At 38.5% G+C, this 57,671-nt stretch carries 56 protein-coding genes and 1 riboswitch (2 of these 57 running past the window's edge); of the genes, 18 read left to right on the forward strand and 38 right to left on the reverse strand.

Going from position 1 to position 57,671, the window contains the following annotated elements:
* The 17 genes from BLR62_RS00485 to BLR62_RS00565 form a co-directional block, all read right to left on the reverse strand.
* A protein-coding gene (locus BLR62_RS00485; protein ID WP_090791709.1) for an L-threonylcarbamoyladenylate synthase crosses the window boundary here: on the reverse strand, positions 1-452 show its beginning. The gene continues 583 nt to the left of window position 1, outside the view; the window shows 452 of its 1,035 coding nt (coding positions 1-452); it begins with the start codon at positions 450-452; the stop codon falls past the left edge of the window.
* Between the two features lie 192 nt (positions 453-644).
* A complete protein-coding gene (locus tag BLR62_RS00490; RefSeq protein ID WP_090791712.1) occupies positions 645-965 on the reverse strand; it encodes a hypothetical protein in 321 nt (106 codons plus the stop codon).
* Between the two features lie 68 nt (positions 966-1,033).
* Positions 1,034-1,600 carry a stage II sporulation protein R gene (gene spoIIR / locus BLR62_RS00495; RefSeq protein ID WP_090791714.1) on the reverse strand — a complete coding sequence of 189 codons (567 nt, stop codon included), beginning with the start codon at positions 1,598-1,600 and terminating at the stop codon, positions 1,034-1,036.
* Positions 1,601-1,663: 63 nt separating this feature from the next.
* Positions 1,664-2,512 (reverse strand): peptide chain release factor N(5)-glutamine methyltransferase, encoded by an 849-nt coding sequence (gene prmC / locus BLR62_RS00500; RefSeq protein ID WP_090791717.1) that lies wholly within the window; start codon positions 2,510-2,512, stop codon positions 1,664-1,666.
* Position 2,513: 1 nt separating this feature from the next.
* Positions 2,514-3,584 carry a peptide chain release factor 1 gene (gene prfA / locus BLR62_RS00505; RefSeq protein ID WP_090791720.1) on the reverse strand — a complete coding sequence of 357 codons (1,071 nt, stop codon included), beginning with the start codon at positions 3,582-3,584 and terminating at the stop codon, positions 2,514-2,516.
* A 330-nt stretch (positions 3,585-3,914) separates the two neighbouring features.
* On the reverse strand, positions 3,915-4,535 hold the full coding sequence (locus BLR62_RS00510; protein ID WP_090791723.1) for a thymidine kinase: 621 nt from the start codon (positions 4,533-4,535) through the stop codon (positions 3,915-3,917).
* A 156-nt stretch (positions 4,536-4,691) separates the two neighbouring features.
* Entirely contained in the window at positions 4,692-4,937 is a 246-nt protein-coding gene (locus tag BLR62_RS00515) for a type B 50S ribosomal protein L31 (protein ID WP_090791725.1), read from the reverse strand.
* Positions 4,938-5,118: 181 nt separating this feature from the next.
* Positions 5,119-6,411: a transcription termination factor Rho gene (gene rho / locus BLR62_RS00520; protein ID WP_090791729.1), complete on the reverse strand. Its 1,293-nt coding sequence runs from the start codon at positions 6,409-6,411 to the stop codon at positions 5,119-5,121.
* Positions 6,412-6,645: 234 nt separating this feature from the next.
* Positions 6,646-7,932: a UDP-N-acetylglucosamine 1-carboxyvinyltransferase gene (locus tag BLR62_RS00525; protein WP_090791731.1), complete on the reverse strand. Its 1,287-nt coding sequence runs from the start codon at positions 7,930-7,932 to the stop codon at positions 6,646-6,648.
* Between the two features lie 388 nt (positions 7,933-8,320).
* A complete protein-coding gene (locus tag BLR62_RS00530; protein WP_090791733.1) occupies positions 8,321-9,175 on the reverse strand; it encodes a class II fructose-bisphosphate aldolase in 855 nt (284 codons plus the stop codon).
* Positions 9,176-9,391: 216 nt separating this feature from the next.
* Positions 9,392-9,766, reverse strand: coding sequence for a response regulator (locus BLR62_RS00535; RefSeq protein WP_090791735.1), 375 nt, complete (start codon positions 9,764-9,766; stop codon positions 9,392-9,394).
* A gap of 121 nt (positions 9,767-9,887) precedes the next feature.
* The gene (locus tag BLR62_RS00540) at positions 9,888-11,483 is read right to left on the reverse strand and encodes a CTP synthase (RefSeq protein WP_090791738.1); all 1,596 of its coding nucleotides are present in this window, start codon (positions 11,481-11,483) and stop codon (positions 9,888-9,890) included.
* 175 nt (positions 11,484-11,658) lie between these two features.
* Entirely contained in the window at positions 11,659-12,201 is a 543-nt protein-coding gene (rpoE, locus tag BLR62_RS00545; protein WP_090791740.1) for a DNA-directed RNA polymerase subunit delta, read from the reverse strand.
* Between the two features lie 129 nt (positions 12,202-12,330).
* Positions 12,331-12,918: a P-loop nucleotide/nucleoside kinase family protein gene (locus BLR62_RS00550; protein ID WP_090791743.1), complete on the reverse strand. Its 588-nt coding sequence runs from the start codon at positions 12,916-12,918 to the stop codon at positions 12,331-12,333.
* A gap of 135 nt (positions 12,919-13,053) precedes the next feature.
* Entirely contained in the window at positions 13,054-13,530 is a 477-nt protein-coding gene (locus BLR62_RS00555; protein WP_090791745.1) for a GNAT family N-acetyltransferase, read from the reverse strand.
* Between the two features lie 189 nt (positions 13,531-13,719).
* Entirely contained in the window at positions 13,720-15,390 is a 1,671-nt protein-coding gene (argS, locus tag BLR62_RS00560; protein WP_090791748.1) for an arginine--tRNA ligase, read from the reverse strand.
* A complete protein-coding gene (locus BLR62_RS00565; protein WP_090791751.1) occupies positions 15,387-15,821 on the reverse strand; it encodes a YwiB family protein in 435 nt (144 codons plus the stop codon). Before BLR62_RS00565 ends, argS begins: the two co-directional genes overlap by 4 nt.
* Before the next feature lie 156 nt (positions 15,822-15,977).
* Here BLR62_RS00565 and BLR62_RS00570 point away from each other — a divergent pair, with 156 nt between their 5' ends.
* Positions 15,978-17,834, forward strand: a complete 1,857-nt coding sequence (locus tag BLR62_RS00570; RefSeq protein ID WP_090791755.1) for a transglycosylase domain-containing protein — start codon at positions 15,978-15,980, stop codon at positions 17,832-17,834.
* On the opposite strand, the gene BLR62_RS00575 is transcribed toward BLR62_RS00570, so the two are convergent.
* Positions 17,827-18,333, reverse strand: a complete 507-nt coding sequence (locus BLR62_RS00575; protein ID WP_245719362.1) for a YwhD family protein — start codon at positions 18,331-18,333, stop codon at positions 17,827-17,829. The two genes, BLR62_RS00570 and BLR62_RS00575, sit on opposite strands and share 8 nt — an antisense overlap.
* A 92-nt stretch (positions 18,334-18,425) precedes the next feature.
* Between BLR62_RS00575 and BLR62_RS00580 the strand changes: the two genes are divergently transcribed.
* Complete coding sequence (locus BLR62_RS00580; protein WP_090791758.1) at positions 18,426-18,611, forward strand: 2-hydroxymuconate tautomerase; 186 nt, start codon at positions 18,426-18,428, stop codon at positions 18,609-18,611.
* A 66-nt stretch (positions 18,612-18,677) separates the two neighbouring features.
* On the opposite strand, the gene BLR62_RS00585 is transcribed toward BLR62_RS00580, so the two are convergent.
* Positions 18,678-19,982 (reverse strand): HD domain-containing protein, encoded by a 1,305-nt coding sequence (locus BLR62_RS00585; protein WP_090791760.1) that lies wholly within the window; start codon positions 19,980-19,982, stop codon positions 18,678-18,680.
* Positions 19,983-20,081: 99 nt separating this feature from the next.
* On the opposite strand from BLR62_RS00585, the gene BLR62_RS00590 reads away from it, so the two are divergent.
* Positions 20,082-20,921 carry a lipoate--protein ligase family protein gene (locus BLR62_RS00590; RefSeq protein ID WP_090791763.1) on the forward strand — a complete coding sequence of 280 codons (840 nt, stop codon included), beginning with the start codon at positions 20,082-20,084 and terminating at the stop codon, positions 20,919-20,921.
* Positions 20,922-21,072: 151 nt separating this feature from the next.
* Here the strand turns inward: BLR62_RS00590 and pta are convergent, their stop codons facing one another.
* Positions 21,073-22,047 (reverse strand): phosphate acetyltransferase, encoded by a 975-nt coding sequence (pta, locus tag BLR62_RS00595; protein ID WP_090791766.1) that lies wholly within the window; start codon positions 22,045-22,047, stop codon positions 21,073-21,075.
* A 212-nt stretch (positions 22,048-22,259) separates the two neighbouring features.
* On the opposite strand from pta, the gene BLR62_RS00600 reads away from it, so the two are divergent.
* Together BLR62_RS00600 and gerQ are read left to right on the forward strand one after the other, a co-directional pair.
* On the forward strand, positions 22,260-22,679 hold the full coding sequence (locus tag BLR62_RS00600; RefSeq protein WP_090791769.1) for a cell wall hydrolase: 420 nt from the start codon (positions 22,260-22,262) through the stop codon (positions 22,677-22,679).
* A 23-nt stretch (positions 22,680-22,702) separates the two neighbouring features.
* On the forward strand, positions 22,703-23,167 hold the full coding sequence (gene gerQ / locus BLR62_RS00605; protein ID WP_176759172.1) for a spore coat protein GerQ: 465 nt from the start codon (positions 22,703-22,705) through the stop codon (positions 23,165-23,167).
* Positions 23,168-23,200: 33 nt separating this feature from the next.
* On the opposite strand, the gene BLR62_RS00610 is transcribed toward gerQ, so the two are convergent.
* Complete coding sequence (locus BLR62_RS00610; RefSeq protein ID WP_090791772.1) at positions 23,201-23,491, reverse strand: DUF5327 family protein; 291 nt, start codon at positions 23,489-23,491, stop codon at positions 23,201-23,203.
* An 87-nt stretch (positions 23,492-23,578) separates the two neighbouring features.
* On the opposite strand from BLR62_RS00610, the gene BLR62_RS00615 reads away from it, so the two are divergent.
* Entirely contained in the window at positions 23,579-24,436 is an 858-nt protein-coding gene (locus BLR62_RS00615) for a fructosamine kinase family protein (protein WP_090791774.1), read from the forward strand.
* Between the two features lie 18 nt (positions 24,437-24,454).
* Here the strand turns inward: BLR62_RS00615 and BLR62_RS00620 are convergent, their stop codons facing one another.
* Positions 24,455-25,459: an acyltransferase family protein gene (locus tag BLR62_RS00620; protein WP_090791778.1), complete on the reverse strand. Its 1,005-nt coding sequence runs from the start codon at positions 25,457-25,459 to the stop codon at positions 24,455-24,457.
* 219 nt (positions 25,460-25,678) lie between these two features.
* Here BLR62_RS00620 and BLR62_RS00625 point away from each other — a divergent pair, with 219 nt between their 5' ends.
* From BLR62_RS00625 to recQ, 3 genes are all read left to right on the forward strand, one after another.
* Positions 25,679-28,738: an efflux RND transporter permease subunit gene (locus tag BLR62_RS00625; protein WP_090791781.1), complete on the forward strand. Its 3,060-nt coding sequence runs from the start codon at positions 25,679-25,681 to the stop codon at positions 28,736-28,738.
* A 121-nt stretch (positions 28,739-28,859) separates the two neighbouring features.
* Positions 28,860-29,942 (forward strand): AI-2E family transporter, encoded by a 1,083-nt coding sequence (locus tag BLR62_RS00630; protein WP_090791784.1) that lies wholly within the window; start codon positions 28,860-28,862, stop codon positions 29,940-29,942.
* An 87-nt stretch (positions 29,943-30,029) separates the two neighbouring features.
* A complete protein-coding gene (gene recQ, locus BLR62_RS00635; RefSeq protein ID WP_090791787.1) occupies positions 30,030-32,108 on the forward strand; it encodes a DNA helicase RecQ in 2,079 nt (692 codons plus the stop codon).
* Between the two features lie 447 nt (positions 32,109-32,555).
* On the opposite strand, the gene BLR62_RS00640 is transcribed toward recQ, so the two are convergent.
* From BLR62_RS00640 to cls, 3 genes are all read right to left on the reverse strand, one after another.
* Positions 32,556-33,791, reverse strand: a complete 1,236-nt coding sequence (locus tag BLR62_RS00640; protein ID WP_090791790.1) for an aminopeptidase — start codon at positions 33,789-33,791, stop codon at positions 32,556-32,558.
* 66 nt (positions 33,792-33,857) lie between these two features.
* The gene (locus BLR62_RS00645; RefSeq protein ID WP_090791793.1) at positions 33,858-35,741 is read right to left on the reverse strand and encodes an ABC-F family ATP-binding cassette domain-containing protein; all 1,884 of its coding nucleotides are present in this window, start codon (positions 35,739-35,741) and stop codon (positions 33,858-33,860) included.
* 110 nt (positions 35,742-35,851) lie between these two features.
* Entirely contained in the window at positions 35,852-37,294 is a 1,443-nt protein-coding gene (gene cls, locus BLR62_RS00650; RefSeq protein ID WP_090791796.1) for a cardiolipin synthase, read from the reverse strand.
* A gap of 153 nt (positions 37,295-37,447) precedes the next feature.
* Between cls and BLR62_RS00655 the strand changes: the two genes are divergently transcribed.
* From BLR62_RS00655 to BLR62_RS00675, 5 genes are all read left to right on the forward strand, one after another.
* Positions 37,448-37,855: a NusG domain II-containing protein gene (locus BLR62_RS00655; protein WP_090791799.1), complete on the forward strand. Its 408-nt coding sequence runs from the start codon at positions 37,448-37,450 to the stop codon at positions 37,853-37,855.
* Between the two features lie 91 nt (positions 37,856-37,946).
* Positions 37,947-38,056: riboswitch (SAM riboswitch) on the forward strand.
* Positions 38,057-38,165: 109 nt separating this feature from the next.
* Positions 38,166-39,848, forward strand: coding sequence for an O-acetylhomoserine aminocarboxypropyltransferase/cysteine synthase family protein (locus BLR62_RS00660; protein ID WP_090791801.1), 1,683 nt, complete (start codon positions 38,166-38,168; stop codon positions 39,846-39,848).
* Between the two features lie 171 nt (positions 39,849-40,019).
* Entirely contained in the window at positions 40,020-40,985 is a 966-nt protein-coding gene (locus tag BLR62_RS00665) for an SGNH/GDSL hydrolase family protein (RefSeq protein WP_090791803.1), read from the forward strand.
* Between the two features lie 28 nt (positions 40,986-41,013).
* The gene (locus BLR62_RS00670) at positions 41,014-41,676 is read left to right on the forward strand and encodes a YpmS family protein (protein WP_090791805.1); all 663 of its coding nucleotides are present in this window, start codon (positions 41,014-41,016) and stop codon (positions 41,674-41,676) included.
* Between the two features lie 5 nt (positions 41,677-41,681).
* The gene (locus tag BLR62_RS00675; RefSeq protein WP_090791807.1) at positions 41,682-41,927 is read left to right on the forward strand and encodes a hypothetical protein; all 246 of its coding nucleotides are present in this window, start codon (positions 41,682-41,684) and stop codon (positions 41,925-41,927) included.
* A gap of 130 nt (positions 41,928-42,057) precedes the next feature.
* Here the strand turns inward: BLR62_RS00675 and BLR62_RS00680 are convergent, their stop codons facing one another.
* The 8 genes from BLR62_RS00680 to BLR62_RS00715 all read right to left on the reverse strand — a co-directional run bounded on the left by BLR62_RS00680 (position 42,058) and on the right by BLR62_RS00715 (position 49,961).
* Complete coding sequence (locus tag BLR62_RS00680) at positions 42,058-42,876, reverse strand: DUF4097 family beta strand repeat-containing protein (protein ID WP_090791810.1); 819 nt, start codon at positions 42,874-42,876, stop codon at positions 42,058-42,060.
* 4 nt (positions 42,877-42,880) lie between these two features.
* Complete coding sequence (locus BLR62_RS00685) at positions 42,881-43,411, reverse strand: DUF1700 domain-containing protein (protein WP_090791812.1); 531 nt, start codon at positions 43,409-43,411, stop codon at positions 42,881-42,883.
* Between the two features lie 14 nt (positions 43,412-43,425).
* A complete protein-coding gene (locus BLR62_RS00690; protein WP_090791814.1) occupies positions 43,426-44,058 on the reverse strand; it encodes a response regulator in 633 nt (210 codons plus the stop codon).
* Between the two features lie 5 nt (positions 44,059-44,063).
* Positions 44,064-45,092, reverse strand: coding sequence for a sensor histidine kinase (locus tag BLR62_RS00695; RefSeq protein ID WP_090791816.1), 1,029 nt, complete (start codon positions 45,090-45,092; stop codon positions 44,064-44,066).
* Positions 45,089-45,808 (reverse strand): cell wall-active antibiotics response protein LiaF, encoded by a 720-nt coding sequence (gene liaF / locus BLR62_RS00700; RefSeq protein WP_090791819.1) that lies wholly within the window; start codon positions 45,806-45,808, stop codon positions 45,089-45,091. Before liaF ends, BLR62_RS00695 begins: the two co-directional genes overlap by 4 nt.
* A 139-nt stretch (positions 45,809-45,947) precedes the next feature.
* Positions 45,948-47,075, reverse strand: coding sequence for an NADH-dependent flavin oxidoreductase (locus BLR62_RS00705; protein WP_090791822.1), 1,128 nt, complete (start codon positions 47,073-47,075; stop codon positions 45,948-45,950).
* Positions 47,076-47,259: 184 nt separating this feature from the next.
* Positions 47,260-47,796 (reverse strand): flavodoxin domain-containing protein, encoded by a 537-nt coding sequence (locus BLR62_RS00710; protein ID WP_090791825.1) that lies wholly within the window; start codon positions 47,794-47,796, stop codon positions 47,260-47,262.
* 149 nt (positions 47,797-47,945) lie between these two features.
* A complete protein-coding gene (locus tag BLR62_RS00715; protein WP_090791827.1) occupies positions 47,946-49,961 on the reverse strand; it encodes a methyl-accepting chemotaxis protein in 2,016 nt (671 codons plus the stop codon).
* 378 nt (positions 49,962-50,339) lie between these two features.
* On the opposite strand from BLR62_RS00715, the gene BLR62_RS00720 reads away from it, so the two are divergent.
* The 3 genes from BLR62_RS00720 to BLR62_RS00730 are packed head-to-tail and all read left to right on the forward strand — an operon-like array spanning position 50,340 to position 52,270.
* Complete coding sequence (locus BLR62_RS00720; protein ID WP_090791829.1) at positions 50,340-50,681, forward strand: PadR family transcriptional regulator; 342 nt, start codon at positions 50,340-50,342, stop codon at positions 50,679-50,681.
* Entirely contained in the window at positions 50,674-51,873 is a 1,200-nt protein-coding gene (locus BLR62_RS00725; RefSeq protein ID WP_176759173.1) for a DUF2812 domain-containing protein, read from the forward strand. The genes BLR62_RS00720 and BLR62_RS00725 overlap by 8 nt, the downstream gene beginning before the upstream one ends.
* A 13-nt stretch (positions 51,874-51,886) precedes the next feature.
* Positions 51,887-52,270, forward strand: coding sequence for a hypothetical protein (locus BLR62_RS00730; protein ID WP_090791834.1), 384 nt, complete (start codon positions 51,887-51,889; stop codon positions 52,268-52,270).
* A 71-nt stretch (positions 52,271-52,341) separates the two neighbouring features.
* Here BLR62_RS00730 and BLR62_RS00735 read toward each other — a convergent pair whose 3' ends face one another.
* From BLR62_RS00735 to BLR62_RS00745, 3 genes are all read right to left on the reverse strand, one after another.
* Positions 52,342-52,686, reverse strand: coding sequence for a hypothetical protein (locus BLR62_RS00735; RefSeq protein ID WP_090791836.1), 345 nt, complete (start codon positions 52,684-52,686; stop codon positions 52,342-52,344).
* A 139-nt stretch (positions 52,687-52,825) separates the two neighbouring features.
* Positions 52,826-53,623, reverse strand: coding sequence for an AAC(3) family N-acetyltransferase (locus tag BLR62_RS00740; protein ID WP_090791838.1), 798 nt, complete (start codon positions 53,621-53,623; stop codon positions 52,826-52,828).
* A 24-nt stretch (positions 53,624-53,647) separates the two neighbouring features.
* Positions 53,648-55,801, reverse strand: a complete 2,154-nt coding sequence (locus tag BLR62_RS00745) for a DNA topoisomerase III (RefSeq protein WP_090791841.1) — start codon at positions 55,799-55,801, stop codon at positions 53,648-53,650.
* Positions 55,802-55,937: 136 nt separating this feature from the next.
* On the opposite strand from BLR62_RS00745, the gene chbG reads away from it, so the two are divergent.
* A complete protein-coding gene (gene chbG, locus BLR62_RS00750; RefSeq protein ID WP_090791843.1) occupies positions 55,938-56,633 on the forward strand; it encodes a chitin disaccharide deacetylase in 696 nt (231 codons plus the stop codon).
* 45 nt (positions 56,634-56,678) lie between these two features.
* On the opposite strand, the gene BLR62_RS00755 is transcribed toward chbG, so the two are convergent.
* Both BLR62_RS00755 and BLR62_RS00760 read right to left on the reverse strand, forming a co-directional pair.
* Positions 56,679-57,278, reverse strand: coding sequence for a nitroreductase family protein (locus tag BLR62_RS00755; protein ID WP_090791846.1), 600 nt, complete (start codon positions 57,276-57,278; stop codon positions 56,679-56,681).
* 131 nt (positions 57,279-57,409) lie between these two features.
* On the reverse strand, positions 57,410-57,671 hold the end of the coding sequence (locus BLR62_RS00760; RefSeq protein ID WP_090791849.1) for a helix-turn-helix domain-containing protein. 1,019 nt of this gene lie beyond the right edge of the window; 262 of the gene's 1,281 nt are visible here — the last part of the coding sequence; its start codon lies off the right edge, out of view; it ends in the stop codon at positions 57,410-57,412.

Below are 57,671 nucleotides of genomic sequence, written 5' to 3' on the forward strand. Positions count from 1 at the left end.
GGGCTTGTCTTACCTGAAAGGTTTGCACTCGGAGCTGCAATCGGTAAGTTGGCCTTTTCAATCAACTCTAACGCTGCAGGATGTTCTGGAATTCGGAGACCAATTGTTTCAAGACCTGCTGTGACAAAAGGTGAAATAAGACCATTACTCGGTAAGATCACCGTTAAAGGGCCTGGTGTGAATGCATCCAGTAATTGTTTAGCAACCTTTGGGATATGGTCAACGTATTGAGCCATTTGTTCTTGACTTGCCACGTGAACAATTAAAGGATTATCAGCTGGTCGCCCTTTTGCTTCAAAGATCTTTTTCACGGCTTCGTCATTTGTTGCATCGGCGCCCAATCCGTATACCGTTTCTGTTGGAAAGGCAACGACTTCACCCTTTTTTAGTAATTCACTACATATATTAATTGCTTCATCATCCCAAATTAAATAATTTGTCGATTTTGTCATGATTGTCAACTCCTTTAATGCCCACAAGTTATCCACTAATTATCCACAAACCGTTAAGTTATACACAAGTTATGCAAACCTTCCACATCAATCTTTCAAGAATAAGCACATTTTAATGAATCAATCAAGATTAAATTGATTATTAACAGGGTTGTCCCCAAAAATGAGTCCAATTGTGTATAAGTCCTTTCTTTATCCACATAAATATCCCCATGTGTGCGATCTGTTCTTATCGGCTTGAAAACCTACCCACTGTAAAATAGGAATTAAATGTTGGTGATCAGTTTCAACGATCACCAGTCTGATTTTTAATGTTTTTGCAAATAATAAAATATGGTCGAGTATATCGAGTAAGTCCGTTGGGTTTCTTTGTTGAACCATACTTAAATGACACAATTTTGCCGTGTCGCTTGATTCAAATTGAAATGAAAAATAGCCGACAACATCTTTTTGTTCAAGTAGTTGATAATCGATTTTACCTGTTGAATCCGTATGGACTTCTTCTATTCTCATAATTCGTACGCCCCTTTTACTCAAGTCTTGTGATTAATCTATGAGTTGTGCGCACTAAATATGATAGATTACCTAAACCATTCTAGTAGAAAAAAAGAAACCTCGACGTCTTCATCCTCTGACTCTACTTCTGCATCCTGTTCTGGTTGTTCTTTTGCCTCAGAGCTAAAGTCAACAAAGCAAAGTGGCGGGAATAATACACACCACCAATTACTCCCTTTCCCTTCACCTAATGTAATTAAAATCGCTTCATATTCACCAGCTGGATAAACAGCACCATCATAAACTTTTGCCGGAAAACCAACCTCATCATCATAATCGATTGAAACTTCTAAATCATGCCCGTTTTCTTCAAGTATCTCGTTAACGACGTCTTCAATCTCATCAAGCTGTGTATGAATTAGGTTTCGTGCCTGTTCAATTTGATCAATTTCCATTACCCAATCATCAATTAATTGAACAACTTCATCTTTCACTTCTAATTTTAGTGCTTGTGATGTGTCACGGTCATCTTCTGCTAAAATCCGTAAACGAATCGCTTCATCTGGTATGACATGATAATCTGCCTCGATTGTTGGATAAAATGAATACAATAACACGACTAATACGTGAATGGATTGAATAATGCTAATCATTTGATTTCCCCTCTTCTTCATCAGTGATTGTCATTAGTATCACCAAAAGGGGAATCTTTTAAACTAACATTTTGCTCTTATGATCCGGTCTCGACCTAATAGATCTTGAATGATTTCAATTTGTGCACCCGGATAAATAGCTTGAATCAATTGCTTAATCGCTTTTGCTTGCGAAGCACCAATTTCAAATATAAGATAACCACCGCAGGCTAGAGCCTTTTGGGATTGATTAATAATTTGGCGGTAACAAGCAAGACCATCATCATTTGCAAAAAGCGCAAGTTCAGGATCAAAATCGCGTACCGTGTCTTGAAGTGATGGTCGGTCACTTTTGGCTATATAAGGCGGATTTGAGACAATCATATCGACCTGTTCACCAGCATCGATCCATTTTTGTAAAAAATCACTTTCAAAGAAGCGCACATCAGCACCTAAACGCTCAGCATTTCGCTTTGCAACTTGTAAGGCATCAGAGGAAATATCACCCGCTTCTATCCAATGATCTGGTGCCTCTTTTTTGAGCGTAATCGCAATTACACCACTTCCCGTACCGGCATCAACGATTCGTTTCGGATCTTCTTCTATTAGAACCTCAAGTGCCTTAACAATAAGTTCTTCTGTTTCAGGTCGTGGAATTAAAACGTGATGGTTGACTTCAAATCGCCGATCAAAAAAGAATTCCTCACCGGTTAAATGTTGAACAGGGATACCTGTTTTCGCATGTTCTTTTATGTCACGGATAAAGTTGTCTTTCACATGAACCTCAATCGGCTGGTTAAGCGCCATTAATAAGTCAATTTTTGTGAAATGTAAATGGTGCAAGATTAAGATTTCTGCAATCTTCGGTTCTCGGTTTTGTTTTTTCAAAAAAGAAGAAGCCCAGTTGAGGACTTCTTGGATTGTGTCTGCCATGTTACTCACCAATTTGTTCCATTTTGCTCGTTTGCTCTTCCATCAAAAGCGCATCCACAATTTCAGATAGCTTACCTTCTAAAATTTGATCAAGCTTTTGAATCGTCAAACCAATTCGGTGATCGGTGACGCGGTTTTGCGGGAAGTTATACGTTCGGATTCGCTCTGAACGATCCCCCGTACCAACAGCAGACTTACGATTTTGATCATATTCATCTTGTGCTTCTTGTTGGTACATATCGTAAATACGCGCACGTAGGATCTTCATCGCTTTTTCTTTGTTCTTAATCTGTGATTTCTCATCTTGCATTGAGACGACAACACCCGTCGGTTCGTGTGTTAAACGCACAGCTGACATGGTCGTGTTGACACTTTGCCCACCAGGACCACTTGATGTGAACGTATCAACGCGAATATCATTATCCTGGATATCGACTTCAACATCCTCTGTTTCAGGTAGAGCAACAACCGTTGCCGTTGATGTATGAATACGACCGCCTGATTCTGTTTCTGGCACGCGCTGTACACGGTGTGCACCATTTTCATATTTCAATTTCGAATAAGCACCCTTACCGTTTACCATAAAGATGACTTCTTTATAGCCGCCAACATCAGAGGCGTTTGCTTCTAGCACATCAACCTTCCATCCTTCTGCTTCTGCGTAACGGTTGTACATTCGGAATAAGTCGCCGGCAAATAGGGCCGCTTCATCGCCACCTGCAGCACCACGCACTTCGATAATAACGTTTTTATCATCGTTTGGATCTTTCGGTAATAGTAAAACCTTAAGTTTCTCTTCATACTCTGGAATTTGCGGTGCGAGTTCGTCAATTTCCATTTGCACCATTTCTTTCATATCAGGGTCTGATTCATCACTTAACATTTGTTTAGCCCCATCAAGTTGTTCTTTTACATCTTTATACTCACGATAAACGGTAACAATCTCACCTAGGTCCGCTTGTTCTTTTGAGTATTCACGCAATTTTTTTGTATCACTAATAACGTCTGGGTCACTTAATAATTCATTTAATTTTTCATAACGTTGATCTAACGTTTCTAATTTTTCTAACACCCTTAGCCACCTCATCTTATTAAAGTCCTACACTACATTATATAACAGTGCCACAACCCCGTCAAAATCTAACCTATGACTTTACGAACACGATAAAAACCACAATTCTCTTCGGAAATAAGGTGTTTCTCACCACCGGAAATAATCTCGCTTTCCGCGGGCACGGCCTCAGCTAACTTTAGAAGCAAATGACGCTTCTAAAGTGGATCTTCGAACTCGTGCTTTTCCCGCAGGAGTCTCGCTTATTTCCGGTGGCTACATGACGTATTCAATACATATAGTCGAACAGCAATAGTTCATCACCTATTGTTGTTCGACTATCACATTGACTTATTTACTTTTGTCCCCAACCTTTAACTTATCCTTTGCATTCTGTTTATCTTTTACTTCGTGACAATGGCGGCATCTAGGCTCATACGATTCAGATGCACCGACTAAAATCGTCGGATCATTCGCTGAGGCAGGCTCACCATCGATTAATCGCTGCGTACGACTTGCAGGTGAACCACATTTTACACAAATCGCATTGAGCTTTGTGACCGCTTCACTTAAGGCAAAAATCGATGGTACAACCCCAAATGGTTCACCTCTAAAATTCGTATCCAATCCTGCCACGATCACACGATGACCGCGATCCGCTAAATATGTAATCACATCGACTATATCATCATCAAAAAATTGGACTTCATCAATGCCGATGACATCAATCGCATCGGTTATATCCCCCAATATATCGCGGGCTTTTTTCACCGGACGTGCAATAATCGTATTTCCATTGTGAGACACAACAGACTCCTTTTGGAAACGATCATCAATAGCAGGCTTATAGACACGTACATCTAAATCGCCATAGGTTGCACGACGTACGCGACGAATTAATTCTTCTGATTTTCCTGAAAACATGCTGCCGCATATTAATTCGACCCAGCCACTCTGTTTCATGACAAACACGATTAACATCCTCCTTACACCTTTAAAACCATCTATAATTTCATTAGAAAAACAGGCTCGCAACTAATCAGGCGTGCCTGTTTCATATTTACCTTTGAGTTAAGATAAGCCATTCCAACAAGGAATGGCTTATCTGATTCACTAGCTATTTTCAGCTTAGTTAAGTTTGTATTTTTTCTTAAAGCGATCCACACGGCCGCCAACTTTGTCAGCTTTTTGTTTACCAGTGTAGAATGGGTGAGATTGTGAACTAATCTCAACGCGGATTAATGGGTACGTGTTACCGTCTTCCCACTCAATTGTTTCATCAGAAGATTTCGTTGATCCTGTTAGAAACTTGTAATCTGAACTTGTATCAAGAAATACAACTTTACGGTATTCTGGATGAATGTTTTCCTTCATGTCTTCCCAACTCCTTTTGCCCTGAATCGTTTGAAACAGAGTATATTTTCGCTAGCTTACAACAGCCTCATCTCGACTGCTCCAAACTGCCTTTTTTCATACGTAAAGATTATAACAGTCTCCATCAGACATTGCAATAGAAGATCCGAAAAAGTCTTCAAGGCACAAACACATAGCTGAATTAACGATCAGATGGACGTTGTGTTTTCTTACGCTTCATTTCTTCAGTTAATTGGTGATAAAATTCATCGTTTGTTTCAGTTGAGCGGATCTTTTTCAAGAAGCGTTCCAGAAAATCAGATGAATCTTGCATACCTTTTCGAATTTGCCAAATCATATCAAGACGCTCTTTCGATACGAGGAGTTCCTCACGGCGCGTGCTCGAGCGGAGCAAGTCTAGTGCTGGGAAGATGCGTCGCTGCGCAAGTTGACGATCTAAGTGCAGCTCCATGTTTCCAGTTCCTTTGAATTCTTCATAGATGACATCGTCCATTCTAGAGCCAGTTTCAACAAGTGCTGTCGCCAAAATAGTGAAACTACCACCCTCTTCAATATTACGAGCAGCACCGAAAAAGCGCTTCGGACGGTGGAAAGCAGCTGGGTCAATCCCGCCTGATAGCGTCCTGCCACTTGGTGGGATGACCAGGTTATAAGCACGCGCTAAACGTGTAATACTATCCATCAATACGACAACATCTTTTTTATGTTCAACAAGACGCATCGCTCGTTCTAGTACAAGTTCAGATACTTTAATATGATTTTCTGGCACTTCATCAAATGTTGAAGAGACAACGTCAACGTCTGGTGCTACTGAACGTTCAATATCCGTTACTTCCTCTGGACGCTCATCCACAAGTAAAATAATTAATTTAACATCTGGATGATTCGTTTTAATACTATTAGCAATTTCAGTTAGTAACATCGTTTTCCCGGCTTTAGGTGGTGCTACAATAAGACCACGTTGCCCGAAGCCAACAGGTGTGATTAAATCCATAATACGCGTCGAGAGGCCTTTTGGATTTGTCTCCAATTGCATCATACGATCTGGATAAAGTGGTGTTAGCGCAGGGAAATGGACACGTTCTTTTGCAAGTTCTGGATTGTCCCCATTTACTGCATCGACGTGGAGCAACCCGTAATAGCGTTCATTTTCTTTAGGGGGTCTTACTTTCCCCGATACTTTATCTCCGTTTCTTAAGTCAAATCGACGAATTTGAGAAGCAGAAATGTAGATATCTTCTGCACTTGGTGAGTAATTAATGGGGCGTAGGAAGCCGAAGCCTTCAGATGGAATAATTTCTAAGATACCATCCATGAATAAATAGCCACTTTTTTCAGCTTGTGCCTTTAAAATAGCAAATATAAGTTCTCTTTTTGTCAATTTAGCATAGTAAGATACTTTAAATTCTTTCGCCTGAGCGTAAAGGTCTTTTAAAGTCATCGCTTCTAATTGTGAAATTGTTACTTCACTCACGTTGTCATCACACCTATCTTTGATTGTCTAAAATTTATTAATAAATTGGGTAGTTTATATGGTATGTAGTGTTTCTTGTGGAGTTATGGGTCGATCTTAGTAGTCAGTCCTATGGTACTCTTTTTCAATCGAATATTCAAGGTTTTTTGTGAAAATAGTGGAAATTGCAATAAAAAACGAATGGTCTATTTACAGCTAAATAAACCATTCGTCATACGATCTATACGTCTGTGTTTACTGATTTTGAAATTGTTCAATTTCTGCTTCTGTCATATCTTCACGCCAGATTCTTGCACCTAATGTCGTTAACTTTTCATTTAACTTCTCATAGCCACGATCAATATGCTCGAGACCCGTAATTTCTGTAATACCGTCTGCAATTAGACCTGCGACGATTAATGCAGCACCTGCACGTAAGTCAGAGGCTTTCACCTTCGCACCTTGAAGGTCAGCAGGGCCTGTCACGATTGCACTAGCCCCCTCAACTTTAATTTGGGCGTTCATCCGACGCAGTTCATCAATATGTTTAAACCGAGCGCTGTATATCGTATCTGTCACAATCGCCGTTCCTTCAGCTCTTGTTAGCAATGAAGTAAAGGGTTGTTGCAGATCCGTTGGAAAGCCTGGGTGAACAAGTGTTTTTATATCAACGGCCGTTAATTCTGCACTTGATGCTACTCGCAACTGTTCTTCGCCTTCTTCTATGTTTACACCCATCTCACGTAACTTGGCTAGAAGTGGCTCTAAGTGTTGTGGAATGACATTATCAATCAACACATCACCACCCATGGCAGCTGCCATGATCGTATAGGTGCCTGCCTCTATACGATCTGGAATAATGGTATGCATGCAACCAGAAAGTTCATCAACACCTTCGATTCGAATCACATCGGTACCAGCACCCTTAATCTTTGCTCCCATACTTGTTAAAAGTGTTGCCACATCAATAATTTCAGGCTCTCTTGCTGCATTTTCAATCACTGTTTTCCCTTTTGCTTTAACAGCAGCTAACATTATGTTAATCGTTGCACCGACACTAACAACATCTAAGTATATACGAGCCCCTTTTAATTCATCTGCACGTAAGTAAATCGCACCTTGTTCATTTGTTACTTCGGCACCTAATGCTTCAAAACCTTTTATATGTTGATCAATCGGACGTGGTCCTAAATGGCAACCACCAGGTAAGCCTATCACAGCTTTTTTAAATCGACCGAGCATCGCCCCCATAAAATAATAAGAAGCACGTAACATTTGCACTTTACCATTAGGTAATGGCATGGCTGTCATATTAGACGTATCAATGTGCATCACGTCTTCTTCTTTTTTAACCGTTCCACCAATCTCTTCTAATAAGTCACTTAGTGTTTCAACATCTGATATGTGAGGTAATCCCTCGATTGACACAACATCATCTGCCAAAATAGTGGCTGGAAGCAATGCGACCGCACTATTTTTGGCGCCACCTATTCGAACACTACCGTTTAACGTCTTACCACCTTCAACAAATAATTTTTGCATCTATAATTCCTCACTTTTATTTCGTTATAGTCATTAGTTTATACGTTGTATTTTAATTCATGCGTGTTATGTTATGATCCATACTTATTCCATTATACATAGGAATCATCAATGTATCCACCATTTACAGTTAAATATTGTGACAAAAAAGGTTTTATTTCAAATATGGTGAAAAAATTTGCACTAGAGGCATACTATCCTTCTAATGACTGTATTTAACAACGCTCGATCAAAATGTTTCGCACTCCACAGTGACGAGTAGTCGATCGCACGCACGCTTTTTGTAAAAGCAACGCGTGCGATTGCATCTTCACCCCAACATATATTTTAGAGCCAAAAAAAAGACCCAATCCGAAGATTGAGTCTTTCCTTAATCGTGATTCATCTATTATGCTTTGTTTGAAGAACCGAATTCACGCATTTTACCAATAACAGTTTCTTTAATTGCGTCGCGAGAAGGTCCCAAATATTTACGTGGGTCAATCATATCAGGATTTGCATCTAATACTTCACGCACAACTTTTGCTTGCTGAATTTGGTTTTCAGTGTTCACGTTAATCTTAGATGTTCCGTAAGAAATAGCTTTTTGAATATCAGCAGTTGGGATACCTGTACCACCGTGAAGAACAAGTGGAACACCTGCAACTGTATTGATCTCTTCCATTTCTTTGAAACCTAGGTTAGGCTCACCTTGGTAAGGACCGTGTACTGAACCTAATGCTGGTGCTAATGTATCGATACCTGTACGCTCAACAAGTTCTTTACACTCAGCAGTGTCAGCATACATAATGCTGCCTGATACGTCATCTTCTTGTCCACCAACTGTTCCAAGTTCAGCTTCTACTGATACACCGTGTAGGTGAGCAAGCTCTACAACTTTAGATGTAGTCGCAACATTCTCTTCAAATGGATCGTGTGAAGCGTCAATCATAACGGATGTGAAACCAGCATGGATTGCTTTTGCACATTGTTCGAAGCTTGAACCGTGGTCTAAGTGGATCGCAATAGGAACTGTTGTCCCTTGTGCTTCCATTACAGCTTCAACCATCGCTACAACTACGTTGTAACCACCCATGTAACGAGCTGCACCTTCAGATACACCAAGAATGGCTGGAGATTTTTCTTCTTCAGCTGCTTGAAGAATCGCTTGTACGTACTCCAAGTTGTTGAGGTTAAACTGACCTACAGCATAAGCATTTTTGTTAGCTGTGTTGAGCATTTCTGTCATTGATACTAATGGCATGAATTGTTCCTCCTTAAGATATAAGAAATAAAATAGTAAGAGAGCTCAAAAAAATTTGAACACGCTTAGATAGCCAGTCAAAAACTTTGTTGATTGGATACCTTATTAGCATACCAATTTACGCCCGAAGGTGCAACATAACTTGACAATTGAAAGCGTTTACTTCATAAAAATTCGAATAAAATTCAAAAATAATGTTCTTTTTCTTGAATAAGTTTATAACAATGGCGATGTTTGAAGTGCTTTTTTAATTTTTGCTTTTGCGTCATTAATATCGAATGGTTTATTAAAATAATCTTTAACCGTTATGTACGGAGCCGACTTTTCTTTCACCTCATCAACGAGTCCTGACATTAAAATGATTGGAATTCTATAGCCTAACTGTTCTAATTCTTTCGTTACCTTAATGCCATTCATTTCTGGCAATCGATAATCCATAATTATAAGATCTGGTTGTTCGGTTTGGACAGATTGAATCACCTCAGATCCTTTTTGACATGATGCCACATTAAAGCCCTCTTGTTTAAGAATAATTTCTAATAGTGACCGAATACCACGTTGGTCGTCCACCACTAACACTTTTTGACGCATACTTACAACCTCCCTTATCCATGTAAAATATAGTAAAGTATTCGAGAAAAAGGGTCATAATTCCTGCATATACAAAATATGATGAATGCCCTATTTAGACATTCATCATATTTTGTTTCTGTTATTCAACGACTGAGCTAATGAATCCCGAGAATAATTGTTGTGGGCGTGTCGGACGCGATTTGAATTCTGGATGGAATTGTGACGCGACAAACCACGGATGATCGGTTAACTCAATCGTTTCAATTAACTTGCCATCAGGAGATGTGCCTGAGAACATAAATCCTTCTGCTTCCATTGGTTCTCTGTATTCATTATTAAATTCATAACGGTGGCGGTGACGTTCATAAACTAAATCTTCGTCATTGTAGGCTGCTTTTGTCTTCGTACCATCTTTTAATCGACAAGGATATAATCCTAGACGCAATGTTCCACCCATATCTTCTATATCTTTTTGTTCTGGGAGTAAATCAATCACAGGGTGTTCTGTACTTGGATCAATCTCAGCTGAATGGGCATCTTTTAACCCTAATACGTTACGTGCAAACTCAACGGTTGCAAGCTGCATCCCTAAACAAATACCGAGGAATGGCACTTTTTCTTCACGTGCATAACGAATGGCTTCTATTTTACCTTCAATGCCTCGATCACCAAAGCCACCGGGTACTAAAATCCCATCTACATCAGCAACGTGCTGTGCGATATTCTCACGCGTTACCTCTTCTGCATTAATCCATTTCACTTCAACATCAACATCGTGAGGATAGCCTGCATGCTTGAGTGATTCGACAACAGAAATATAAGCATCCGGTAATTCGACGTACTTACCAACCAATCCAATGGTCTTTTTCTTAGATAGATTTTGAACGGTTTCAGCTAGTTCACGCCAATTCGCCATATCAGGTTCACTTGTTTTTAAGTTAAAGTGATCGCACACAATTTGATCAAGGTGCTGTTTTTGTAATGAAAGTGGAATGTGATAAAGCGTCGCTGCATCTGTTGATTCAATGACATTTTCGGTATTAACATCACAAAATGTCGCGATTTTTTCCTTCATTTCTTTACTTACCGTCATTTCTGAACGCAAAATAATCACATCGGGTTGAATACCTAATGAACGTAATTCTTTTACACTATGTTGTGTTGGTTTTGTTTTCAATTCACCAGCCGCTTTAATATATGGCACGAGAGTCGTGTGTAGATACATCACATTTTCTCTGCCAATATCACTTTTAATTTGGCGAATCGCTTCTAAAAACGGAAGGGATTCAATATCACCGACTGTTCCGCCAATTTCTGTGATGACCACGTCTGCCCCTGTTTGTTCAGCTGCTTGGAATACCTTGTTTTTAATTTCATTTGTAATGTGTGGAATAACTTGTACAGTCCCACCTAAGTAATCACCACGACGCTCTTTTTGAATAACGGTTGAATAAATTTTCCCTGTTGTAATATTCGAGTATTTTGATAAGTTAATATCAATAAAGCGTTCATAGTGCCCTAAATCTAGATCCGTTTCGGCACCATCATCTGTGACAAATACCTCACCATGTTGATACGGACTCATCGTACCTGGGTCTACATTAATATACGGGTCAAATTTTTGAATCGTTACACTCAATCCTCTGTTTTTCAACAATCGACCTAAAGAGGCAGCTGCGATCCCTTTACCAATCGATGATACAACCCCGCCTGTTACGAAAATATACTTTGCCACATTCACTCGCTCCTTTTTTGTTTTGTTAAGATGTACGGTTGACGCATTTTCTTTTGTGAGTTGATCTAAAAAATATAAAAACGTCCCCCTATATAAAATAGGGGGACGTATGAATGTTGTTTTATAGAGCCCAAATAAAATATTACCCATTGGGACTTAAAAAGTCAAGCGCCTTTTATTTCTTTTCTTCTTCGTCGTCTTCCTCTTCATCTTCTTCATCAAATGAATCATCAAAGACATCATCAAGTTCATCTTCTTCAATGTCTTCTTCGTCACCTAAATCAATTGCGGCATCTTCTTCATCGTTCTTAAAGTCAGCCTCAAGTGCTTCAAGTGGCACTTCTGTTAAATCTTCCTCTTCTTCAGCAGCAACTGGTTCTTCTTTTTTCTTTTTCTTTTTCTTAGGAGCTGCTTTTTTCTTCTTTTTCTTCTTAGGTTCAGCTGTAATTTCTTCATCAATCTGTTCAACTGGGTACCACGTTTTAAGTCCCCACTGTCCTTTTCCTAATGTAAGGAAACGACCATCTAAGTTTAAATCCGTATAGAATTGCGCGAAGAAATCCGCTTTCTGTTCTTCCGTATATTCTTTCAATTCAGCAATACGATCATAAATATCTTTATAATTCATCGCTTTTTTCTCTTCTTCTAAAACATATACAGCTAGTTCAATCATCGATTTTTCGATTCGTTCGTCACGGTCTAATTTAGCTAAGCTCACCGTTAAAGCACTCCCTTTATTTGATTATTGCCCCCTAAAATTAGGTGGTCTCATTTAACGTGTCTATTCCGATTACTAGTACATTATAGGAGTATGCTCTTCAAAATGCAATATTTTCAACAAATACACTTATTGTCGGATAAAATCTTTTAATTTTGTCACTTTTTGATCCGTCAATTCACCACTGTTATCAAATTGATAAATGTTCGATTCCGGGATGTCCCAATTAATTTCAGGGACGAAATTTACGCGTGTTTCGTAACTGTCCCAGTTCTCTAGTTTCCATGTATCCCGAACCGTGCCACGCTCTTCAATACGCTTTCGTTGTTTTTCAATATCTTCTAAGGTGACAACGACGACTTTTACGTCTACTTCGTCTTTAGTTTTCTTAGCTTCTGTTAGCACGTCTTCTATATACGCTTTATTTTTTAATTCAGCCGTAAATGGTGAAATCATAAAAACGTTTTGACCGACACGTAAATTTTCGATGCAAATGTCTTTTGTCGTATCGTACTCAAGATCTCTTAAATTCTTCTTATAAAACTCCGAGTCACGATCGTCTTTATCATGACCGTTATCGATTAAAAATTGTTCAACGAAACGTCCGCCAACCGTATCACGGTCTAAAAATGCACAAGGTATATCTTCTGCTACCTTTTCAGCGACGGTTGTTTTACCTGTTCCTGCTACCCCTACGAAATAAACTAATTTTTGCATGCTACCACACCTTTTTCCATAGTTTCTTTTTATGATAACGCATGCATTTTAAATTGCAATTGTTTTTTAAAATCATTAGACTTAATAACATCTTTATTCAATTATTGTTTTTCGATAATTATAGAATAAGTTAAATTATAACAATAAACTCATAACAAATTGTTCACCAATAGGTCCATTTATCCGCCTCCCTGTATCCTCATAACCCATTTTTGAATACAACTTATGAGCAGAAGTATTTTTGTGGTTAACAGCCAATACAATCTCATTACAGTTTACAAATTCTGATTTAATAAAATCACCCAATAAAGAAATCGCCTGTTTAGCATACCCTTGTCCTTGCTGTGCTTGATTAACTGATAATGAAGTTAACAGCATGGCATTGGGATTGTCTGAATACTCCTTCACTCGTTTCGTTGAATGTAATAAAAAGAATCCTACAGGCTCATTTTCTTTTAATATGACTATTCTAAATTGCCCTTCTGTCACCTCGACATATTTGCTTGGTAAGGTAGTGAATTTTGCTTGTTCTTCAGGAAGCTGAAATGATGCCAAATCATCAAAATATTCATTCGAAAAGTGCTCTAACGTTACTTGATTAACTCTTTTCATTTGATCATCTTCTCCTTTGAATTTTTTACGTCGATAAATTAAAACATTTTACATACATTCATCATTTTTTATGGGGTAATCTTATAGATATTCATTGAATCGTTTAATTTCACATTATTAGTAACCCTCGTGTTGTTACCATCTCGACAAATTAATATACTCAAACAAAAAACCGAGCTAAGCTCGGTTTTACATTTTCTCTGGTGCGTGAACACCAATTAAGTTAAGGGCATTGTTGAGTGTGATTTTCACAGCTTCCATTAATGCTAAACGTGATTTTGTCTTTTCTACGTTATCAGAATCAAGCACTTTCTCTTGATTGTAGTAGCTGTGTAGTTTCGCTGCTAAGTCAAACACGTATTGTGTCATGCGGTGAGGTGTTCTGTTTTCTGCCGCTTCTTGAATGACTTGTGGGAAATCACCTAAGTGCTTGAGTAGCTCGATCGCCTTTTCTGTCATCAGATGATCTGATAGATGATTCAAATCCACTTCATATCCTTTTTCTTCTGCTTGTTTTAACAGCGTACAAATCCGTGCGTGTGCATATTGGACATAGAAGACGGGATTATCGTTCGATTCTGAGCGCGCTAAATCCATATCAAAATCTAAGTGCGCATCACTTGAGCGCATCACAAAGAAATAACGCATCGCATCAATGCCGACTTCTTCCATCAGTTCTCTTAACGTGACGGCCTTACCTGTTCGCTTACTCATTTTGACCTTCTCACCATTCTCAAACAAGTTGACCATTTGAATAATTTGCACATCTAATGTGTCTTTTGAATGGCCAAGCGCTTGAATCGCTGCTTTCATTCGAGGGATATAGCCATGATGGTCAGCACCCCAAATGTTGATCAATTGGTTAAAGCCACGATCAAGTTTATTTTTATGATACGCAATATCTGGTGTTAAATAGGTGTATGATCCGTCATTTTTGATTAAAACACGGTCTTTATCATCACCAAAGTCTGTTGTCTTAAACCACGTTGCGCCTTCCGATTCATACGTATACCCTTTTTCGTTTAAAAGCTCAAGTGCTGGTTTGATTTTTCCGTCTTCATAAAGCGACGTTTCAGAAAACCAATGATCAAAATTAACTCTAAATGCCGCTAAATCTTTAGCTAGTTTATCAAGTTCTAATCGTAATCCTTCTTCTCTAAAGAAAGCAAGTTGCTCCTCTTCAGGTTGGTCAACTAAAGATTCTTGATGGTCTTTTGCTATTTGGTTACCGATGTTTATAATATCTTTTCCGTGATAACCGTCTTCAGGCATCGGGTAGTCTTTTCCTAATGCTTGCATGTAACGCGCGCGCACAGACAAGGCCAAATTGTTAATTTGATTACCGGCATCGTTAATGTAGTATTCACGTTCAACATCAAAACCACTTGCATCTAGTAAGTTACAAACAGAGTCACCAACAGCCGCACCACGTGCATGGCCAAGGTGCAAATCGCCCGTTGGATTCGCAGAAACAAACTCCACTTGAACCCGCTCACCAAGGCCGACATTCGTCCGTCCGTATTGATCACCTTCAGTTAAAATCATTGGGATCAAGCGCGTTAAATATTGATTATCGATGAAAAAGTTAATAAAACCAGGTCCTGCAATGTCAACCTTCTTGATCGATGCTTCGACATGGTTGAGTTCAGCGACAAGTGCTTCTGCAATCTGTCTTGGTGGTTTTTTCGCTACTTTTGTCAGTTGCATCGCAATATTGGTCGCATAGTCACCGTGCGATTTTTCTTTCGGTTTTTCTAAAATGACTTCAGGCATCTCCGTTTCTGTTGCAAGTCCTGCTTGGATTACGGCTGATTTAATTTCTTCTTTTAACCGATCTTGCATGTCTTGTACAATCGTCATTTTGATTCCTCCTCTATTTGTAAACGTAATTGGTGGGTTCTTGTTTGCTCTTGATTAATCGTTGCATCATAATCCAATTGCAAATAGCCCCTCCCCTTTTCATCTAATGGTTCAAAGTGGATCTTGTCCGTCTTCGTTTCAACGTGCATCGTTCCATACGCATGGCGATAAACATTTTCTGTGTTTTTTTTCATATCAAAGTGTTGCGTCATCTTAACAGAACCGCTTCGTTTGATCGTGACTTGGTCATCTTTAACGGTAATCATCGTTTTAACAACACCATCGTCACTTTCTTCATTAAAAAACAGAACGGTTCGCTCACTTGATGCGATCCAGTCTCCACTTGCTTCAACCTTTATAACTTCTTGATCCTCGCCGTCATCAATGCGTGTTTCGAGCATGATTGATACTGGCCATTTATTTTGTTGCATACGATCATCCTTACTTCATCTCAGTATGTTCAAGTATAGAAATGATTCAGACTAAACTCAAGTGAAAATTTTATTTTTATGGAAACTATTTTTAGATAAACGATTAGTTTTATTCTAATGTTGCCATACTGTTTCTAAAAAATGAGGTGTTCACCGATGAAACGATTGAGTCTACTTTTTGGTTTTGTCATGCTTATTTCATCGATTCTTTTTATTATTAACCTCGCACCACCAAAGGTCGAACATGATGCTGTTACGATCTATGATATCAATCATAACGTATTGACAGACGTCTATCCAGATGGCTATAGACAAACAGTTCCACTTGAGAAAATCCACCCGACATTAGTCGATGCTGTCTATTTAATAGAAGATCAACATTTTTACACCCATCACGGGTTTGATTTCGGGCGGATCGCTCGTGCCTTTTTAACCAACTTAAAAGCTCGTGAGTTGAAAGAAGGCGCGAGCACGATCACACAACAACTTGCCCGTCACCTCTATTTAAGTCATGACAGAACATGGGGAAGAAAATTGCAAGAAGCCCTGCACGCTTACCGGATCGAACGTCACTTTGAAAAAGAGGACATACTCGAAGGTTATTTGAACACAATTTATTACGGACATGGCATTTACGGTGTTGAGGCGGCGAGTCAGTTCTATTTCGGAAAAACAACAACAGAGCTTAACTTAGCCGAAATCGCTATGCTCGTCATGATCCCGAAAAGACCAAACAGTTATTCACCCATCCACAACCTACCCTTAGCCAAGCAAGAACAAGCACGGGTGTTAACACGACTCACAGACCACGGGCTGATCAACGAACAAGATGCATACTTAGCTAAGCGTGAAGCGATCACTGTTTATGGTGAGCACCCTGAAGACGATTCGATCGGTTATGTAAAAAATGCTGTGATGCGTGAAGTTAAAACCGTTTTAAACAAACCATTAAAAAAAGGTGCGATTCATACTACAATCGATTTAACAGAACAACGTGCATTAAAAGAGGCAGCTTTTTCACATCGTGGCAATTTAGAGGTTGGAGCAATTATGGCGCATCCATCAACAGGTGCTATCTCAGCACTTATTGGAGGGTCGTCCTATCACACAACACCCTTTAACCGCGCTTATGATGCCTATCGAATGACCGGGTCTGCCTTTAAACCGTTCGTTTACTATACAGCTCTTGAACACGGCTATCACCCAGCTTCTAGACTCAAAATCGCACCGACCGTTTTTCAAACGATTGATGGTGGAGATTATGCGCCCCGTAATCATCATGATCAGTATCCACTTGATTTTGTCACAATGCAGCAAGCACTTGCCGTCAGTGATAATATTTACCCTGTAAAGTTAAGTGAGCATTTACCTGAAGATTCCGTTTCAAATACAGCGCGTTCTGTTGGCGTAACGACATCTTTAGAAGAAGGCCCCACCTTAGCTCTAGGGACATCAGCGCTTTCCGTTCTTGATTTAACAACAGCCTATAGTCATTTTGCAAACGGTGGTCACCATGTCGAGCTTTACACGATACAGAATGTAACCAGTGCAGATGGGGATTTACTGTATACACGACCCGATTTTGATCGTGCTCAAGTGTTGGATCCTATCAATACGTTTATTATGAACCAAATGATGACAGGGATGTTTGATGAGAATTTATCTGATTATTTACCCGTGACAGGTGCAGGAATTCAAGATACGCTCACGCATCATTATGCTGGAAAAAGTGGATCGACCACATACGACCGGTGGATGGTTGGCTATAGTCCGAACCGCATTCTATCTGTTTGGTGCGGAGATGATGATCATAAACCGATCGAGTCCGACCAAGTCGCTCAATTGATTTGGCGGGACGCAATTGAATCTGTTCACACATCTAGACCGCACCAAGCATTCGAAGCACCTCCTGAGGTTAAAGCTGTCTATATTGATTTAAAAACCGGACAGATTGCAAAAAAAGATGCAGACACTGCCCGGCTCATGTATTTTCATCGTGACCATTTTAGGTAAATAATGTTTTTAACTCTGCTTCGCTATTGTTAAACATGTCTTCGTTGTGTGATTTCAAAAAATCACCTAACAACGTTTTTGATGTCTCATCTAAATGGTCAACACGCATCTTGCCTTTCATCGACTTTTCCATATCCGTCACATGCTCAGGCATGGATTTAAAAGCACGTTTATTAGGGCGGTCGATCAGTAAGCGACTTGCGCAGACACCATGATAATAGGGGCCATTTTCATTCGCTTCAACGGTCACCCAAGCAATCCAATACGTCAGGCCATTCGGCACCTCGTCTTCGTCTTTTATAAATTTAACGCGACGTTCGATTTCACTTCTTGCATGCATCGCACCCATATCGACAAAGGCGCGTTTCTCATTAGGATCAATGATGACAGGTGATATATTTTCTAAACTAATCGATCCTACACCATAACCACCGTGACCATCCGTCGCATCGTCTTTCATAATCGTAAACTGTTGTGATTTATTTTGTTCATTCATCATTTATTCAACTCCTTAACAGACATATTGTAGCATAGGTCAAGCTTTACTTTCACTTATCGGCATTATACACTGTCAAAAAAGGAGGAATCAAGATGCCCTACGTAACAGTAAAAATGCTTGAAGGTCGTACTGACGAACAAAAGAAAGAACTTGTCGACAGAGTCACTGAAGCTGTCGTTGATACAACAGGCGCCAGTCGCGAGAAGGTCGTTGTTTTCTTAGAAGATATGAAAAAATCAGAGTACGCTGTTGGTGGCACGCGTTTAAGCGACCAATAGGTGCACCAATGAAAGACCATCTACCCTTCCCTGTTTTAATGACAGAAAAGATAGATGGTCTTTAGTTTAGATGTTAGGCTTCATACCTAATAATTGTTTAATGCGTGTTTTCTGGTCATCATTAGGCAATTGTTTGATAATATCTGCAGGGAAGTACAATTTATGGTCAGTTCGTTTTTTCCCTGAGATCGATTCAACAATTTCAGAAGCGCCGGACAACTCTTGTAAGGACTGATCAGACTTGAGTAAGTAGATCGGCACACGCATACTTTCTTCTCCAGGACGGTAAAAGTCATAGGGCAAGTCAGTTGATGAATCGACGATTAAGTAATAGTCAGTGTTTATGCCTACCGCTTCAAATAACGCCTTTAATTCTTCAAAAGCATTTGGATCTTCTTCTGAGTCAAAATCAACATACTTGAATAATCGACGGTTCGTAAAACGAGCACACAAATCAGACAAAATTGGATCATCTTCGTCTATCCACATTTGGAAATAATACATCACAATCGTTTCATCTAAATTAATGTAGTCATTAAGTGAGACATCTTCTTTAAAGAAGGACAAGAAATGAGTCGGCTCTTGTTTAAATTGATACCCTTCGTGATTCAATTGTTTCGCCCGATGTAAAATGCGTGACAAAATAACTTCTGCACTTCGGCTAACGGGGTGAAAATAGACTTGCCAGTACATTTGGTAACGACTCATAATATAGTCTTCAACCGCATGCATGCCGGATGCTTTTACAACGACTTGTTCATTTAGCGGGCGCATCACCCTCAAAATGCGTTCCATATCAAAATGACCATAGGTGACACCGGTAAAGTATGCGTCACGCTGTAAGTAATCCATTCGATCAGCATCAATTTGGCTTGAAATAAGGCTCACCACTAACTTATCGTGATACGTCTGATTGATGACATCTGCGACTTGTTGAGGGAATTCATCCGATACGCGTGACAGGACAGCATTAATTTCGGTATCACCTAGAATCATTTGTTTGGTGAACTCTTCGTGATTTAAATTAAATACTTTTTCAAATGAGTGAGAGTACGGACCATGTCCTAAATCGTGCAAGAGTGCTGCTGTTAATGACAATAAACGCTCTTCATGGTTCCAATTCGGTTGATCTTTGAAATTGGTTAAAATACGCCTAACAATTTCATAGACGCCTAATGAGTGATTAAACCTGCTATGTTCAGCTCCGTGAAAGGTCAAAAAAGACGTACCGAGCTGTTTAATTCGTCTTAAGCGTTGAAACTCTCGTGTGCCTATCAGATCCCAAATAACGCGATCACGGACGTGTATGTATCTGTGAACAGGATCTTTAAACACCTTTTCTTCAAACAGGACTTCATCACGATACGCCATTCTTACTTGCCCCTTTCTCATGCACATGTTTTATGATAGATAATTCTATTCATTCATTATATAATAGTTAAGGTTAATCTGAAAGAGGAGTTGCTTACGATGACAGACACAAACAAAATCTTCAATCAACAATCAATCCGTTTTATCGATCATACATATAAGCAAAATAAACCGTGGGAATCATTTGCCATTGATGATGCATTAGCAGAAGAGATACGCTCAAATCAACAGGCAACGATTCGTATTTGGTCTCATGAGAAGACTGTTGTGCTCGGCATTGCCGATACACGTCTTCCCTATTTAGAAGAAGGGCTTAACCTCATTAAAGATGCGCAATATATCAGTGTCGTCCGTAATTCTGGCGGTCTTGCGGTTGTTAATGACGCAGGTGTTTTAAATATCTCCATTTTATTACCTGATGAGAAAGATTTGACGATTGATCAAGGGTATGAACAAATGGTTCAGTTAATCAAAGACGTATTTAAACCGTGGACAAACGAAATCGAAGCTTATGAAGTTGTCGGTTCCTACTGCCCAGGTGATTACGATTTAAGTATCCATGGTAAAAAGTTTGCTGGGATTTCTCAAAGACGCGTCAAAGGCGGTATTGCTGTTCAAATTTATTTATCAATCGAAGGCGATCAAATGACGCGTTCAGATTTAGTAAAGCGATTTTATCAAACAGCTTTAAAAAATGAACAAACCCGCTTCACCTATCCAACAATACAACCGGAAACGATGGCATCACTTGATACGTTATTAAATACATCATTAACAGTTAAAGAAGTGATCGACCGTTTAAAAGAGCTCTTGCAATCAGAAAGTGACGTAAACGAAGACGAAACATTAACAGAAAATGAGCGTGTAATTTATCAAAAGCGTCGAGAGCAAATGATTAAACGAAACGAAAAAGCACTCGGTCAATTTTTTGAGAGCTGAATTGTGAAACACACGAACGATTCGTTTCACTCCTTGCTCCAGGTCGTGTGATCAGTGGTTCGCTAGTCATGCACGCGACTTCAGCTAACTTTAGAACCACTAAAAAAGCATGATCCAAAGTGATATTCACTTAGGATCATGCTTTTTATATTTAGTCTAATGCTTGAGCTGCTGTAATGATGGCTAATTTATAAACATCATCTTCATTACAACCACGTGATAAGTCATTAACGGGGCGATTAAGTCCTTGTAAGATCGGCCCGACTGCATCAAAGTTACCTAGACGCTGAGCAATCTTATAGCCAATGTTTCCCGCTTCAAGTCCTGGGAACACAAATGTATTTGCATTTCCTTGAATGTCAGCGTTCGGTGCTTTTTTCTCCGCTACACTTGGCACAAATGCCGCATCAAATTGGAATTCACCATCAAGTGTAATATCTGGGTTCATTTCTTTAGCAATTTGAACAGCGTTCGCTACTTTTTCTGTCTCTTCTGAAGCTGCTGATCCTTTTGTTGAGAAGCTTAACATCGCAACGCGTGGATCAATATTGAATAATTTCGCCGTCTCAGCAGAAGCAAGTGCAATTTCAGCTAAATCTTGAGCGTCTGGTGAGATGTTAATCGCACAATCGGCAAATACATACTTCTCTTCTTCACGCACCATAATGAAGACACCTGACGTTTTCTTAATACCTGGCTTCGTTTTAATAATTTGTAGTGCAGGTCGAACCGTATCCGCTGTTGAGTGGGCTGCACCACTCACAAGACCGTCTGCTTTATTCATATAAACAAGCATGGTTCCGAAATAGTTCTCATCTAATAAAATCTCACGTGCTTTTTCTTCAGTTGCTTTTCCTTTTCTACGTTCAACAAAACTTTCCACCATTGCATCAAACTCATCATAATCATGTGGGTTCAATACATCGACTTGATCTAGAGACACCCCTAAATCCGCTGCTTTCTGTTCTAATTCATCTCTCTTTCCAACTAATACAGGTTGAACATATCCGTCTTTTGCCAACTCACTTGTCGCTTTTAAGATACGTTCGTCTGATCCTTCTGGAAATACAATGCGCTTAGTGTTGCCTGATAATCGATCCTTTAATGTATCAAATAAATTACTCATATCTGTACCCTCCAAATTCTATTCTGTACTATATAATACTCGTTTTTCTGTTCAATGAAAAGAGTTACACGTCATTTTTCACAAATCTTTAAGAATTTAATCCATCTTCCACACAGTTTAATCTTCCCGAATTGAACATTTAGAAACATAAATGAAAACCATCAAGCATAAATATAGCTGTAGACTGACGCTAAATGAAATGAGGTGATTAAATGGCCGTTGTTGCACACAACACGAATGATGTTCAATTATTAGCTAGGCTAATGCGAGCTGAAGCAGAAGGAGATGGCAACCTTGCCATGTTGATGGTGGGGAATGTCGGGATCAACCGGGTGATCGAGGATTGTTTAGATTTTACAGACATCCGTACCATTCGAGAAATGGTATACCAATCTCCAGGTGGATTTGAAGCGACACAAAAAGGCTATTTTTATCAACGCGCAAGGGAGCGAGAGAAAGTATTAGCGAGACGTGTCATTAATGGTGAACGATTCCATCCCGCCACGAGGTCGCTTTGGTTTTTCATGCCTGGTGGTCCTTGCCCGAGTCAATGGTTCGGTCAGTGGAACACAGGTCGCTATAAATCACATTGTTTCTATGCCCCACTTGCTGGTGAATGTCCAAGATTATAAAGACTTAAAAAGGAGTGTTTGTTATGAGTGAAAACGAAAATGAACAACGCTATCAGCCTAATCAAAATCAAATGCCACCCATGCCTCATCATCAACCGATGATGCCACATCAAATGCAACATAGTCCGATGCCTTATTATCCTCAAGCAATGCATATGCAGCAAGATCCAATGCAACAGATGCAACAAATGCAGCAAATGCAACCTATGCCCGATCACGATCAAATGTTACCGATTGAAGAATCGTATATAGAAAATATTTTGCGCCTCAACCGAGGTAAAGTTGCGACGGTTTATATGACATTTGATAGCAACGAAGAGTGGAATGCCAAAGTATTTAAAGGGATTGTTGAAGAAGCCGGACGTGATCATATTATTTTAAGTGATCCTGAAAACAATAAACATTACTTACTTCTATCCATTTACTTAGACTATATTACTTTTGATGATGAAATTGAATATGACTATCCTTTTAATAATCAATTTTAAATAGTTACAAATTAAAAACTCCTTGTCTCGACTTTAAAAATCGAGCAAGGAGTTTGGTTGTTCATACGTATGTTCAGCTTTTTCTTGATCGGCTGAACTTTTTGGGTCGTGATCACCGATCATTTTACGCAATTCTAATTCATCAATCGTCGACGTATTCACACTCGGTGACTCTTGTGGTTTAGTTGTACTTTCTTCAAGGACTAAATCACATAATGCTGAGAGCGCTCGAATATGCTCTTTTGTTGCTTGTGTATCTTTAGCTGATTTCGCTTGACTTAATGCTTCTTCCATTTTTTGAATAATGCGATCTTGATTAATCATTGAACATCCCTCCTCTTCTTATTATAACGTGATGACTTGATTCATGTATAGCAGAACGTATACTAGAAGTAAAGGAGGCAACTGACTATGGAACAAGCCATCAAACGAGCAATTGAAAAAATCGATCATCAATTATCCATTCAATCGATTAAATCCGTATCTGGAGGCGACATCAATCAAAGTTTCAAGGTGGATACTAATGCGGCTAGCTTTTTTGTTAAAGCCAATCAAAATGTAACAAGTGATTTCTTTCGTTTTGAAAAACTCGGTTTAGACCGTTTAAAAGAGACGGAAACCGTTCATATTCCAACCATCTATACGATTGAAAATGATCCGCATTTAATGGTGATGGAATGGATCGATTCAACTTCTTCGTCTCCTGAAGCTTCAAGCCAGTTAGGTCGTGAGCTTGCGCAGTTACACATGCAAAAACAATCTGCATTCGGTCTCGATCGGGACGGTTATATGGGAACACTCACGCAACCAAATCAACTTACGGACTCCTGGGTGGATTACTACCGAGATCACAGGCTCAAACATCAACTAAATGTCGGACTTAAACGTGGGACGATGACAAAAAAGAGACAAAAACAACTCACACAATTGATGGAGAATCTTGACCACTTCGTGCCTGATCTTACGCACGCATCACTTTTACACGGTGACCTTTGGGGTGGTAATTGGTTAACGAGCAAGAACCAAACGCCTTTTCTAATTGATCCTTCAATTGTTTATGGTGACCGTCACTTTGAACTTGCTTTTACAGAATTATTCGGTGGTTTTGGTAATGGCTTTTATGATGCTTATCACGATACGTTTCCAATTGCTGATTACTATGAAGATATTAAACCGCTTTATCAACTCTTTCATTTGCTCGTTCATCTGAATCTTTTTGGCGATATGTACGCAGCACCTGTCGACCGCATCCTAACAAAATACACTTAACATAAATCAAACCGAGCCTTAAGCTCGGTTTGAATTTATTTGTTCCATATGCGCTTTGATTGCTGTCGTTTTTGTTTCAATAATGGGTTGGAATGAGATGAAAATCGGCTTACTTGATAATAACAAGACAATACCTAAACTGATCGCAACGATGATCACTAAGTCAAAGAAGGTGTTAGCTTGCAGTACTTCATACTGTCTAAAGAACTGTACAAACAGACCATGGAGTAAATAAACGTAAATCGTTTGTTCACCTAAATTAGTCCAGATGAACTGTTTTCTCGGAATCCACGCATACAGGCTAAAGACCATCACAAGCATAACCATGTACTGGATGACTCGTATAATCCCACCACTTAACCCAACATCTAACGCCGCATAAGATGATGAGCCAAACAACCAACCAACAGGAATTTCAGGTAAGAGATACACAAGTACAAAAGCAAGTACAAATAATCCGAGACTTACGCGTCTTGCAATTGTTGTTTTTACTAGGAATAGTTGATCTTTTGTTAACCAATACCCGATTAAGAAGAACGGGAAAAAGACAAATGTCCGTGAAAGACTATACGTATGACCAATTGGATCCACATACCCAATTAATATACCCATTACAAACGCAAGAGGAATACCAAATCTCGCTGGTATATGTTTAAATCCAATTAATAGAATGTGCCAAGAAAACAAGCTCAGTAAAAACCATAGTGACCAGTGTGGTTCAAACATTGGCGTATCCCAACCTGCTGAAGTTGTAAAATAAAAATAGCTTGTATAGACTTTTTGAAATAATAAATAAGGAATTAATAGTTTACGACTCAACGCCCATAAATACTTCCATGAATAATGCCCTTTTGCAAAAAAACCACTCACTAAAATAATCGCAGGCATATGGAATAAATAGATCCATTCATATAATGTTCGCATAGCTGTTGAATCCACTGTTAACGGTTGTATCACATGCCCAAATACTACAAGTGTAATCACAATAAACTTTGCATTATCAAAAAAAGCTTCACGTTTCATCTCTCTCATCCTTCAGAAATTGAATTTGTTAGCTATCCTATAACACCGAGTATCTAAACTCAAACGAAAAACAGTTCTTTTCAATGAATTGTTATCTCTTTGTCATCCTTTTGTAAGAAACTTTACTAAATTAAGTTTGTTATTCACTTTTTTTGGGAAATAGATAGTTGTTATAAAAATTTATACAAAAGTTATACGAAATATAAGGGGGACCTAAACGTGGCACTACTTCTACGCTACCGTAAAATTATTTGGCTCATCGTGAGCTTATTGTTGTTAGTCGGAGTACTAACATATATTCAACTTCCAAAAAGGGATATTCCTGAAATCGAGCAAGAAATTGCGAATATATCCGTCGTCTATCCAGGGGCAAATCCTGAGATTGTTGAGAGAAATGTGACCAATCCAATTGAAGAAGCATTAAGTTCAATTGATGGGATTGAAGAGGTCAGTTCAACATCAACAACAGGCTTTGCTAATATTACCGTCATGGTAGAAGACGGGCTTAGTAACACTGAAATGGTTTATAATTCCATTCAGCAAACTGTATCCGAAGAATCTGAGCAATTTTCTAGTGATGTGAGAAGCATCAACGTGAACACAGACCTTATTCAATCAAATGTAGCCACCTATCATTTTCTAGCCGACTCAATCGATGAGCTTCTCGATAACCGTGATCATTTCGATGAAATCGAAACACAAATTAGTGAGATCAGTGGTGTAGAAGGGATTCAAATAAAAGGACTCCCCGAACAAACATTAGCCGTTAATATTGATCCAGACGCATTAAATGAAAATCAATTACAACCTAATGTTGTCATCGAACGATTAAACGAGGCCTTATCACCGATTGCCATTGGTACCGAGGTACGAGATGAGACTATTTATCAGCTCTCACTCTCAGATGCCAGTTCAATTGATGATCTTGAACAAATGATTATCGGCCAAGCGCAAGATGATGAGCCCATTCGATTAGTAGATGTAGCTTCTATTGAACTCGATCACGAACCGTCTAGTGATTTAATCGACTATGAAGGCCAAGCCGCTATCTCATTAACGATCCAAGCAGATACTGGCACAAACATTGTTGCCTTGCAGGAGTCGATTGATGAGACAGTCACACCATTATTTGATGAATTACCAGAGAGTATTAGTGTGGATCAGTACTTTACCCAAAGTACTGTTATTGATGAAGTTTACTCAAATCTCATTCAATCACTAATCATCTCACTCATTGCGGTATTTATTGTGATGCTTTTAGGCTTAACGACATCTTCAGCAATTTTAGTAGCGATCGCTATTCCATTATCGATTATATTTGGTTTAATTCCGCTACCGTTTTTCGGTGTTGATTTGAATCAAATATCAGTCATTGGGATTATTGTTGCCATTGGTATATTAGTTGATGATGCGATTGTGGTTAACGACAACATTCAAAGGCAATTCGAAAAAGGGATGGATGCCTTTGAAGGGACAAGGAAAGGTGTGAAAGAGGTTTCTGTCTCAATTGTGACGTCGACTTTATTAATCGTCTTCAGTTTCGTTCCATTAACCTTTTTATCTGGAAGTAACGGTGACTTTATTCGAGGATTACCCCTTGCACTTGTCTTTACCGTACTCGCATCAACGTTTATTGCCTTAACCTTCATCCCTGTTATACGCTATTCACAAAAGCGTCGAATGAAAAAGACACGCAAGCAACGTGCAGGATGGTTAAACGGGATTTTAAATAAGATCGCGGATATATATGCTGAGTCAATTATTCCGTTCACACTAAAAAAACCAGTGATGACGAGTATTGTAGGTGTGATCGTTTCACTAGCTTTATTAAGTTTAGCACTATTTGTTCCATTTGAATTTTTCCCATCTGCTGACAGAGAAGAAGTAACCATCTCGGTTCGTTTAGATGAAGGAACACCGATTGAACAGACACAATCCGAAATCCTTGATATAGAAGCCTTCATCCAGGACGAAGCTGACCATATCAATGAAACCGTCACTTACACGGGTGATGGATTACCAAACATTTTCAACTCTCAAATGTCACGAACTGGCGAAAATACAGGTCAAATCGTTGTTCGTGTTGATCGCGATTCATACAGTGCAACAGAATTTATTGACGATTGGGAAAATGAAATTCGTGATGCCTATAGTGACGCTGAAGTTTTCTTAACAACAATCGTATCCGGTCCTCCTGAAGGAGCTGAAGTTGAAGTTTCCGTACAGGGACCTGATTTAGAAGAGCTGTCTCGACTTGCTGATTCACTCGAATCGGACTTAGATGCTCTTGATTCTTCATCAGTCGTGATTATGAATACTGATTTATCACAGCCTGTGATTGACTATGAAATTGATGATGAACTTCTTGAATCTGAAGGGATCGACCGTGAACAGGTTACTTCACTTATGCAACTCGCTAATGTCGGAGCGCCCTTAGGTACATTTGATGATGGCGTTGATCGATTTGATTTAGAAGTACGATACGATGATGGCGATGAAGATCGTTTAAACTTAGAGGAACTAGAAGTGATTGGGTTCCCTGATGGTCAAGGTCAAATGCCTTCTATTCTTTCACTTGATGACTTAATCAGTGCAGAAGAAAGTACACAAATTGCGTCCATCCCACATATAGATGGCGATCGAGCGATTACACTTGAAGCCTACCAATCAGATGATGATGCTGATTTAGCTGGTGATGCTGAAGCTGTAATTGACCAATTTGAATCTGAGCTACCGAGCGATTATTCACTCATCACAACTGGTAGTGCGGATGCTGAGTCAGAATTCTTTTTAGAAGTTGGGACACTATTTTTAGTCGTCTTGTTCTTAATTTACATGACGCTAGTTGTTCAATTTAATTCATTAACAACGCCTCTTCTTATTACGGCAACGATTCTATTAGCTGTCGCAGGTGCCTTTATCGGACTCTTTGTATCCGGTGAACCACTTAGCTTCTTAGCAGTACTTGGAATTGTCGCCTTATCAGGGGTTGTTGTTAGAAACTCGATTCTATTAATCGAGTTTATTGAACAAAACAAAGCGATTTATGATACCCAATTAGAAGCGTTCCAAGAAGCAGGACGTGCGCGCCTTCGTCCTATTATTTTAACGACATTAACATCGATGGCCGCACTGATTCCGATCATCATTACAGGTGATGTCTTATTTAGACCGCTTGCAGTATCGATCGTATACGGCATTCTATTTGCAACAGCTTTAACATTATGGTTACTACCTGCTTTTTATTTCATCTTATTGAAAATAAGAAAATCTAAATAATGATTAGATAACCGAATAATCAGAGTAAAATCTGATCATTCGGTTTTTCTTTTGTTTTTCGTACAAATGAGGCAAATTGTGCTATGATATGGCTACATATTTTATTACAGAGGTGTTAGTCATGACAGAACAGAAACCGTTTCGTTTTTTAGCCTATGCTATTCTTGTTTTTACACTTATATTTCTACTCAACTTAACTGGCTTTATTTTTCGTCCAGTCGGCACATTGATCGCAGCGATTGCAGTCCCAATTGTTGGTGCCGGTTTGTTGTTTTATTTAACCAATCCACTTGTTAATTTACTAGAAAAATTTAAAATCAAACGTATATATGGTGTGTTAGCCGTCTTTATCATTCTTATATCGGTTGTTTATTTTAGTATTTACTTTATTATCCCACCGATCCAAGAACAATTCGCCAGACTTTCTGACAATGCACCCGCTATGGTCGATTCATTTGATGAAATTTGGCAATTATGGCAAAACCGTCAAGAATACATACCTGAGACGATTGAAGAGTCGATTGAAAATGTGATTAATAATATTGAAGACTACTTTGAGCAAATCGCGTCGTCATTATTTGGTTTCATCGGTTCGCTATTTAGTTTTGTCTTTTCGTTCTTATTAATCCCGTTTTTCCTGTTTTTCATGTTGAAGGATAGCGGTAAATTTATTCCTTTTGCAACGAGCTTTTTCTCTAAGTCAAAAGCAGATAGTTTGGAGACTTTACTTCAAAACATTAACCGTTCACTAGCTGCCTTTATTCAAGGTCAGGCATTAGTTAGCCTTTGTGTTGGTATAATGCTTTATATTGGTTACATTGCAGTCGGCTTAAATTATGCCTTAATGCTTGCGGTGTTTGGTCTATTTATGAATTTAATTCCATTTGTTGGTCCTTGGCTCTCGGCTATACCCGCCGTTATAATCGGTTTTTTCCAAGATCCATTGATTGGGCTTTGGACGGCGATTATTATGATTGTCGCCCAACAAATTGAAAGTAATTTGATCTCACCGAACGTGATGGGAAAAGTATTAAAAGTACACCCATTAACTGTGATTACACTCATTTTAGCAGCAGGTGCAATCGCTGGATTTTTAGGACTATTATTTGCCGTTCCAGCCTACGCTGTTGCCAAAACGATTGTTAGCCACTTCTATCATGTTTATACAGACCAAAAACCTGTCGGGCATAAAAACTTATTTTAATAAACTTATACCGTCTCATTATCTTTCACTTTGGAATGTGATAAACTAATGAGACGGTTATTTTTTATGCTTAGAAAGGGGCTTATGATGAACGTTTTAGATGCCCAAGACGTCTTAAAAACATATTTCGGCTATGATCAATTCAGATCAGGCCAAACAGAACTTATCGAAATGGCACTTAATCAAGAAAACGCGCTTGGCATTATGCCAACAGGCGGTGGGAAATCGATTTGTTATCAAATACCCGGCCTACTATTAGACGGAACGGCCATTATTATCTCACCTTTAATTTCATTAATGAAAGACCAAGTCGATAGTTTAGAACAAATCGGCATTCACGCAACCTATATAAACAGTACACTATCAAAAGAAGATTACATGAATCGGATGCACTTAATTCGTGAAGGTGTCTTTAATTTTGTCTACGTCGCACCTGAGAGGTTCATGAGTGAACACTTCTTATCACTTATGAAACAAATTGATGTTTCCTTTTTGGCATTTGATGAGGCACATTGTATCTCACAATGGGGACATGATTTTAGACCGAGCTACAGATCGATTATTCCTGTATTAAATGAGCTCGATCACATCCCATTTAAACTAGGATTAACCGCAACCGCCACACCTGAAGTCATTCAAGACATTCAATCCTTATTGACGATTGATCACAACCACGTGATCAATACAGGATTCAAGCGAGACAACTTGCATTTTCATTTGGTCAAAGGACAAGATAAAGACAGATTTATTCTCGATTTCATCGAAAAACATAAGCAAGAATCGGGTATTATTTATGCACCGACTCGTAAACTAGTTGATTCTGTGCACGGCTTACTTTTGCAAAAAGGGTATAAAGCAGCCCATTATCATGCAGGATTATCTGAAGACATAAGACGGCGTGAACAATCCAAATTTATTAATGATGAAAAAACAATCATGGTCGCCACCAATGCGTTTGGGATGGGGATTGATAAATCCAACGTTCGATTCGTCATTCACCACAGCTTACCGATGAACATTGAGGCCTATTACCAAGAAGCAGGTCGTGCGGGGCGAGACGGTGAACCAAGTGATTGCATCTTATTATTTTCTGGTCAAGACACTCAACTGCAGAAATTTTTAATCGAACAGTCCGGCTTAAGTGATGAGAAAAAGGTTCAAGAATATAAAAAACTTCAAGCGATGGTCAATTACTGTCATACAGAAAATTGCCTATCTGCCTACATGTTGGATTATTTTAATGATCCAAACCGATATGGTGAGTGCGGTCATTGTACGAACTGTACACATACCGATGAAAAAATCGATCGCACCCAAGATGCCCAAATGATCTTAAGTTGTGTCATGCGTATGGATCAAAAATTTGGTGCTGGTCTTACCGCTAAGGTTTTAAAAGGATCAAAAGATCAAAAAGTGAAACAATTCCGCTTTGATCACTTGTCCACATATGGTTTGATGAGAAATAAGACCGAAAAAGAAATTACACAATTCATTCACTTTTTAGTCGCTGAGGGTTATTTAACAACTGGTGACTCAAAATTCCCAACCTTACAATTGACAGCTAAAGCGGCCGCTGTACTTAAAGGTGAGCGAGCTGTTTATATGCGACAAGTCACGATTCAAGAAGCAGATGCATCAGATTATGATACAAAATTATTCGAGGCGTTGCGTACATTAAGAAAATCAATTGCACAAGATGAGAATGTACCACCTTACGTCATCTTCTCAGATGCGACCTTAAAAGATATGAGCAGGCTAAAACCCGTTACGAAATCGGATATGCTTAATATTAAAGGAGTCGGCCTTAAAAAGTTTGAACAATATGGTGAAAGCTTTTTGGAGACGATCCAGCTTGATGCTAGTGATGAAAAAAGTCACATCATTAGTTATAGACTTTATAAAAAAGGTTACTCACTCTCTTTAATTGCATCTAAACGTGCGATCAAGGAATCAACTGTCGAAGCGCATTTACTTCAAGCATATCAGGAAGGCTATCCACTTGAATGGCACGACTTTTTCGACCAAGAAGTCGAGCAGCTCGTACTTGAGGTGCTTGATGAAATTGAAGAAGTCCGCCTAAAAGCAATCAAAGATATGCTACCAGATGACGTTAGCTACGGTATGATCAAAGCTGTTCTATTAAAAAATGACCTATTTGAGGATTAATCAAATAGGTCATTTCTATATTCATCGCTCCATCAAAATGCTTCGCTTTCCACGGGCACGGCTCGAGCCCCCTCAGCCCAAAGAACGAGCCTGCGGGGTCTCAGAGACTCGTGCTTTTCCCGTAGGAGTCTACACATTTTGATTCCGCTGAATATTGCTTATTTTAAAAATAATTATTCTATTTTAATGCTCGTATAACTACTTTTTAAATAATGAATAAAACGTGACGAATGATCGGTGGCGACGCCAGTGGGAAAAGTACGAGCTGAAGATCCACTGAGGAAAGTGCCATTCTTTACTCAGTTAGCTGAAGCCGTACCCACGGCAAGCGGCCACCGAGAGTGAGTCACAAGGTCACAGGCAATCCAGTAAACGTTTCTGTTGTCACAACAGAATTAGTAAAGAGTTAAAAACGCCTCGTTCATCGTTTGAACGAGGCATTTCATTTTACTGATCGAGTGCCCATGCACCTTTTCTAAATACAGGTTCTGTTTTTCCATCAGGTGTGACTCCATCAATATCAAGCTCATCTGAACCAATCATAAAGTCGACATGTGTCAGACTATCATTCACATTGTTTTGGTCTAATTCATCATCTGACATCGATGAACCACCTTTAATATTCGTCGGATACGCTTTACCTAAAGCGATGTGACAAGATGCATTCTCATCATATAACGTATTATAGAAGATGAGCCCGGATTGAGAAATTGGTGAAGCATCTGGTACAAGTGCTAATTCACCTAATCGTTTAGCTCCTTCATCTGTTTCAAGTAAGTGTTTCAATGTATCATAGCCTTGCTCCGCTTCAAAATCAACTACTTGACCATCTTTAAACGTTAATTTGAAATTATCAATCGTATTCCCACCATAGATTAAAGGCTTCGTATTCGATACGACACCATTGACACCGTACTTAGCTGGTAAAGTGAAGACTTCTTCAGTCGGCATATTGGGATTAAATGCACGGCCTTCTTCTGTTTTCGCCGCGCCACCTTTCCAAATATGACCTTCTGGTAGATCAAATGAAATATCTGTTCCTGGTGCTTTGAAAATTAATGTTTTGTATTTCTTATTATTAAGACGCTCACGAGCATCTTCTAATAATTGATTGTGCTCATCCCATGCTTTAACTGGATCATCTTGATCGACACGTACAATTTTAAAGATTTGCTCCCATAGCTTTTCTTTAGCCGATTCAGTTGATTCGCCTGGGAAGATTTTTTTCGCCCAATCTCCTGTTGGAATCGAGATAATAGACCAAGCAATGCGATCGTTCATCGTATATTTACGGAATTCTTTCATCGCTTCTGCTGATGCTTTCGTCGCTTTTGCCACTTTCTCCGGATCTACATCTTTTAGTAAATCTGGATTTGTTGAACGGATTGAAAGAAGCGCTCCACCCGCTTCGGCGACACTCATATATTTATCAACCATCCACTGAGGGATATCTGTTAATACATCGACTGAGGCATGTTGATATTTCGTAAGTGAAATCTCATCATCTTGCCAATTAATGATCACATCTTTAGCCCCGAGTTCAAATGCTTTTTTTACCACCGTGCGCGTGAATTCAACTCCTTCAATTGATGAGTTGATCATTAACACTTGATCCTTTTGTAAGTTTACACCTGTTTTTAAAGCAAGTTCTGCATATTTTTCTTGTAATGCTTGATCTGCCATTTTCTACTCCTCCTTCAAATTCATCTAGTGCTAGTATACACGAATTGTTTCTGTTCATGAAACGATTTACGATTGTTCGGCTTCTTCCACTAAAATCGCTAACTCTTCCCAACGTTCCATTTTCGCCTCAAGTTTTTGTTCAAGTTCGCTTACGCTTTGATAGTGCTCTTGGGCTGCTTCGACATCTGCACCTGCAGCTGTAATCTTTTCTTGTTCTTGTTCAATCGCTAATTCAAGTTCACTTATATCATCTTCTATTTGATTCCACTCTTTTTGGTCGTTATACGAAAGTTTTTTACGCTTACGTTTTGGCTTTTCTTGTGTTGATTGATTTTTTTGCTTAGTTGGTTTTGTCTCCGATTGTTTTTTTAACCACTCAGAATAGTTACCGAAATACTTTTCGATTTGCCCAGGTTGATTAAAAATAATTAACTGTTCCGTCACACGGTCTAAAAAGTAACGATCGTGTGAAACCGTGATGACGACACCAGGAAACTGATCTAGATAGTCTTCTAAAATCGCTAATGTTTCTGTATCAAGATCATTCGTTGGCTCATCTAACAATAATACATTCGGTTCTTCCATTAACACTTTCAATAAATAAAGACGACGTTTCTCCCCACCAGATAGCCTTTTAATATAGGTCCACTGTTTATCTCGCGAGAATAAAAAGCGTTCGAGCATTTTTTCTGCTGAAATTCTCTCACCCGAATCGGTGTACATAACTTCTTTCGTTTGGCGAATGTAATCAATGATTCTTAACTCTTCATCCATTTCAGAGTGGTCTTGTGTATAATACCCAAACGTTACTGTTGGCCCCACCTCAACTTGGCCTTGGTCTGGTTTTATGTAGCCCGATATAATATTTAAAAGCGTGGTCTTCCCGCTTCCATTTGCGCCGACAATGCCGATTCGATCTTTCGGTTTGATTAAGAAATCAAATGATGGAATGATCGCCTCACCTTGATACGCTTTTTGCACTTGATTCAATTCAATCACTTTTTTACCTAAACGTTTAGAAGAAACTCCAACATCAATGGATTCTTCCTTTGTTTGAAAACTTTGTTCTTTCATCTCTTCTACACGGTCGATCCGTGCCTTTTGCTTCGTTGAACGCGCCTTCACTCCGCTTTTCAGCCAAGCGATTTCTCGTTTTAAAGTATTGGCATGTTTTTGTTCTTGCTCTTTTTCTTGACGCAGTCGTTCACTTTTTTTCTCTAAATACGTCTCATAATTCCCAATATAACGATAGAGATTTCCGTGATCCAATTCAAATATTCGATTCGTTACACGATTTAAAAAATAACGGTCGTGCGTCACGAGAATAATCGCACCTGGATAGGTCGGTAAGTATTTTTCTAACCATTCAATTGTTTCATGATCTAAATGGTTCGTCGGCTCATCTAAGATCATTAAATCTGCTGGTTGAATCAATGCTTTTGCTAAGGCGACACGTTTCTTCTGACCACCAGAGAGGGATTTTATCGTTTGGTCGAATTGTTCAATACCGAGTTTCGTTAAAATCGTTTTAGCCGTTTGCTCTGCTTCCCAAGCGTCTAATTCGTCCATTTTCGCTTGAGCTTTTGTGAAGTTATCTTGTAACTTTTCATCTTCAGGTGCTTTTTTCAATTGATCGAGGACAGATTCATAATGACGCAACGCAATCATGATCGGTGCATCGCCTTCAAATACTTCGTTTAAAACCGTGCTGTCTTCAATTAATTCAGGCTCCTGATTTAAATAAGCGACTGAAAAATCTTTCGCATGATTAATCGTGCCCAAGTCTCTATCTTCTACACCCGCGATCACTTTTAAAAAGGTGGATTTACCCGTTCCGTTCACACCAACTAAGCCAATGCGCTCTTGTTTTTCAATCGAAAAAGATATTGAATTAAATAATTCCTTATCACCATATGCTTTCGATAATTGTTCCACTGATAAAATTTCCATACGAACACTCCTCACTTCTTCATACAGTATAATACAAAAAAACCTTTAAGAGCAAAATAAAGAACGAATAACACGCCTTTTGACGTAGTATTCGTTCGCTATTAAAACGTTTATAAAATCGGTGAGATTAATCGTGCTACAGATTCTTTAAATCGAATCCAATATGAACGTTTTTGGTAATCTTCTAGTGTAAATAAATACGAGTTGTTCATATCGTTATAAAAATCACCAACAAGCCGTTGTGTCACATTTTGATCATAAAGAAATGCGTTTACCTCAAAGTTCAAACGAAAACTACGTACATCAATATTTGCAGTGCCGACAGATGCTAATTTCCCGTCAACCATAATCGTTTTTGAATGCAAAAATCCGTTTTGGTAAATATAAATTTTAGCGCCAGCATCTAACATATTCCCAACATACGAGTACGTCGCCCAGTAAACAAACGGATGATCCGGCTTATTGGGGATCATAATGCGGACATCAATGCCTGAAAGTGAAGCAATTCGAACAGCATCTGCCAAACTTTCATCAGGAATGAAATAAGGTGTTTGAATGTAGACATAGTCTTGCGCTTCCATAATCATTTTTATGTAACCATTCTTAATTTGCTCCCATTCAGAATCAGGACCACTCGAGACAATCTGCATCCCGACATCCCCTTGAGGAATGGCTTGATAATAAGCCGGTTCATATTGAATAATTCGACGCTTTGAAGCTTGATTCCAATCTAAAATAAAACGTGTTTGCATATTTCTGACCGCTTCGCCCTCAACACGCAAATGCGTATCACGCCAATAACCGAATTTCCGATTATAGCCTAAATATTCATCGCCAATATTAAATCCACCAATATAACCGACTTTCCCATCAATAATGGCTAACTTTCTATGGTTCCGATGATTAATTTTCATATTAATTTTCGGAATGAGCGATGGAAAAAACGACTCGACCACTACACCAGCTTCTCGTAAGTCTTTAACATATGATTTCTTTAATTTACGTGACCCCATGTCATCATACAAAAAGCGCACTTCCACTCCTTGTTTTGCTTTTTTCTTTAAGGCATTCGCGATTCGTTGACCGAGCTCATCACTCCTAACAATGTAATACAATATGTGAATGTGGTGCTTTGCTTGTTCAATATCTTCAATAAGTGCATCAAATTTTTTCTTACCATCGTTAAACACATCCACTTTGTTATTCTCTGTTAAAATGGCATCGTTATTTTTCAAATGCATATAAAATAAATCTTTATGCGGTTGATATTGTGGTGGTATTGGAAAACTTCCTTCTTTTAAAAGCTGCAATTGATTTTGAACTGCTTTTTTGACACCTAAACGACTTTTATTATCCCACACAAACAATTTATGCTTGCTTAGTTTTCGGCCAAATATTAAATATAGGAAGAAACCGCCTAAAGGAACAAACGTTAAAACGAGCAGCCAAGCCCACGTTGATGTTGGGTTTTTACGCTCTAAAAATACAATCGTAAAGGCAAGGGTAATATTTAAAACAAGAATTAGACCTAATATAAATGCGAGAATATCCAAAAAAATTCCCCTCCTTTTTTACTGATGACCATAATATAGCACAAATTAACAATCGTTAGCATCTATTTACAACTAAAGTTTTCAACAATCGTTGACAATAGCTTGTGTTGCACTTACGATAAAGAAAATACTTGCTTTTAAAGGGAGTTTATTATGTATCAATTACTAAAAGAACAGATGCGACTGGCTGATGTCTTTGTCGTCGCCTTTTTACTTGTTATTTCCTTCTTACCCTTTTTTATTTTTAATTACACACAGGCGAGTCCAAATGATGATGAAACAATTGCTGTTGTTTCGATCAACGGTGAAGTGGTTGATGAATTTGTCTTATCTGAAGATACGCCACATCAAGAGATAACATACTACCCCAACGATGGTCAGTATAATATTGTAGAAATTGATGGTCCACGTATTCGTGTTAAAGAAGATAATAGCCCTGATCAAATTGCCGTTCAAACAAGCTGGATTGATAGACCCGGGCAGACGAGTATTTGCCTACCACATCGACTGATTATCGAAATTAAAGGGTCGAGTGATTACGATGATGATATTATTATCTAAATCTTAAGCTATTGTCGCTATTTTTAAAATTTTCCGAAAACTACTTGACGTTCTACCAATTTTTCTCTATAATCCAAACTAACATGTATAGCTCTTATCAAGAGAGGCTGAGGGAATAGGCCCTGAGACGCCCGGCAACCAGCAACGATTAATTGTAATGGTGCCAAATCCTACAGATCTAATGGGTCTGAGAGATAAGAGGAGGAATCGATCGTTCACCCCTCTTCTTATAATTTAAGAAGAGGGGTTTTTAGTTACGATTCTCTATAAATAAGAGCGTACATCCACTATATGTAAGGAGGATTTTAACATGACAGATTCATACTTTTCTTCAATCGGTAAAGCAACTCAGCTTATTCACGGAGGGCAATCTCCAGATCCAACGACAGGTGCACAAGCTGTGCCTATTTATCAAACGACTTCATACGTATTCCGTGATACAGAACATGCACAAGATCTTTTTGCCCTTAAAGAGCCCGGCAATATTTATTCGCGAATCATGAACCCAACAGTTGATGCATTTGAACAACGCGTTGCATTATTAGAAGACGGGGTTGCCGCTGTTGCAACAGCTTCTGGTATGTCTGCTATTACGTTATCCATTTTAAACATAGCAAGTGCTGGTGATGAAATCTTAACAGATAGCAACCTTTACGGGGGTACTTACAACTTATTTAGCCAAACATTGCCCAAGTACGGTATTGAAGTGAAGTTTGTTGATGGAACGGATCCGAATAACTTTAAGGAAGCCATTACCGATAAAACGAAGGCCATTTTCGCAGAAACCATTACAAACCCTTCTTTAAACGTGATTGATATTGAAAAAGTAGCAGATGTTGCGCATGAAGCTTCCATTCCATTAATCATCGACAATACGTTTGCAAGCCCTTACGGTTCAAATCCAATTCGTTGGGGTGCTGATATCGTTGTTCACTCTGCAACAAAATGGATCGGTGGACACGGGACAACAGTTGGCGGTGTCGTTGTTGATGGTGGTCGATTCGATTGGAATCAAGAGAAGTTCCCAGGCTTTACGAATCCTGATCCTTCCTATCATGGTGTACGTTTCGGTATTGATGTTGGTCCTGCTGGCTTTGCGATCAAATTACGCGTTCAATTGTTACGTGATATTGGTCCCGCTTTAAGTCCGCAAAATGCTTTTCAGTTTTTACAAGGTCTTGAAACATTAAACTTACGTGTAAAGCAACATGCAACGAACAGCTTAAAAATTGCAGAATGGTTGGATCAACACCCCCAAGTTGAGTGGGTCAACTATCCAGGGCTTAAGAGTCACCCGTCACACGAACTTGCCAATCAGTATTTAATAGATACGTATGGTTCCGTTATTACATTCGGTGTCAAAGGTGATCGTAATACGGGGCGTGCCGTGATTGATAACATCGAACTGTTCTCACACGTTGCTAATGTTGGTGATGTGAAGTCACTCATTATTCACCCTGCTTCAACGACACATCAACAGCTCTCAGAAGAAGGATTAAAATCAAGTGGTGTAACCGAATCATTAATTAGATTGTCTGTCGGCCTTGAGAGTATTGATGATTTAATCCAAGACCTTGACCAGGCGATTGCTAAAGCAACATATACATCACCAACGGTCGAACCAACGTTGGATGATGCGATTCACTGGGTGCTCGAATCACCTTTTGCAAGAGAAAATGCTGACATTCGACCGAAATCTATTGTCGTGTACGGTTCTGATGAAGGGCATAACTGTTTGAAAAAAATTAAAAAGTTCGGCTTCCAATATACAACTGACCCAGCAACGGTTGATACAGTTGATCTAGCCTATATTAGTGATGTTGATGCCGTTGACAAACTGCCTTCTTCTGCCAAAGTCATTTGGCTTAAAACAAAGCAAGATACAACGACTTTGAAGGAACAAGCAGAAGCAAATGGTCAATTTGTAGTTGAAGGCACGTGCTTATTTAAAAAATCAAAAGAAGTTCGTACTCACCCTAGACGCACGAGCTAAGCCAATGATTATACACTTTTTGCCTCTCTAATAAATTAGAGGGGCTTTTTGTATGGAAAGGTTGCGACGTTTCTCTTTATTCGCTTATAATGAAAGGCACAGCTTTGTTTGAGCGTTATACATTTAGGGAATAATTTATATCGACTATATCAATTTGAATGGGTGTTTAACATGACGAGACGTCGTAAAAAAATGCTGATTTTAATAGCCATTGTGCTGTTATTAATCGGTGGTTTCATTTTTCTAATCATACCACCGAGTACATGGAATGAAACAACAACAACTGAACCTGATGGTGACAACATTGATGAAGTGATTGAACAGGTCGAATCCATGGATGAAGAATCACAAACAGCAGCAGGTGACCTGTCACAAAATTTACGTGATGCGATTGATCAAACGCTAAACGTCTTCACACAGAATGATTACCATATTACTGCTTTAGGTGACTCGCTTACACAAGGTGTTGGGGATGAGACAAATAATGCCGGATATGTTGGGGTATTAGAAAGACGTTTAACGAATAAAGATTATCGTGTGAATATTGACAACTTTGGTAGACGTGGGAATCGAACGGATCAATTGATTACGCGTTTAGAAGAAGAAAATGCCATTCAACGTTCGATCAGTCGTTCAGATGTTGTGCTCATCACAATTGGCGCGAATGATATTATGCGCATTGTCCGAGAAAATATTATGGACTTGAACGAAGCTGCATTTTCAAGTGAATTAAATGATTATGAAAATCGATTACATGAAATTTTTGAATTAATTAATGAATACAATGAAGAAACTGAAGTCTTTTTAATTGGATTTTTCAATCCGTTTGCTGGTTATTTTGAGGACGTTGAAGCCCTGTATGATATTTTAGATGAATGGAACCAAACAGGTGCCGAAGTTGTTCAGATGTATCCAAATGCTCATTTCATTTCCATAGAAGACTTGTTCTCGATTGATGATGTCAACTTACTAGCAGATGATAATTTCCATCCGAATGAAACTGGCTATTCATTAATGGGATCTCGTGTTCTCTCAACAATTCTACCCTTATTAGATGAGATGCACGAAACAGCAGAAGATGTAGAGGAAACTGAAGACCCATTCGATGATTCCGATGGTTCAATTTCTCTTGAATAATGATTTATATAAAGGTAGGTGAGGTCACATGACGGATACAAACGAAGAAACGCAGGATGAACAAGTGAGTAAAAAGCATAATTGGCAAGTTTATTTTGTCATTTTGTTCGGCTTAAACTTATTTATCATCACCGTGTTCGGTATTTTAATCTTTTCATCACCCCCACAATCGGATCCGTTACCTACTCCTCAATATATTGACGAACCCGGTGCTGAATTTAGGGTTGAATCGACTAAAGAAGATTTAAATGAGTTAATAAATGACTATTTGGATCAAGTCTTACTTGCAGAAAACGCTGATTTTTCTGTTCATATTGATGAAGATATTCATTTAACCGGATCATTTGGCGCATTTGGCGCATCGATTCCTTTAAATGTACGCATGGATCCAAATGCATTGGACAATGGAGATCTTGTGCTTGAGGTCAGCGAGATGTCAATGGGACTACTTAACTTGCCTCGGAATCGGATTTTGCACTATGTCAATCAACAAGTCGCTACTCCCGATTGGTTTTTATTCGACGCACCGAATGAACAAATATATGTTGCAGTGACACAGATTGATATTCAAAGTAACTTCCGATTTAGTGTGCAAGAACTTGATTTAACGGATGACGATATTTCATTTTCTATCAAGGTTCCGCGTGCTGGTGTCGTTGATCGAACAGAAGAAGACGAAAATGGTGCCTAAAAAAAATGAACCGACCAAAAACAGAGCACGCTTTGATTTTGGTCGGTTTCTTTATTACTGTTTTTTGCACTGAAATATTTGTTGAGATAAAGAAAAAAGAGCACGCTGCTTTTATAAGAAGTGTTCGTGTGATCGACCACTCGCTTGCTGCGGGCACGGCCTCAACTAACTTAGGAAAGAAAGTCACTTTCCTAAGTGGATTTTCAGCTCGTGCTTTTCCCGCAGGCGTCTCTTTGTCATCTCACATTTGATTAAAAGGTACATAAGCTCTCAGAAGATACACACCACTTTTTATCAAAAACAGCATTATACCTAGTATTATTAAGTGTAAGTAGTGTGTGTTCTGTCACCTCGAACATTTAAATTTTTTAAATCCTATTCTCACCAGTCGACATCAATGTTTCCTATGTCCGTTGTTGCTTTTAAACTGCCTGTTTGTGAATCTTGATCAACACCTTCAAAGAGAGAAGAAGATGTTTCTCTTAAATGAACATCGCCAAGTGTTGATGTCAATTCAAATTGATCCTGATCTGGGTCTATAGGCAAGTCAACTTGAATGTTCCCAATAGATGAATTAATCAAAATTTCATCTTCCCATTCAGATAAACGCATATTCACATTACCGACTTGATTCGATACCGACCACGGTCCTTTTACATTTGATATTGCGACCTCACCAAGTGAAAGATCGATTGTTCCATTCTCTACTGTTAAGTTACGTAAATGAGCGCGACCCGCATCAACTTGTGTGTATAGGGTTCTAGGGCTTAAACTTTCAATATTTATAGTTCCAACATTTAATTTAGCGTTTAAAATCCCATCATAATCTTCAGGCAGAAAAATGGTTAAATGAAATAACACATCACTTCTATACGGTAAATAATAAAACCATGATCGTTCTCCTTGAGCCAATGTGATCGATAGGTTTTCGCCTTCATCATTGACTTCAAGTGGAGATGAGCGTGTTGGGTTCATCATTCCTGAAGCCTCTATTCTTATCGTATCGCCTGCATGTGGACGTACATCAATACTCCCTACATCTGCGTCAATGTCAATTCGGTCAATTTCGGCTCGTTCGATTTCTAATGCATCCTCTACTTCTTGTGCATTTGTAAACCCGAAGAATTGATCACGATAATAGATCGTACCTAAAAGCCCGACAAAAAATGTGATCAATCCGATCAATGCTAGTTTTTTCATACTTTCACCCCTTCACCCATTGATTCATCCAATTGAAATAATGCTGCCCTAACCAAAACAACCCTCGAACGGCATAATAATTGCTAACAAATAGAAGCGTCCCAATGCCAAATAACAACAAGAGAATAAAAATTTCAGGCATCTGAAAAAGAGTTGTTTGCCAAATCGTCAAAAAAGGCGTTGCCATAAATCCTATAGAGATTGCCCAAAAGGTTAAGGATACAATCGCCAAAGCAAAAACAGCCGGTGCAACAAAGATAAGATTAACGATAATCAAAAGGATGAGAGCTGGTATATTGAGTGGTGTTGTATGATAGGTGTCGTGTTCTTCGGTTTGTTGGCTGTGTTTTTCAAGCTCAATTTCTGCCTGCCTTTTCGCACTGCCTAGTTTTATGATCGTATCAACTGGATCAATCCCGAGTGCTTCATCTTGACTGAATGTTTCTTTATATTGATTTAGAACTTCTTCACGCTCGGCTTTAGGCAGCCCGCGCAAATGATAAGACAGCTCACTTAAATAACGTTTTTTTTGCATTCCTTTCACTCCTTTCACTTAATTAAATTATGCTGATAAGCGTAGATCGCTGCTTGTGTGCGATCGTTGACATCTAGCTTGCCGAGCAAGTTGCTAACGTGTGCCTTCGCTGTCTTTTGCGCAATGTACAGTTCATCAGCAATGTCTTGATTCGTTTTTCCTTCTGCAATTAAAAGTAGAATTTCCATTTCACGCGCCGTTAGTTCTTCATGCAGTTGCGGTTTACCTTCATCTCGTATTCGACGTGTCATTTTCGTCGTGACTTCTTGTTCAAAAACCGATTCACCTTTTGCTGTCTGCCTAATGCCATCCGCTATGACACTTGCTTTAGACGTTTTCAATAAGTAACTCGTCGCCCCTGCTTCAAGGGCAGGATACACTTTATCATCATCAATGAAGCTTGTAACCATAATAATTTTCATATCAGGATGGGTTGTGAGAATACGCTTAGTTGCTTCGATACCATCCATGCCATCCATCACAATATCCATCAAAATCACATCCGGTTTTAGTTGATCTGCTAATGAGATTGCTTCTTCACCATTCGACGCCTCTCCTACGACTTCGATGTCTGGCTGAGTGGAAAGATAGGTGACAACCCCGATTCGAACCATTTCATGATCATCTACAAATAGCACTTTAATCACACCATTCACTCCTCTACCTGTCTAATTTCTACATCAACATTTAATTTTGTGCCCTCATTTTTAACACTAATCAGTTGAAATTTAGCACCAATCTCTTCTGCTCGCTCTTTCATATTTCGAAGTCCATATGATCCTGAATATTCATGATCCACATCGAAACCGACGCCATCATCAATGATGGATAAAACCGCTCGATTCCCTCTTTTAATAAGGGAGACTTGAATACGTTCTGCCTTGGCGTGCCTTAACGCATTGGATAAAGACTCTTGCAGAATTCTAAACAAATGATCTTCTACAATTCGACTTAAATGAAAGGATTCAATTCGCGATTCGATTGTAATATGAACTTTTTGTTTAAGCTCAGCTAATAGTTGCTCGACACCTTCATGCAATGTATGTTCATTTAAAGCAGCTGGTCTTAGGTGTAGAAGCAAGGCTCGCATTTCAAGCTGAGCTTGTTGAACCATTTGTTCAATTTTACTCATGGCGGATTTATCGATCTCTTTCATTTCTCTAAGCGCTGAGACGAGCATGGAAACAGCAAACAATTCTTGACTAACCGAATCATGCAATTCTCTTGCTAGTCGGTGCCGCTCTTGAATAATCCGTTCTTTAATTTGCGCTTCTTCAGTTTCAATTTTTTCACTCATAACCTTTTCAATTCGATGATTGAGTTGATCAAATTCACGATTTAGTGTCCTTATTTGATCAATAATTGCTTTTGTTTTTGGGTTTTTACCATTGTAAGTGATTATCGTTTCTTTAGAAGTTGATGAAACGCTACGAATAGCTCCCTCGATCGTATTCATCTCTGATTTCAAATCATGTACCTGTCGAAATCCGGTAACGATCCCCACAATCAAACTGGTGAGTAGTAGTACACTCCAAAGAGGTAGATCAAACAAGCTCGGGTGTAGTAATGTCACAATGACAAATTGGTCAACGGTTTGTGAGACCAGATACATAACAAACACACTCAAGCTAAAACAAAGCAATGTATGACGCAAAATTCTAAGGGCTAAGACCCGTTTCATCCTCGTTTCACCTCAATTTTACCTGCGATTAACGTGGAGTATATTCGAACCTTTTGATGGGCATCATCATAGCCCTGTGTTTTTAAATTAAGCGTCCTATTTACAAGACGATCATCACCATAACCAAATACATCAATCGATCCTGTTAAAATTGAATGATGCACGCGAACTTCTACATCATTCGGAACTATAATTTTAATCGATCCGAACATTTGTTGAATAACGATCGTGGGTTCATCAGACGGTAAAACGGTTTTATTTAAATCAATAACGGTTTGACCCGCAATGCTTTGATAGTTTATATCATGCCATTTGTAGTTGTCTTTTTCAGTTTTTCTTGTACCAAACCATTGATTTGTAAACAAAATATCGCCATCAATAAGTTCTTCATCAGCTGAAGTATTGGCATCACCTTGATCGTTCGATGATTGATGATCTTGAAAATAAACATATAAAAAATACACAATTAAACCGACAATTATAAATCGAATGAGTGCTGTATCAAGAATCGTGATCGAAAGCCCTACGGCACTAATCCAAAACATAACTTGTGCAATCGGTCGGTAATAATGTTGCCAAGATACAAACACAATACCGCCCCAAATAATAATCCAAATGAATTGCGGGCTTTGGGTGTTTAATATTTCTAACCCTAACACGATCGCAAAAACGATCAGTAAATACTTTATCAATTGTTGATTGGATTGTTTAGACATCTTACGTTCCTCCTATCTGACTATACTTATAGTTTACACAAGTCATCACCATAACGTAATGTGCTAGCGCTCTATTTTTAACTACGTCTAGAGACCTAGACAGAAAAAACCTGTAGCAAATGCTACAGGCTTTTTCTCTTTACTTATCTACGACAGGGAACCAACCAGGTGTGTTGGTAATGGCTTGCCATAGTGTATTTGGAACAACTAATCGCTCTTGGTCGGCTTTCGTTAAAGTCGTTTGAATCGCGTCTTCTTCTCCACTTTCCAGCTTTTCAACCCATTTAGGATCAACAATCAGTTCTCTTCCTAAAGCAATAAGTGGAACACCTGTATCTATTGCTGACTTAACGTCTTCTGCTGAATAAAGAGAACCAACACCAATGATCGGTAGTTGATCACCAATCCGCTCATGTATTTTTAGAATACGTGATTTCTTATCTTCATCATCTCGCATTGAGCCTTGCCAGAAATCTTGGACGGATATATGCAGATAATCCAAGTCTTGCTTACTTAACTCATCAGCAAATGCTAAGGTGTCATCAATTGTGATACCCGGGTTTTCTGCTTCTTCAGGTGATAAGCGATAACCGACGATAAACGGTTCATTTGCATGTTCTGATACAGATTGTTTGACCGCATCGATCACCGCCAGTGGAAATGTCATTCTTTTTTCTAACGTGCCTCCCCACTGGTCTGTTCGTCTATTTGAATGGGGTGAGAAAAATTGTTGTATTAAGTAAGTATTCGCTCCGTGAATTTCCACGCCATCAAAGCCCGCTTCAATGGCGCGTCTAGTTGCCTGGGCAAAATCATTGATAATGGATTTAATTTCTTGATCTTCTAATTCACGTGGTACGAGGGCATCTGGACGAAGCGGTGCAACCGCACTCGCACTTGTCGGTTGATTGTCGGGTAATAATTCAGGCGGTGCCATCCTGCCTGCATGGAAAATTTGCAAGATCGCTTTAGCACCTTCTCCTTTGATCGTATCCGCTAATTTTCTTAAACTAGGAATCGTTGCATCCGATGCCGCGCTAATTTCATTCACAAAACCTTTTCCTCCAGGTGTTACGTAAGCTACAGCTGTGACAAGAGCTCCAACGCCCCCAGCACGTTCTTTGTAATAAGCAAGTTCTTCATCAGTGACCATTCCATCATCATCTGATGCAAAGTTCGTCATAGGTGCCATTAGCACCCGGTTTTTCAAACGAACGCCACTTTTAAAAGTAAAATCTTCAAATAAAGATTGGTATTGTTTATTCATTTCATATAACCTCCTTAGGATTACATATTATTTTAGTTAATATGTAATTTGAATTCAAAATATTCGACTTAACCTTTCAAATATTTAATTTTAAATATATCTTTGGAGAGTTCGAGATCATTCTGCAAAAATTCTGCTTCCTATACTGCGGAACATACTTTGCTCCCTATAAAATAACACTCATTTAATCATCTATAAGTTGATCTATATATTCAATCAGTGGATTTAAATATTTCTGATTAGAGTGATCATATGACCCGGAAATAGCTTGACTCGTTCCACTTTCTATTTCTGATTTATCTTTTTTTAATTCTAATAGTTTACTAAAGCTTTTCATTATTAATTTATCGAACATGCCCATCTTTTTATAATTCAATCCACTTTGACAATAAAACAGCTTAATATTATTCAACTCATCTTCCGAGAAATTATTATTTTTTATATTTAAAATTAATTCTTCATGAAACGGTGTTCCGCCTGTTACTAAAACAATAAACTGTTTATTAGCCGTATTTAATACCTCTTGTTTAAATGCTTTGATGCCTTTGATTCGTCCAGCGTGAAGACCCGCACCATAGATAACGATATCATAATCATTAATGCTTACACTGTTTATCTCTTCGAAACGTACCACGTGGCAGGAAATGGATTTAGTTAACCAATCTACGTATTTCTTTGTGAAACCTGTTTTTGACTGATAAATGATTAGTATCGATTGCATTTTGATCACTCTCTTTTCTTTTTTAATAAACACGTATTCTATTGAAAAGTAAAATTCACTTTATCTTATTCTAAATTATATATTAAAAGCCCCAGAACTTTGAATTTAAACCAAAGATTCTGGGGCATAATCGTTGAAATTTATTAAGTTTATTTTGAAATTTTAAAATGGTTTACTTTATCTGATAAATCTTTCGAAAGCTGAGATAATTGATCAGCACTATTCGTAACTTCTTCCATCGATCCTAATAATTCTTCAGAGGAAGCTGCTGTTTGTTCGACACCTGCAGCTGACTCTTGCGAAACAGATGCAATTTCGCCAATTGATTCGTTCATTTTTTCACTATCATTAACAATTTCATTTAAGTGCGCTGATATACTCTTAAACATAGCCGCCATATCATTCACAGATTGATTGATTTCTGTAAAGCTCTCTCCGGTAATCGAAATTTGTTTAGAACCTTTTTCCACCACTTGATAACCATTTTGAAGCGAATTCATGACTTCACTTGATTCTTTCTGGATACCCGTCACAATGTTTGTAATATTCCCAATTGAAGATGTTACTTCTTCGGCTAGCTTACGAACCTCATCAGCTACAACTGCGAATCCTTTACCGTGCTCACCTGCACGAGCAGCTTCAATAGCAGCATTCAATGCTAATAAATTTGTTTGTTCAGCAATTCCTTGGATTACTTCAACAAGTTTTGAAATTTCTGTTGATTGTTGATCAAGATTGCCTACTTTTTCTACTGCATCTTGTACAATTTGATAGATTTTATCCATTTGAGCTACAGATTCACTCATTAATTCTTGCCCTTTTTCACTTTGTTCAATAATACTATTTGATTGTTTATTCATCTGCTCTGTATTATGGCTTGCCTCATTAATTTTTTTAACGAACCCTTCCATTAATTCAGATATTGTGCCAGATGTGTTAGCTTGTGATTCTGCACCTGAAGATAGTTCCTGCATCGTTGTTGCAATTTGTTTACTTCCATCAGTCACTTCGTTTGCAGCTTGAGTTAAACCTTCACTATTTCTCGACAAGTGATCTGTCGCATAAGATACACTTTTTATAACATCAAGTAATGACGCTTGCATTTTATTTGTTGCATTAACCAAATCTCCAATTTCATCTTTTCTTCTCATCAATTTCTCAGGCACCTCTTGTGTAAAATCAGCATCAGCAAGTACATTTAAGTGCTTAGAGACTTGTGAGATGGGTTTGGAAAGTAAATTTGCGATAATAAATGATCCAATTACGACTAATAAAACAGCTATTGATATAAAAATGATTGATAAAACTGTCATGGCTTCAACTTCTGCATAAACTTCATCAGTAGGAGCGGTTACAACAACTCTCCATCCTGATTGATCGACAGTAGCAAATGACGCATACATTTCATTACCCGAAGCATCTGTGTAAGTTACATGTCCCGTATCATTTGCTAAGATCTCATTTTCAAATGCTTTTAACGTTTCATCATTTAAATTAAGATCATTATAATTTTGACCGCTAATTTCCTCATCAGGGTGGTAAATTAACTCCCCTGCTTCCGACATTAAAAAACCGAATCCTGTATCAGCAATTTGAATTTGACCTATCGTGTCTGATAGAACATCCAGTTCAACATAACTAGCAATGACCCCATTAAAATCATTATCTTGATCCAGGACAGGAACGGCCACAACAATTTGCTCATTTCCTGTTTCCGCATTCTCAATAACATCACTTATTGCAAATTCATTGGTCTCTCGGGCTTCTATAAAATAATCTCGATCGCTTAGATTAATTCCAGCAATGTCAATGTTTCCATCACTATCCACGGCGCTTGCAAGCTCTACATCTGAATCAGTAACTTCCAGGTGATATAAAATCTCATTTATATAATCCATATCCATTTCTCGAAACTCAGGATTCGCTTCTAAATTGTTTGAAAGTTGGGCTACCTTGTTATCGATCCAATCACTTAATGTATTTCGATTTAGCTGAGCTAATTCTGTTTGCTGGTCTTCAATGTTATTTTGCAAAAATGAACTAAACTGACCCGTTTGAAAAAATGCTAAGAAAATAAGTGGAATAAGAGCAATACAAAGCATACTTAACATAAATTTAAACTTTAAGGTACTAAGAAACTTCCTACTTTTTTGAATAATATTCATGATTTCTCTCCTCTGTGATCTTAAATAGATAAAACAGCTACTCACAAAAAAAGATGAATATTAGTTCAAAATGTTTGCAAAAGTACTATGTGCCGCGAAGAATAAATCATAGACTAGTAAACAATTGATTAAATTGTCTTTTTTTGACGAATAATATTTATTATATTCCGGTTTTTTATCAAAGTAAAGCACTAAATTGTCCTTAATGTAGTTTTTTTTAACTAAACCTAAAGACTTATTAATTGTCGAATTTTTCAGTGTTTTCCTATAACAGATTAGTGGGAAAAATAGGATTTGTTTTTATTGCCTTTTATGTCACATCGTGATATACTCATATCATGATATATATCACAACGTGACACATTAAGGAGGAAGAAAATGGCCTCACATACTGATAAAGCGATTAAAAAATATATCCCGATGTCAGAAACAGCCTTCTATATTTTATTGACGCTTTATGCGCAGCCGCAACACGGTTATGGCATCGTCAAATATGTTGAGCACCTGACAGATGGTCGATTAACTTTAGGATCGGGAACAGTCTATGGAACCATCACGAAAATGCTTAAAGACCACTTAATCGTTGTTTATGCCAACGAAGAACGGAAGAAAATTTATGAAATCACAGAACTAGGTATCGAAGTGATCGAGCATGAAATGACGCGACTTGAGGAACTGCACAAAAATGCGCTTGCACATTGGAGGAATAAGCATGATTAAAAAAACATTTTGGAAGCCGTTTTGGAGCTATCATATCCAAGGTACAGAAAAGTGGCTTGAAAGAATGGCTAATGAAGGCTATACACTTTCCCGTATTCAACCCAAATTAAGTCGATTTACATTTATAAAAGAACCGTCAACTCATCAAACATTTAATATTGCTTTTGACCGGACTCAGCATCATACTCTTCCTCAAGCACTTCAAGAAGATGATTGGGAAATGATCGATCAAAAGCGAAAGTGGGGTGTTTACGGTAATTCTAAGCAAAAAGATGATGTAAAAACATCGATGGTTCGAGATCAACTCATGTCAAGAAACAGTAAAATTGAAATGGCTTGGTGGATTTTTTTCATCTATATCCTTTTTAACTTACTCTTACAAACGAGTTTAGGCCTGATTATTTATTTCAACGAAGGTACCGTTAACACAACGCGTGTAGAAAGCCCGTTTTGGATCGTCACGTATATTGTGCTTGCGGTTCAACTCGTTATTATCATCATCGGCGTCTATTCTCTCGTTATGCTTAAGAAAGAATCGCGACGTTTAAAAAATGCAAGCACTGACAATGACATCACCCTACAAACTAGAGATAAACCAAAGAACACATCAACGAATAAGCGACATTTTTATAAGTTTAGTTGGATTTATTCTCCAGACAAACTGGAATCATGGTTGGAAGAAAAAGAGCAACTAGGTTGGCATTTAACGTACGTTTATAAAAGTGGTCTGAAATTTCAATTTGAAAAATCAGAACCGAAATTATACGCCTATCATGTTCAGTTTGAACCCAGGTCAGACAGTAGCGCGCATTCTCTTTATAGTGAAGCAGGTTGGGAATGTATTTATACTACATCATTCTCTTGGCATCACTGGTCGATTTGGAGACAATCTTATTCCAAAGAAGCAGAAAAACCTAACATCCATCACGATCAGGCGAGTCAAAAGCAAGAGGCTATGCGTATCGCAAAAATCCATACATGGATGTATTCGCCTGTTATATTAATTTTTGCTTTTAACTTCTTTTCCTTTATGTTGCCAAGAGCATTAGAAGAAGGCTATTTCTCACTGTCACGTATTGAACAATTCAATACGGTCATATTCCCTCTTGCGATGTCCATTTTCTTAGTGAGTGTGGCGAGGGCTTGGTTCTACTATTTCAGAGTGAGAAATAAACAAAATCAAATCGAATAAGGAGATGGAGAGTATGCCAAGATTTAAATCGATCGTATCACTTTTATTAATGTCTCTCTTTCTAGTAGGTTGCCAACAAAATAACTTAAACCTTTCAGACTCTGTTACACATATCGATATATACGATTGGGAAAGTGCTGAAAAAGTCGAACGTATTGATGATCAAACATTCATCGAAGAACTTGTCGAAACATTAGACCGTGCACATACAGAGTCAACAGCCAATATGGATTTTGTTTCACCTGACTATGAACTTCAATTTCAACATAACGAGGAAACATTATTTGAACTGGGGTACTATGTAGACGTTATGGATTTAGGTACAGAAGGCAGGTATTGGGATTTTAATAATGATGAGATGTATGATGTGACAATGGAATTGCCTGTTATCCAATAACTTTAATAGAGAGGTCTAAAAAATGTTGGGGTGAGAATGATCTCGCTCCAACATTTAATTTCAAATTTTAATTAGTTTTCTTGTAAGAATTCAATTAAATCTTCTCGACTGTGTGTTTCATAAACCTTATCTTCTGTGTCAAATAACACATAAGTAGGAATTTCATCCATATCAGGCATCGATTCTGTCACTTCTGTCGTGTCAGCAAATGTGATAGGTCCAACAGTATTTCTTATGTCATGTTCTCGAAGATAATCATAATCAAGTTTTTCTTCATTTTCTTCAAAATATTCAACATAGAAAAGTGTATAGGTTCCTTCTTCTGACGATAAGAACTGTTCATACTCCCTATTCTCATCCGTACAGCCTATTAGTAACAAGAGCGGCATAGCGATCAAAAAAACAACTTTTTTCACAGCGTGCTTATTCTCCTTTTTTTAAAAAAGACATGTAAGTATTCACATGTACATTTTACCAAACACAGCAATAAATTTAACCATTTTACCAAAAAAACCCAATTATTAAAAAAGATGAAACAGAGCACGAAGCCCGGTTTCACCTTTTTTGATTAAAATAGTGTGCTGATGTGTCAACTGCATCTCTAAATGCAAATAAGTATGAGTCAGCTTGTCCGATTTTTTTATTGATCAATGGGGTGTTTTCTTGAAGTAGATACCCGATTTCAGGAAAAAGCTCTTCCTGAAATTCAATCTCATCATATTCGACCCATTTTCTTTGTCCCTGTTCCATAATAGGGGCTGCTTTTTTAATGATTTTCGGTGATTCGACACGATATTCTCCTAAATGAAAGGCAGTATTCGTTTCAAAAGTGGTTCCGATCAATAAAACCGACGCCTCTAGCTCATACAACCTAGCTAAGGGCGAATGTTCACCTAAACCGAAATCGAGTGCGTGATCATCAATAATCTCATCCTTATGTTTGCCCCACGCTGCAAATGATACAGCTGGATGCGCACTTCTTTTGACGTTCGGGTACGTTCTGAACACGTCAACAATCGTCCCCATACCCATTGTAGGTGTTGTATTCGGATCATAAGCTGGCATCGTTTGACGAATCGATGGCCACCATAATTCTGGAACGGATGGCGCCTCCCATTCTGATGGATCGCTTAAATCGGCACTTTGTGTCGGCATCACGATGGTCCCTTCTTCTGTCAGCACTTGAATCAAGGCATCAATGACTGATTTGGCTCCACCGTTTGTCCAGCCCATAGAGGACAAAGAGGAATGAACAAGAACGGTCATGCCCTCTTTTAGCCCGATGTTACGAAAATCTTCTACTAATGAGTCGATCGTGTTCATCTGTTTTGTTTCATTAACTAATTTCTGCATGTTCTCTCACCTTTTAAATTGAACTTACTGTTTAAATTTTTTCAATGCATCGGCTAGTGCCGTATTCGTAAATTCTTCTTCTTTTTCATTCTTCTTTAAATATTTATTTACATCACGTTTTGATGCTTTATGTTTTTGATTTTTTTCTTTTCGTTTTTGAAAAGCTGATAATTTCTCCCGGTAACCACATTGACATGAGAAGGTCTGAGCGTCTCCTGTCCCTCGCATTTCCATTCGCTTATGACACTTAGGACAACGTGCATTTGTTTTTTTAGCGATTGGTTTTTTCTCACCGCATTCACGGTCCTGACAAACGAGCATACGCCCCTTTTTACCATTAACTTCAAGCATTAACTTTCCGCAACTCGGACATTTTGTACCCGTTACATTATCGTGCTTAAACGTCGCATCTGTTTGTTTGATTTTATTCACAACTGTTTTGGTGTAATCTTTCATCTCTTGAATGAACTGATTTGATTTAAGCTTACCACTCGCGATTTGCATCAGCTTATCTTCCCACTCTGCTGTGAGCGCTGGCGAACGCAAATCATCAGGCACAAGGTCTAACACTTGTCGACCTTTCGATGTCGTATGCAAATACTTTCCTTTTCGTTCAATGTAGTGTGTATTAAACAGCTTATCAATTATATCCGCACGCGTTGCGACTGTACCGAGACCACCTGAGCGTTTTAAGGTACTCGCTACTTGAGTGTCCTTATCATCCATAAATGATGTTGGGTTTTCCATTGCTTTTAGTAATGTACCTTCTGTCAGACGCTCTGGTGGTGTTGTTTCGGATTCATTCATTTTAAATGTCGCCTCAACGGTTTCACCATTTTGTAGATTAATTTTTTTCATTTCCTCATCTACATCTTGATAAATTGATTTCCACCCCGCTTCGATCACTTTCGTTTGTTTCGTCTGGAACATGTGATTGTTTGCCTCTGCTGAGATGGTGACTTGTTGATAACGGTGCGGTTTTGATAAAACAGCTAAAAAGCGTTTCACAACAAGGTCATATATTTTACGCTCATTTGAATCAAGATCACTTAGTTGAACTGGTTCTTCTGTTGGGATGATCGCATGGTGGTCTGATACTTTCTGGTCATTAACAAATGACTTATTGGCTTTAATCTCTGAATTCAGTATCTTTTTTGCATGTGGAGCATATTCACTGACCGCACAAGCTTTTAACCTGTCTTTTAGCGTTGGCACAATATCTGACGATAAATATTGTGAGTCCGTTCTAGGATACGTTAACACTTTATGACGCTCATACAGCTTTTGCATAAGCGATAGCGTTTGTTTACCTGAAAAACCAAATGCTTTGTTCGCTTCTTGTTGCAAGCTTGATAAGTCATACAATGGTGGTGCAGAGACTGTCTTTTCTTTTTTCGTTTGATCAGTGATCTTTAGCATTTTTCCTTTTAATGACTGGTGAATGGTTTTTGCTTTGCTTTGATCAAATAAGCGTGTTTGGCCTTTTTGATCTTGCCACGTTAAGGTCATGCCTTTTGTTTGGGCTTGAATTTGATAAAAAGGTGTTGGTTTAAAATGCTTGATTTGATCTTCTCTTTTTTTGATCATCGCAAGCGTCGGTGTTTGTACACGTCCTGTTGATAGTTGAGCATTATGTTTCGTTGTCAGTGCACGGGTAGCATTCAGACCGACATACCAGTCAGCTTGCGAACGTGCATCTGCTGCGTGATATAGATTTTCATAATCTTTACCTGGTTTTAATTGCTTAAAGCCATCACGAATCGCTTTATCGGTAACAGATGAAATCCATAAACGTTTGATGGGTTTATTCGTGTGTGCTTTTTCTAAAATCCAACGTGCGACAAGTTCCCCTTCACGCCCTGCATCCGTTGCGATGACAATTTCATTAACGTCTTGTCGATTGAGTTGCTTTTTCACGACTTGAAATTGTTGATTCGTTGTTTTCATAACCACAAGTTTTAGGGTGTTCGGTAGCATTGGAAGATCTTCTAAACGCCACGACTTGTATTTTGAATCATAATGTTCAGGATCTGCGAGCGTGACTAAGTGACCCAGCCCCCACGTCACAATATCGTTTTTTCCTTCAAAATAACCATTTTGTTTTTTCGTACAATTCAATACCTTTGCCATATCTCGACCTACAGAAGGTTTTTCTGCAAGAATAACGCGTTTACTCATGATTGATTCATTCCTTCCTGTCTTTCGCTTCTTTAAGCTTATCACAATTTAATTGATAGCGTAAAAGCGTTCGTTCTTTTGTCGACTGTATTTTCACGTTATACTAAAATGACTTGATGAATAGGAGGTCTTTTGAATGAAGGTTATTTTCAACGCAGATGATTTTGGTTTAACAAAAGGCGTGACAGATGGGATTATTGAAGCGCACGAATATGGACTAGTGAATGCGACAACGGTGATGATGAATGCGGAGGCAACTGAATATGCGCTTGAAAAGGCAAAAGATTATCCAAATCTAGCATTAGGTGTTCATCTCGTTTTGACATTTGGAAAACCTTTGTCAGATGAGTGCGACTCATTAGTCGATTCACAAGGAGATTTTAAATTCAAGCGTGACGAAACAACATTAGATGAAACTACTCTTTCTCAAATCGAAGAAGAATGGCGTTTACAAATCGATACATTTTTAGAATGGGGCTATCCACTCGATCACTTAGACAGCCATCACCATGTACACGGGTGGCCCGTTTTGACCAATTTGATCGAAAAACTAGCGAAAGATTATGACGTGCCCATACGCTATGTGAAAAGCTTAAAGGGAAAAACAGATATTCTATACACCGATCTATTGTGGCTACGCTTTTATAAAGATGGATTGGAAGAAGATCTATTTAAAGAACTGAGGAAATTGAAGGCTGATTCAGTAGAAGTGATGACACATCCAGGTTATGTTGATGATGAGTTGAAGCGACTAAGTTCATATACTGATGACCGAAAACGCGAACTCGAGCTTTTAACATCTCTTGAGCGACCAACATGGGCGACAACTTAAGATAAAAAACGTGATCACTTAATTTGAGTGATCACGTTTTTGGGATTATTTAAATACTTTAATACGGTCATCAAGTGGTGCGAACTCTTTATCCGCTGGTGCTTCTTTTGGTTTGCCAAATGGCATTTGCGCACGTAGTTTCCAATTATCTGGTGTGTTCCAGTGTTTTTTCACATCTTCGTCGATCAACGGGTTATAGTGCTGTAAGTTCGCAGCAAGTCCCGCTTCTTCTAGAGACGTCCACACAACATATTGCAGCATGCCTGATGCTTGTTCTGACCAGACAGGGAAATTGTCACTAAAGATTGGCATTTGTTCTTGAAGTCCTTCAACTACACTTTGGTCTTCGAAGAATAAGACCGTTCCGTACCCTGCTTTAAATGCGTTAATTCTAGCTTCAGTATTTGGGAAATCATCTTCAGGGACAATTTTTCTTAATTGATCTTTTGTTAGCTCCCACAATTTATCGTGTTCTTCATTAAAGAGAACAACAACACGTCCACTTGTTGCATTAAATGCATAAGGTGTATGTTTAACCGCAAACTCAACGAGTTCTTGTACCTTCTCTTCTGATAGGATTTTGTTCTTTGTAATTTGATAGTTTGAACGGCGATCTTTCACCGCTTGATAGAAATCTTTTGTCATTCTATATAACCTCCTGAGTAATTTAGTTTGAATTCAAAGTTTCCCCAATCTCGAGTCTTCCCGTATCAAATTTAGATTAAACATCTTTTTTTAATAAAAAAATAACACCCTCTGATAGAAGGTGTTATCACTTAATAATTATCGACCACTCGAACGACATCTAGTAACTCGTTCGCTGCAGCATAATAGTCAGCGGATACTTTATATTTTCGTTCATTATAGTAGTAGTTTGCTGTTAATTTTAAATAATGCGCATATGTGTAATGTAATTGCTTTTCCTTTAAAAATGGTAGGACGTCGTTTACCATTAACGATTCAAATCCTTGGTCAAATCCGTGCAAAATATAATAATAGGAATTCACTTCATATGAGAGCAATTGAGAGAACGATTCA

Source organism: Pelagirhabdus alkalitolerans, from assembly GCF_900096905.1.
Classification (GTDB): domain Bacteria; phylum Bacillota; class Bacilli; order Bacillales; family Amphibacillaceae; genus Pelagirhabdus; species Pelagirhabdus alkalitolerans.

What these genes read in the sequence shown, in the direction of transcription:
- BLR62_RS00490 (WP_090791712.1), bottom strand. Translation starts at nt 965, where the DNA reads ATGAGAATAGAAGAAGTCCATACGGATTCAACAGGTAAAATCGATTAT.
- spoIIR (WP_090791714.1), bottom strand. Translation starts at nt 1,600, where the DNA reads ATGATTAGCATTATTCAATCCATTCACGTATTAGTCGTGTTATTGTAT.
- prmC (WP_090791717.1), bottom strand. Translation starts at nt 2,512, where the DNA reads ATGGCAGACACAATCCAAGAAGTCCTCAACTGGGCTTCTTCTTTTTTG.
- BLR62_RS00515 (WP_090791725.1), bottom strand. Translation starts at nt 4,937, where the DNA reads ATGAAGGAAAACATTCATCCAGAATACCGTAAAGTTGTATTTCTTGAT.
- BLR62_RS00525 (WP_090791731.1), bottom strand. Translation starts at nt 7,932, where the DNA reads ATGCAAAAATTATTTGTTGAAGGTGGTAAGACGTTAAACGGTAGTGTT.
- BLR62_RS00530 (WP_090791733.1), bottom strand. Translation starts at nt 9,175, where the DNA reads ATGCCATTAGTATCAATGACAGAAATGCTCAACACAGCTAACAAAAAT.
- BLR62_RS00535 (WP_090791735.1), bottom strand. Translation starts at nt 9,766, where the DNA reads ATGCGTCAAAAAGTGTTAGTGGTGGACGACCAACGTGGTATTCGGTCA.
- BLR62_RS00550 (WP_090791743.1), bottom strand. Translation starts at nt 12,918, where the DNA reads ATGCAAAAATTAGTTTATTTCGTAGGGGTAGCAGGAACAGGTAAAACA.
- BLR62_RS00555 (WP_090791745.1), bottom strand. Translation starts at nt 13,530, where the DNA reads ATGAAAAGAGTTAATCAAGTAACGTTAGAGCACTTTTCGAATGAATAT.
- argS (WP_090791748.1), bottom strand. Translation starts at nt 15,390, where the DNA reads ATGACGATTGTACAAGACATGCAAGATCGGTTAAAAGAAGAAATTAAA.
- BLR62_RS00565 (WP_090791751.1), bottom strand. Translation starts at nt 15,821, where the DNA reads ATGCAACAAAATAAATGGCCAGTATCAATCATGCTCGAAACACGCATT.
- BLR62_RS00570 (WP_090791755.1), top strand. Translation starts at nt 15,978, where the DNA reads ATGAAACGATTGAGTCTACTTTTTGGTTTTGTCATGCTTATTTCATCG.
- BLR62_RS00575 (WP_245719362.1), bottom strand. Translation starts at nt 18,333, where the DNA reads ATGATGAATGAACAAAATAAATCACAACAGTTTACGATTATGAAAGAC.
- BLR62_RS00580 (WP_090791758.1), top strand. Translation starts at nt 18,426, where the DNA reads ATGCCCTACGTAACAGTAAAAATGCTTGAAGGTCGTACTGACGAACAA.
- BLR62_RS00585 (WP_090791760.1), bottom strand. Translation starts at nt 19,982, where the DNA reads ATGGCGTATCGTGATGAAGTCCTGTTTGAAGAAAAGGTGTTTAAAGAT.
- BLR62_RS00590 (WP_090791763.1), top strand. Translation starts at nt 20,082, where the DNA reads ATGACAGACACAAACAAAATCTTCAATCAACAATCAATCCGTTTTATC.
- pta (WP_090791766.1), bottom strand. Translation starts at nt 22,047, where the DNA reads ATGAGTAATTTATTTGATACATTAAAGGATCGATTATCAGGCAACACT.
- BLR62_RS00600 (WP_090791769.1), top strand. Translation starts at nt 22,260, where the DNA reads ATGGCCGTTGTTGCACACAACACGAATGATGTTCAATTATTAGCTAGG.
- gerQ (WP_176759172.1), top strand. Translation starts at nt 22,703, where the DNA reads ATGAGTGAAAACGAAAATGAACAACGCTATCAGCCTAATCAAAATCAA.
- BLR62_RS00610 (WP_090791772.1), bottom strand. Translation starts at nt 23,491, where the DNA reads ATGATTAATCAAGATCGCATTATTCAAAAAATGGAAGAAGCATTAAGT.
- BLR62_RS00615 (WP_090791774.1), top strand. Translation starts at nt 23,579, where the DNA reads ATGGAACAAGCCATCAAACGAGCAATTGAAAAAATCGATCATCAATTA.
- BLR62_RS00620 (WP_090791778.1), bottom strand. Translation starts at nt 25,459, where the DNA reads ATGAAACGTGAAGCTTTTTTTGATAATGCAAAGTTTATTGTGATTACA.
- BLR62_RS00630 (WP_090791784.1), top strand. Translation starts at nt 28,860, where the DNA reads ATGACAGAACAGAAACCGTTTCGTTTTTTAGCCTATGCTATTCTTGTT.
- recQ (WP_090791787.1), top strand. Translation starts at nt 30,030, where the DNA reads ATGAACGTTTTAGATGCCCAAGACGTCTTAAAAACATATTTCGGCTAT.
- BLR62_RS00640 (WP_090791790.1), bottom strand. Translation starts at nt 33,791, where the DNA reads ATGGCAGATCAAGCATTACAAGAAAAATATGCAGAACTTGCTTTAAAA.
- BLR62_RS00645 (WP_090791793.1), bottom strand. Translation starts at nt 35,741, where the DNA reads ATGGAAATTTTATCAGTGGAACAATTATCGAAAGCATATGGTGATAAG.
- BLR62_RS00655 (WP_090791799.1), top strand. Translation starts at nt 37,448, where the DNA reads ATGTATCAATTACTAAAAGAACAGATGCGACTGGCTGATGTCTTTGTC.
- BLR62_RS00660 (WP_090791801.1), top strand. Translation starts at nt 38,166, where the DNA reads ATGACAGATTCATACTTTTCTTCAATCGGTAAAGCAACTCAGCTTATT.
- BLR62_RS00665 (WP_090791803.1), top strand. Translation starts at nt 40,020, where the DNA reads ATGACGAGACGTCGTAAAAAAATGCTGATTTTAATAGCCATTGTGCTG.
- BLR62_RS00670 (WP_090791805.1), top strand. Translation starts at nt 41,014, where the DNA reads ATGACGGATACAAACGAAGAAACGCAGGATGAACAAGTGAGTAAAAAG.
- BLR62_RS00675 (WP_090791807.1), top strand. Translation starts at nt 41,682, where the DNA reads ATGAACCGACCAAAAACAGAGCACGCTTTGATTTTGGTCGGTTTCTTT.
- BLR62_RS00680 (WP_090791810.1), bottom strand. Translation starts at nt 42,876, where the DNA reads ATGAAAAAACTAGCATTGATCGGATTGATCACATTTTTTGTCGGGCTT.
- BLR62_RS00685 (WP_090791812.1), bottom strand. Translation starts at nt 43,411, where the DNA reads ATGCAAAAAAAACGTTATTTAAGTGAGCTGTCTTATCATTTGCGCGGG.
- BLR62_RS00695 (WP_090791816.1), bottom strand. Translation starts at nt 45,092, where the DNA reads ATGAAACGGGTCTTAGCCCTTAGAATTTTGCGTCATACATTGCTTTGT.
- liaF (WP_090791819.1), bottom strand. Translation starts at nt 45,808, where the DNA reads ATGTCTAAACAATCCAATCAACAATTGATAAAGTATTTACTGATCGTT.
- BLR62_RS00705 (WP_090791822.1), bottom strand. Translation starts at nt 47,075, where the DNA reads ATGAATAAACAATACCAATCTTTATTTGAAGATTTTACTTTTAAAAGT.
- BLR62_RS00710 (WP_090791825.1), bottom strand. Translation starts at nt 47,796, where the DNA reads ATGCAATCGATACTAATCATTTATCAGTCAAAAACAGGTTTCACAAAG.
- BLR62_RS00715 (WP_090791827.1), bottom strand. Translation starts at nt 49,961, where the DNA reads ATGAATATTATTCAAAAAAGTAGGAAGTTTCTTAGTACCTTAAAGTTT.
- BLR62_RS00720 (WP_090791829.1), top strand. Translation starts at nt 50,340, where the DNA reads ATGGCCTCACATACTGATAAAGCGATTAAAAAATATATCCCGATGTCA.
- BLR62_RS00725 (WP_176759173.1), top strand. Translation starts at nt 50,674, where the DNA reads ATGATTAAAAAAACATTTTGGAAGCCGTTTTGGAGCTATCATATCCAA.
- BLR62_RS00730 (WP_090791834.1), top strand. Translation starts at nt 51,887, where the DNA reads ATGCCAAGATTTAAATCGATCGTATCACTTTTATTAATGTCTCTCTTT.
- BLR62_RS00740 (WP_090791838.1), bottom strand. Translation starts at nt 53,623, where the DNA reads ATGCAGAAATTAGTTAATGAAACAAAACAGATGAACACGATCGACTCA.
- BLR62_RS00745 (WP_090791841.1), bottom strand. Translation starts at nt 55,801, where the DNA reads ATGAGTAAACGCGTTATTCTTGCAGAAAAACCTTCTGTAGGTCGAGAT.
- chbG (WP_090791843.1), top strand. Translation starts at nt 55,938, where the DNA reads ATGAAGGTTATTTTCAACGCAGATGATTTTGGTTTAACAAAAGGCGTG.
- BLR62_RS00755 (WP_090791846.1), bottom strand. Translation starts at nt 57,278, where the DNA reads ATGACAAAAGATTTCTATCAAGCGGTGAAAGATCGCCGTTCAAACTAT.